The 57671-nt window shown below is 70.4% G+C and carries 43 protein-coding genes (1 of these 43 running past the window's edge); 26 read left to right on the plus strand and 17 right to left on the minus strand.

All coding sequences use genetic code 11. The annotated features are described in order from the left end of the window. On the minus strand, positions 1-1915 hold a 1915-nt coding region (locus ACWDR3_RS05640; RefSeq protein WP_450351036.1), incomplete at its 3' end, for a glycoside hydrolase family 48 protein. A gap of 368 nt (positions 1916-2283) precedes the next feature. Between ACWDR3_RS05640 and ACWDR3_RS05645 the strand changes: the two genes are divergently transcribed. The 3 genes from ACWDR3_RS05645 to ACWDR3_RS05655 all read left to right on the plus strand — a co-directional run bounded on the left by ACWDR3_RS05645 (position 2284) and on the right by ACWDR3_RS05655 (position 6550). Further along, on the plus strand, positions 2284-3714 hold the full coding sequence (locus ACWDR3_RS05645) for a cellulase family glycosylhydrolase (protein WP_450351037.1): 1431 nt from the start codon (positions 2284-2286) through the stop codon (positions 3712-3714). 13 nt (positions 3715-3727) lie between these two features. After that, entirely contained in the window at positions 3728-5443 is a 1716-nt protein-coding gene (locus ACWDR3_RS05650) for a glycoside hydrolase family 6 protein (RefSeq protein ID WP_450351038.1), read from the plus strand. Between the two features lie 201 nt (positions 5444-5644). Beyond that, positions 5645-6550 (plus strand): class I SAM-dependent methyltransferase, encoded by a 906-nt coding sequence (locus ACWDR3_RS05655; protein ID WP_450351040.1) that lies wholly within the window; start codon positions 5645-5647, stop codon positions 6548-6550. A 12-nt stretch (positions 6551-6562) separates the two neighbouring features. Here ACWDR3_RS05655 and ACWDR3_RS05660 read toward each other — a convergent pair whose 3' ends face one another. Continuing rightward, complete coding sequence (locus tag ACWDR3_RS05660; protein ID WP_450351041.1) at positions 6563-8080, minus strand: glycosyltransferase family 39 protein; 1518 nt, start codon at positions 8078-8080, stop codon at positions 6563-6565. A gap of 160 nt (positions 8081-8240) precedes the next feature. On the opposite strand from ACWDR3_RS05660, the gene ACWDR3_RS05665 reads away from it, so the two are divergent. Next, positions 8241-11744 carry an nSTAND1 domain-containing NTPase gene (locus ACWDR3_RS05665; protein ID WP_450351043.1) on the plus strand — a complete coding sequence of 1168 codons (3504 nt, stop codon included), beginning with the start codon at positions 8241-8243 and terminating at the stop codon, positions 11742-11744. A gap of 234 nt (positions 11745-11978) precedes the next feature. Beyond that, complete coding sequence (locus ACWDR3_RS05670) at positions 11979-12677, plus strand: SDR family oxidoreductase (protein WP_450351045.1); 699 nt, start codon at positions 11979-11981, stop codon at positions 12675-12677. A 13-nt stretch (positions 12678-12690) separates the two neighbouring features. Here the strand turns inward: ACWDR3_RS05670 and ACWDR3_RS05675 are convergent, their stop codons facing one another. Together ACWDR3_RS05675 and ACWDR3_RS05680 are read right to left on the minus strand one after the other, a co-directional pair. After that, complete coding sequence (locus tag ACWDR3_RS05675) at positions 12691-13386, minus strand: glycoside hydrolase family 75 protein (RefSeq protein WP_450351047.1); 696 nt, start codon at positions 13384-13386, stop codon at positions 12691-12693. Between the two features lie 231 nt (positions 13387-13617). Continuing rightward, positions 13618-14454, minus strand: a complete 837-nt coding sequence (locus tag ACWDR3_RS05680) for an aldo/keto reductase (protein WP_450351048.1) — start codon at positions 14452-14454, stop codon at positions 13618-13620. A 315-nt stretch (positions 14455-14769) separates the two neighbouring features. Between ACWDR3_RS05680 and ACWDR3_RS05685 the strand changes: the two genes are divergently transcribed. Genes ACWDR3_RS05685 through ACWDR3_RS05700 form a run of 4 tightly spaced genes read left to right on the plus strand, consistent with a single transcriptional unit; the run spans position 14770 to position 23378 of the window. Further along, a complete protein-coding gene (locus tag ACWDR3_RS05685) occupies positions 14770-16029 on the plus strand; it encodes a glycoside hydrolase family 88/105 protein (RefSeq protein WP_450351049.1) in 1260 nt (419 codons plus the stop codon). A gap of 4 nt (positions 16030-16033) precedes the next feature. Then, positions 16034-16822 (plus strand): Tat pathway signal sequence domain protein, encoded by a 789-nt coding sequence (locus ACWDR3_RS05690; protein WP_450351050.1) that lies wholly within the window; start codon positions 16034-16036, stop codon positions 16820-16822. 11 nt (positions 16823-16833) lie between these two features. Continuing rightward, on the plus strand, positions 16834-21339 hold the full coding sequence (locus ACWDR3_RS05695) for a glycosyl hydrolase family 28 protein (protein WP_450351051.1): 4506 nt from the start codon (positions 16834-16836) through the stop codon (positions 21337-21339). After that, entirely contained in the window at positions 21336-23378 is a 2043-nt protein-coding gene (locus ACWDR3_RS05700; RefSeq protein WP_450351053.1) for a PQQ-dependent sugar dehydrogenase, read from the plus strand. The genes ACWDR3_RS05695 and ACWDR3_RS05700 overlap by 4 nt, the downstream gene beginning before the upstream one ends. Before the next feature lie 52 nt (positions 23379-23430). Here ACWDR3_RS05700 and ACWDR3_RS05705 read toward each other — a convergent pair whose 3' ends face one another. Then, positions 23431-25257 (minus strand): AMP-dependent synthetase/ligase, encoded by a 1827-nt coding sequence (locus ACWDR3_RS05705; protein WP_450351054.1) that lies wholly within the window; start codon positions 25255-25257, stop codon positions 23431-23433. Between the two features lie 229 nt (positions 25258-25486). Beyond that, complete coding sequence (locus ACWDR3_RS05710) at positions 25487-26962, minus strand: MFS transporter (protein WP_450351056.1); 1476 nt, start codon at positions 26960-26962, stop codon at positions 25487-25489. Between the two features lie 112 nt (positions 26963-27074). Between ACWDR3_RS05710 and ACWDR3_RS05715 the strand changes: the two genes are divergently transcribed. After that, entirely contained in the window at positions 27075-28055 is a 981-nt protein-coding gene (locus tag ACWDR3_RS05715) for an Lrp/AsnC family transcriptional regulator (RefSeq protein WP_450351057.1), read from the plus strand. 17 nt (positions 28056-28072) lie between these two features. Here the strand turns inward: ACWDR3_RS05715 and ACWDR3_RS05720 are convergent, their stop codons facing one another. Beyond that, a complete protein-coding gene (locus ACWDR3_RS05720; protein ID WP_450351059.1) occupies positions 28073-28936 on the minus strand; it encodes a LysR substrate-binding domain-containing protein in 864 nt (287 codons plus the stop codon). A gap of 202 nt (positions 28937-29138) precedes the next feature. Between ACWDR3_RS05720 and ACWDR3_RS05725 the strand changes: the two genes are divergently transcribed. Next, a complete protein-coding gene (locus tag ACWDR3_RS05725) occupies positions 29139-30152 on the plus strand; it encodes a bile acid:sodium symporter family protein (RefSeq protein WP_450351215.1) in 1014 nt (337 codons plus the stop codon). On the opposite strand, the gene ACWDR3_RS05730 is transcribed toward ACWDR3_RS05725, so the two are convergent. The 3 genes from ACWDR3_RS05730 to ACWDR3_RS05740 form a co-directional block, all read right to left on the minus strand. Next, positions 30088-31302, minus strand: coding sequence for a DUF4185 domain-containing protein (locus tag ACWDR3_RS05730; protein ID WP_450351061.1), 1215 nt, complete (start codon positions 31300-31302; stop codon positions 30088-30090). The two genes, ACWDR3_RS05725 and ACWDR3_RS05730, sit on opposite strands and share 65 nt — an antisense overlap. A gap of 136 nt (positions 31303-31438) precedes the next feature. Then, a complete protein-coding gene (locus ACWDR3_RS05735; RefSeq protein WP_450351062.1) occupies positions 31439-32290 on the minus strand; it encodes a collagen-like protein in 852 nt (283 codons plus the stop codon). Beyond that, positions 32287-32559, minus strand: a complete 273-nt coding sequence (locus tag ACWDR3_RS05740; RefSeq protein ID WP_450351064.1) for a hypothetical protein — start codon at positions 32557-32559, stop codon at positions 32287-32289. The genes ACWDR3_RS05735 and ACWDR3_RS05740 overlap by 4 nt, the downstream gene beginning before the upstream one ends. Before the next feature lie 304 nt (positions 32560-32863). Here ACWDR3_RS05740 and ACWDR3_RS05745 point away from each other — a divergent pair, with 304 nt between their 5' ends. Beyond that, positions 32864-34399: a DUF4331 domain-containing protein gene (locus ACWDR3_RS05745; protein WP_450351065.1), complete on the plus strand. Its 1536-nt coding sequence runs from the start codon at positions 32864-32866 to the stop codon at positions 34397-34399. Positions 34400-34484: 85 nt separating this feature from the next. Here the strand turns inward: ACWDR3_RS05745 and ACWDR3_RS05750 are convergent, their stop codons facing one another. Continuing rightward, positions 34485-35402 carry a quinone oxidoreductase family protein gene (locus ACWDR3_RS05750; protein WP_450351067.1) on the minus strand — a complete coding sequence of 306 codons (918 nt, stop codon included), beginning with the start codon at positions 35400-35402 and terminating at the stop codon, positions 34485-34487. Between the two features lie 130 nt (positions 35403-35532). Between ACWDR3_RS05750 and ACWDR3_RS05755 the strand changes: the two genes are divergently transcribed. Then, positions 35533-35970 carry a MarR family winged helix-turn-helix transcriptional regulator gene (locus ACWDR3_RS05755; RefSeq protein ID WP_124001805.1) on the plus strand — a complete coding sequence of 146 codons (438 nt, stop codon included), beginning with the start codon at positions 35533-35535 and terminating at the stop codon, positions 35968-35970. Positions 35971-35989: 19 nt separating this feature from the next. Then, a complete protein-coding gene (locus ACWDR3_RS05760; RefSeq protein WP_450351069.1) occupies positions 35990-36514 on the plus strand; it encodes an isochorismatase family protein in 525 nt (174 codons plus the stop codon). A gap of 39 nt (positions 36515-36553) precedes the next feature. Here the strand turns inward: ACWDR3_RS05760 and ACWDR3_RS05765 are convergent, their stop codons facing one another. After that, entirely contained in the window at positions 36554-37273 is a 720-nt protein-coding gene (locus ACWDR3_RS05765) for an SDR family oxidoreductase (protein ID WP_450351071.1), read from the minus strand. 123 nt (positions 37274-37396) lie between these two features. On the opposite strand from ACWDR3_RS05765, the gene ACWDR3_RS05770 reads away from it, so the two are divergent. Continuing rightward, positions 37397-38206: a LysR family transcriptional regulator gene (locus ACWDR3_RS05770; RefSeq protein ID WP_450351073.1), complete on the plus strand. Its 810-nt coding sequence runs from the start codon at positions 37397-37399 to the stop codon at positions 38204-38206. Between the two features lie 71 nt (positions 38207-38277). Here the strand turns inward: ACWDR3_RS05770 and fdhD are convergent, their stop codons facing one another. From fdhD to ACWDR3_RS05795, 5 genes are read right to left on the minus strand one after another with little or no spacing between them, the layout of a single operon-like run. Beyond that, on the minus strand, positions 38278-39126 hold the full coding sequence (gene fdhD / locus ACWDR3_RS05775; protein WP_450351074.1) for a formate dehydrogenase accessory sulfurtransferase FdhD: 849 nt from the start codon (positions 39124-39126) through the stop codon (positions 38278-38280). 8 nt (positions 39127-39134) lie between these two features. Then, entirely contained in the window at positions 39135-39995 is an 861-nt protein-coding gene (locus tag ACWDR3_RS05780) for a 2Fe-2S iron-sulfur cluster-binding protein (protein ID WP_450351075.1), read from the minus strand. Beyond that, positions 39992-41824 carry an NADH-ubiquinone oxidoreductase-F iron-sulfur binding region domain-containing protein gene (locus ACWDR3_RS05785; RefSeq protein WP_450351076.1) on the minus strand — a complete coding sequence of 611 codons (1833 nt, stop codon included), beginning with the start codon at positions 41822-41824 and terminating at the stop codon, positions 39992-39994. Before ACWDR3_RS05785 ends, ACWDR3_RS05780 begins: the two co-directional genes overlap by 4 nt. A 5-nt stretch (positions 41825-41829) precedes the next feature. Next, entirely contained in the window at positions 41830-43749 is a 1920-nt protein-coding gene (locus ACWDR3_RS05790; RefSeq protein ID WP_450351077.1) for a molybdopterin oxidoreductase family protein, read from the minus strand. A gap of 31 nt (positions 43750-43780) precedes the next feature. After that, positions 43781-44752, minus strand: coding sequence for a 2-dehydropantoate 2-reductase (locus ACWDR3_RS05795; protein WP_450351079.1), 972 nt, complete (start codon positions 44750-44752; stop codon positions 43781-43783). Positions 44753-45012: 260 nt separating this feature from the next. Between ACWDR3_RS05795 and ACWDR3_RS05800 the strand changes: the two genes are divergently transcribed. The 11 genes from ACWDR3_RS05800 to ACWDR3_RS05850 form a co-directional block, all read left to right on the plus strand. Further along, positions 45013-46347 carry an OFA family MFS transporter gene (locus ACWDR3_RS05800; protein WP_450351081.1) on the plus strand — a complete coding sequence of 445 codons (1335 nt, stop codon included), beginning with the start codon at positions 45013-45015 and terminating at the stop codon, positions 46345-46347. Continuing rightward, positions 46316-46450, plus strand: a complete 135-nt coding sequence (locus ACWDR3_RS05805; RefSeq protein WP_450351082.1) for an MFS transporter small subunit — start codon at positions 46316-46318, stop codon at positions 46448-46450. Before ACWDR3_RS05800 ends, ACWDR3_RS05805 begins: the two co-directional genes overlap by 32 nt. A gap of 205 nt (positions 46451-46655) precedes the next feature. Further along, positions 46656-47603, plus strand: a complete 948-nt coding sequence (locus ACWDR3_RS05810) for a beta-ketoacyl-ACP synthase III (protein WP_450351083.1) — start codon at positions 46656-46658, stop codon at positions 47601-47603. Positions 47604-47742: 139 nt separating this feature from the next. Further along, positions 47743-48417: a GntR family transcriptional regulator gene (locus ACWDR3_RS05815; protein ID WP_450351084.1), complete on the plus strand. Its 675-nt coding sequence runs from the start codon at positions 47743-47745 to the stop codon at positions 48415-48417. Positions 48418-48622: 205 nt separating this feature from the next. Then, positions 48623-49804, plus strand: coding sequence for an ROK family protein (locus ACWDR3_RS05820; RefSeq protein WP_450351085.1), 1182 nt, complete (start codon positions 48623-48625; stop codon positions 49802-49804). 161 nt (positions 49805-49965) lie between these two features. Beyond that, a complete protein-coding gene (locus ACWDR3_RS05825; RefSeq protein WP_450351086.1) occupies positions 49966-51483 on the plus strand; it encodes a sugar ABC transporter ATP-binding protein in 1518 nt (505 codons plus the stop codon). Continuing rightward, positions 51480-52499 carry an ABC transporter permease gene (locus ACWDR3_RS05830; RefSeq protein ID WP_450351088.1) on the plus strand — a complete coding sequence of 340 codons (1020 nt, stop codon included), beginning with the start codon at positions 51480-51482 and terminating at the stop codon, positions 52497-52499. Before ACWDR3_RS05825 ends, ACWDR3_RS05830 begins: the two co-directional genes overlap by 4 nt. 17 nt (positions 52500-52516) lie before the next feature. Further along, the gene (locus ACWDR3_RS05835) at positions 52517-53566 is read left to right on the plus strand and encodes a substrate-binding domain-containing protein (RefSeq protein WP_124001823.1); all 1050 of its coding nucleotides are present in this window, start codon (positions 52517-52519) and stop codon (positions 53564-53566) included. 59 nt (positions 53567-53625) lie between these two features. Continuing rightward, positions 53626-54834 carry a Gfo/Idh/MocA family protein gene (locus ACWDR3_RS05840; protein ID WP_450351090.1) on the plus strand — a complete coding sequence of 403 codons (1209 nt, stop codon included), beginning with the start codon at positions 53626-53628 and terminating at the stop codon, positions 54832-54834. A 57-nt stretch (positions 54835-54891) separates the two neighbouring features. After that, on the plus strand, positions 54892-55890 hold the full coding sequence (locus ACWDR3_RS05845; RefSeq protein WP_450351092.1) for a sugar phosphate isomerase/epimerase family protein: 999 nt from the start codon (positions 54892-54894) through the stop codon (positions 55888-55890). A 93-nt stretch (positions 55891-55983) separates the two neighbouring features. Continuing rightward, positions 55984-57671 carry the 5' portion of a carbohydrate-binding protein gene (locus ACWDR3_RS05850; protein ID WP_450351093.1) on the plus strand. Its footprint extends 841 nt past the window's final position, so only the first 1688 of its 2529 coding nucleotides appear in the window; the start codon lies at positions 55984-55986; the stop codon falls past the right edge of the window.

Below are 57671 nucleotides of genomic sequence, written 5' to 3' on the forward strand. Positions count from 1 at the left end.
CACGGCATCCAAGTAGGCCGCACGCAACCGGGTCACCGTGCCCAGCGAGGTCGGCAACAGCAGCCACGCGGCCGGCCCGAGCAGCCTGAGCACCATGCAGATAGTCGCCCATCTTCGCCGCCTTGCCCACGGTCGCGGAGACGTCCCCGCCCTTGCCCTGCGCCTTGGCCCACACGTCCGCCCAGTACGCGGCCTGCACGGCCCGCGCGTCGGCGTCCGGGGCGTCGGTGTACTTCCACTGCTTGGCGTACGACGAGTCACCGGTGAAGAGGTCCAAGTACCCGTTCGTTCCGCCGTACTTGAAGGCGTCGCAGGTCGGCTGCGGCACCGTCTCCCACACCGACTCCTGCGCACCGCGCTGGAAGGTGTTGATGTACGACGGTCCATCGGCGGCTGGTCCGGCCTCGCAACCGCCGCCGGGTGTGTCGCCGTACCCGTAGACGTTGTCGACGTCCTGCAGCCAGTGCATGCCGTACACGTCGTCCGTGCCGTACGCGCTCTTCAACTCGCCCGCGATCGGGTCCGAGCCGACCGGGACCGACGGGTCGAGCTTCGCCGGGTACTCGTTCGGAGTGTCCAGTTCGGGCGCGTAGGTCGCCGGTTTCGACGCGTTGTAGAAGGAGTTGGTGGGCTGGTCGGCGTGGGTGGGGATCATGTACTTCTCCATGAGCGCCCACGCGCCGTTGAACTTGGACCAGTCACCGGTGACCTTGCCGTACATGGCCTGCAGCCACAACAGGTAGCTGTACGCCTCCGATGTGGTCTCATGGCCCTGGTCCGGCGCCTCGACGATCAGCGTCTCGACCGAGTGGTACGGGACGCCCTCGGGCGAGAAGTAGCCGTTCGCCGGGTTGGTGATCTTCCCGTAGAGATCCAGGAAACGGGCGTCGTATGCCTTCGAGGCCGCCAGCTCCGTCACCGTGACCGCCACCTTGGCGTGGCCGGTCGCCGACGACTCGAAGGACGCCGAACCCGTGCCGGAGGCGTCTGCGGTGATCGTCACCGTCTGCGCCGTGCTCCAGTTGGCGGGCGTGAAGGTGAGCGTCGCGCCGCCGGTGACGGACAGACCGGTGTTGCCGCTCGCGCGGGCCGTCGTGACGGTGACATTGGCGCTCGGCTGCGTCGACAGCTTCACCGCGTACGTGCCCGACTTGCCCTGCTGGACGCCGAGTTGGGTGGGGGAGGCGACCACGGCAGGACCCGAGGCGACCGTGATGCCGACCGGTGTCGACGACGCGGACGCGCCCAGACTGTCGTACGCCTTCGCCACCAGGGAGTGGCTGCCCACGGCGAGCCCGGTGGCCGAGAACGTGAACGGCGCGCTGGTGTCCGTGCCGAGCAGGGTCGTGTCGTCGTAGAACTCGACCTTGCTGATCGTCGCACTGTCCGCCGCGGCGGCCGTCGCCGCGAGCGGGACCGCGGTGCCCTGCGTGTAGACCGCGCCGGCCGTGGGGCTGGTCAGCACGGTGACCGGCGGCTGATGCGCGCCGACACAACTGGTGCCGTTGATCGCGAAGTTGCTCGGCGCGGTGTTGGTTCCGGAGTACGAGAACTGCGCACCGGTGGAGACGGCCGCGCCCGCCGCGATCGTTCCGTTGTAGGAGGCGTTCTGCACGGTGATCGACTGGCCGGACTGCGACCAGGTGCCGTTCCAGCCGTTGGAGAGCTTCTGGTTGCCGGAGTAGGCGTAGGTCAGCGTCCAGCCGCTGATGGCGTCGGTGCCCCGGTTGGTGAGCGTGAGGTCCGCGGTGAAGCCGGAGCCCCAGTCGTTCGCCTTGTAGTCCACGCTGCACTGAAGTGCCGCTGCCTGTGCGGGAGTTGTTCCGGTACCGAGCATCGTGAGGGGAAGCGCGAGGGCGGCCACGACGGCGGTCCACAGGCGCCGCGCACGGCGGCGTCTCCTGCTGGGGTGCATGTGCTGGTCCTCCTTGCGGCTCTGAGGGGGGAGCTCTGAGAGGCGGCTCTGAAGGGGGTGGGGGTCGAGCAGCAACAAGCCTTGAACCAGTGGGAGCGCTCCCATAGTGGGGATGGGGGTGAGAGCGGTCAAGGTGCTTGAAGAGTCGAAAAGATTCGACGACCGGTGGTTGGGGGAAAGTCGGCAAACTCTGTGACTCCCCTGTCCTTTGCCGTCACTTGGCGCTAGCTTCGTTGATACCAGTGGGAGCGACTCCATCAGTCGACGCGTCCGTCACGACGCGCCCGAGCTGCAAGGACTCGCTCATGCGACACCCTCCGCGTTCAGTACTTTTAGCCGCCGCCGGAGCGGTCGCCCTTGTCGGGGCCATGACCATTCCGGTCGTCACGGCGCAAGGAGCAACACCCGCCTGCACGGTGGAGTACTCCGTCACCAGCCAGTGGGACACGGGCTTCCAGGGCTCGGTGACGATCACCAACAACTCGGCGGCCGTGAGCAGTTGGAGCCTCGCCTTCGACTTCGCGAACGGCCAGAAGGTCACCCAGGGCTGGAACGCCAAGTGGTCCCAGTCCGGCACGACGGTGACGGCCGCCAACGAGAGCTGGAACGGCGCGCTCGGCACGGGCGCGAGCATCGGCGTCGGGTTCCTCGGCTCCCGGTCGGGGACCAACGCCGTACCGACGTCGTTCAAGCTCAACGGGACTGTGTGCAACGTCGATTCACAGCCGCCGACCGATCCGACGGACCCTACCGATCCAACTGATCCACCGGATCCGGGTGACGGCACCGCGCCCGCCCTGCACGTCTCCGGGAACAAGCTCGTGGACGCCGGCGGGACCACCCGACGCCTCCTCGGCGTCAACCGGTCCGGCGGCGAGTTCATGTGCGTCCAGGGCTACGGGATCTGGGACGGGCCCGTGGACGACGCGGCGGTCAAGGCGATCGCCGACTGGAAGGCCAACACCGTCCGCATTCCGCTCAACGAGGAGTGCTGGCTGGGTCTTTCCAACATCAAGCCCGAGTACGGCGGCGCCAACTACACCGCCGCCGTCAAGGACCTGGTGGCCCGCGTCGAGGCGCACGGCATGACACCGGTCGTCGAACTGCACTGGACCTACGGGCAGTACACCGGCAACTCGGCCGGCTGCTCCGACGTGCACGCCACCTGCCAGAAGCCGATGCCGGACATGCAGTACACGCCGTCCTTCTGGTCCTCGGTGGCGAACACCTTCAAGGACGACCAGGCCGTCGCCTTCGACCTGTTCAACGAGCCCTACCCGGACCGCGCCACGTCCACGACCACCCAGGCGTGGCAGTGCTGGCGCGACGGCGGCAGCTGCCCCGGCATCTCCTACGAGGTCGCCGGCATGCAGGACCTGGTCGACGCCATCCGCGGCACCGGCGCGGCGAACGTCATCCTGGCCGGCGGGCTGGCCTACTCGAACGACCTCAGCCAGTGGCTGACGTACAAGCCCACCGACCCCAAGGGCAATCTGGTCGCCGCCTACCACGTCTACAACTTCAACACCTGCGCGAGCGAGAGCTGCTGGAACTCCACGCTCGCCCCGGTCGCGGCCCAAGTGCCGCTGGTGGCCGGGGAGATCGGCGAGAACACCTGCTCCCACGCCTTCGTCGACCAGGTCATGAAGTGGTTCGACGACCGGAACCTCTCCTATCTGGGCTGGACCTGGAACACCTGGGACTGCTCCTCGGGTCCGTCCCTGATCTCCAACTACGACGGCACACCCACGTCGTACGGCATCGGACTGCGCGATCACCTGCGCGCCCTCAACGGATAGGAAACCCGCACTCATGAGCCGTACCAGAACAGCGATACTCGCCGCCCTGGCGCTGGTCGCCGGGGCCACCGGGACGGCGGCCGCCGTCGTGCCCGGCGACGTCGGGATCGCCGCGATCCCGTGCAGCGTCGACTACAAGGTGCAGAGCCAGTGGGACGCCGGCTTCACCGCCGCCGTGACGGTCACCAACAACGGGGCCGCCAAGAGCAGTTGGGCGGTGAAGTGGTCGTACGCCGGAAACCAGAAGGTCACCCAGGGCTGGAACGCGAAGATCAGCCAGAGTGGGGCTGCTGTCACCGCCGCCAACGAGACGTACAACGGGAGCCTGCCGAGCGGTGGTTCGGTCAGTTTCGGATTCAACGCCTCCTACAGCGGCACGAATGCGCTGCCGACCACGTTCACCCTCGACGGAGTGACCTGCAACGTGGACGACGGGGGCGGTGGACCCACGGACCCAGGCGATCCCGGCGAGCCGTCCACCAAGGTCGACAACCCGTACACCGGCGCCAAGGTGTACGTGAACCCCGAGTGGTCGGCGAAGGCGGCGGCCGAGACCGGTGGCAGCCGGATCTCCAACCAGCCCACCGGCGTCTGGCTGGATCGCATCGCCGCGATCAACGGGGTCAACGGCGGCATGGGGCTGCGCGCCCATCTCGACGCGGCGCTCGCGCAGAAGGGCAGCGGCGAGGAAGTCGTGCAGTTGGTTGTTTATGACCTCCCCGGACGGGACTGCGCTGCCCTCGCCTCCAACGGTGAGCTCGGACCGACGGAGATCGACAAGTACAAGACGCAGTTCATCGACCCGATCGCGGCGATCCTCGCCGACAGCAAGTACGCGGGTCTGCGGATCGTCACGACCATCGAGATCGACTCGCTGCCCAACCTGGTGACCAACACGGGCAGTCGGGCCACCGCCACTCCCGCCTGCGACACCATGCTGGCCAACGGCAACTACGTGAAGGGCGTCGGCTACGCGCTGGCCAAGCTCGGCGCGATCCCCAACGTCTACAACTACATCGACGCCGGCCACCACGGCTGGCTCGGCTGGGACGACAACTTCGCGCCCTCCGCGACCCTGTTCAAGCAGGCGGCGACCAGTGAGGGCGCGACCGTCGACGACGTCCACGGCTTCATCACCAACACGGCCAACTACAGCGCCCTGAAGGAGAACAACTTCACCATCAACGACACCGTGAACGGCACGTCCGTGCGGCAGTCCAAGTGGGTGGACTGGAACCGGTACGTGGACGAGTTGTCGTACGCCCAGGCCTTCCGTACGCAGTTGGTGTCGGTGGGCTTCAACTCCGGTATCGGCATGCTGATCGACACCTCCAGGAACGGCTGGGGCGGCACCGCGCGGCCCGCCGGGCCGGGTGCGACGACGAGCGTGGACACGTATGTCGACGGCGGGCGCTACGACCGGCGGATCCATGTCGGGAACTGGTGCAACCAGGCCGGGGCCGGTCTTGGTGAGCGGCCGAAGGCGGCTCCTGCTGCTGGGATCGACGCGTATGTGTGGATGAAGCCGCCGGGGGAGTCGGACGGGTCCAGCACCGCCATTCCCAACGACGAGGGGAAGGGGTTCGACCGGATGTGCGACCCGACGTACACGGGTAATGCGCGGAACGGGAACAGCATGTCGGGGGCGTTGGCCAATGCGCCGTTGTCTGGGCACTGGTTCTCGGCGCAGTTCCAGCAGCTGATGCAGAACGCGTATCCGTCGCTCTAGGCTTTGGCGGGTTTGGTTGAGTTTTGGCTGCGGGCCGGTTGTGGCTGGTCGCGCAGTTCCCCGCGCCCCTTAGGGGGCGTGGGGGTCAGCCTTTTTCGCATGGATCCCGGCGTTTTTGTTGCCGACACGGCAACTGTTGTTGCCGTTCTGTCGTGTGCCGGAGCAGTCTGGGAGCCGTATCCGGACGAGAGGCTTCCTTCCATGGCGCACGACCACGATCACGGGCACGAGCACGGACACACCCATGGGCACGATCATCACCACACCGATCTCGACTGGGCCGCGATGGCGCCGCGGCTTGAGGCGCAGGCCGAGCTGTTCACGTCGTTGTACGAACGGGCCATGGCCTGGCTGGCCGACAAGCAGACCGAGCCCGGGCTGATCGTGGACGCGGGCAGTGGACCGGGTGTCGTCGCCTGTCTGCTGGCCGAGGCCTTTCCGGGGGCACGGGTCGTCGCCGTCGATGGCGCCGAGCCGCTGCTCGACCGGGCCCGCGACCGCGCCGACCGGCTCGGTGTCCGCGACCGCTTCGGCACGCTCTCCGGTGAACTGCCCGGTGTGCTGGAGGAGTTGGACTACCCGGCCGATCTGCTGTGGGCCAGCCGCAGTCTGCATCACCTCGGTGACCAGCGGGCCGCGCTCGCCGCCTTCGCCGCGCGGCTCGCGCCCGGCGGCACGCTGGCCCTGATGGAGGGCGGACTGCCCGCGCGCTTCCTGCCGCGTGACCTCGGTTTCGGACGCCCCGGCTTGCAGGCGCGGCTCGACGCGCTGGAGGAGGAGTGGTTCGCCGAGATGAGGGCGAACCTGCCGGGCGCCGTCGCCGAGGCGGAGGACTGGCCGGCGCTCCTGGCCTCGGCGGGCCTGCGCCCGACCGGCACCCGCACCTTTCTCCTCGACCTGCCCGCCCCGGCCAAGGACCGGGCCCGCGCCTACATCGCCGACACCCTCACCCGCCTCCGCGACGGCTTCGGCGACCACCTCGACCCGGACGACCGCACGACCCTCGACCGCCTCCTGGACCCCGACGACAAGGCGAGCGTCCACCACCGCCCGGACGTCTTCGTGCTGGCCGCGCACACCGTGCACACGGCCGTGCGGGCCGCCTGAGGCGTACGGCGCTCAGCAGCCGCCCGGCCGTGCGTACACCGTGAGCCGCGCGCCCGGTAGCCGTCGGGTGGCGCACTCCACGAAGTCCTCGGCCAGCACCTCCCGCTTGGCGGCCTCCTGCGGTGTTCGGTCGACAGGCTGGCCCGCCGGGTCGCGCAGGGCGATGATCCGGGTCGCGGCGCGCAGGTGGGCGCGGATCTCCGATGCCGACAGCTCCGTGCCGTAGAGGGTGTGCGAGGCGGCCGGGGGGCCGGACAGGGCCAGGTCGGGCAGGGCGCGGAAAGGGGCTGGGTCGGGGAGGGACCACACCCGGCGGCGGGACGGCAGGTAGACGATGCCGTCGGCGCCCTGGCCGGCGCTGCGGACCGCCTCGGCGATCGCGGTGACATCGTCGGTACGGCTGTGCGCGGTGCGCAGGTCCAGGGTCACCGGCAGCAGGGCGAGGAGAGCAGCGCCGGCCGCGAGCACGGCGCCGGTGCGGATGCGGCCGCGTGCGCGGACCAACCGGTCGAGGGCGGCGCCGACCAGCAGGGCCGTCCCGGCGTGCGCGTAGAGGACGTAGCGGTCCACGTACAGCGGTTTGACCAGGGAGAACAGGAGAAGCAGCAGGGGCGGGAGCACGAGGAGGGACAGCGCCGGCATGATCGGGTCCCGGCGGCCCGCTCGGCGTAGCACCCAGGCGCAGGCCAGCCCAAGCGCCGCCACCCCGGCGAAGCCCAGGATCGCGCCCGCTCCGATCCCGCCGATCCATGCCACCTGTTCGGTCTGGCGCGTGCTCAGTACGGCCAGGGGGGCGAGGCAGACACAGATGCCCGTCATGGTGCGCAGTCCGGCGGCGCGGGAACCTCGCGGCAGCGCCAACAGGTGGGCGGGCAGGGCGAGTACGGCGAACTCGTGCATCGCGCACGCGGCGAGCGCGACGGCGCCGTAGGCCGACCAGGCGCGGACGGTGCCCGTTCGCACGGCTCGCAGCAGCAGGTACGTGGCCCAGACGACCAGCGCGCAGACCAGTGCGTACGAACGGCCCTCCTGCGCGTAGCGCTGCACGGGCGGTAGCAGTACGAAGACGACTCCGGACAGCAGGCCCGCGCGTGGCCCGGCCAGGCGGTGTCCGAGCAGCGCCACCGTCCCGGCCGCCGCTGTGATCGCCAGCAGCGAGGGCAGCCGGAGCACGAGCAGCGGATCCGCCCCGCCGGTGACGGCGAACAGGCCGTGCATCAAGAGGTAGTAGACGCCGTGCACCGCGTCCGCGTGGCCCAGCGTCGCCCACAGGTCTGGCAGTGAGCGCCGCGCCATGTCGTACGTCACCGCCTCGTCCCGCCACATGCTGCCGCCGCGACGCAGGCCCCACAGCCCGAGGGCGAGGGAGAGGACGACGGGGGCCAGGACCACGGCCGTGGGGGTGCGTGCGGGTCCGGCAGCGCGGGGGCGGTGGGTGTCCTGAGGCCTGACGGCGGTGGCTAGTTGCTCGGGTGCGTGTGTCGTGGCGATGGTCGGCTCCGGTGCGTGGCAGTGGTCGCGAACAGGCATGCGGGATCGCTTGGAGGCATGCGGGGGTTCGCGAAGCGGCGCGTGTCACCGACGAGTTCAGAGGTCAGGGGATTGTTGGGCAGCCCCCAACCGGCGCGCCGAACAATTCGACGAGCTGGTTGTTAGCGTGTGAAGCGACCGTGGCGAAGGGGGAACGCGCATGGGACGCAAGGAGAAACCGCTCGATCCGGGGGACGGCGTCGTCCAGCGGTTCGCCTACGAACTGCGCAAGCTGCGCGACGAGGCGAACAGCCCGACGTACCGCGAGATGGCGCGCCGCGCGGGCTACTCGGCGCCGACCCTGTCCGCGGCGGCGGGCGGCGAACGGCTGCCCAGCCTGCCGGTGTTGCTCGCCTACGTCAGCGCGTGCGGCGGCGATCCGGCGGAGTGGGAGCTGCGGCTGCGCGAGGCCGTCGCCGAGGCCGCCGACGTCCGCGCGAGCGAGGACACGGAGGCGGAGGACAGCCCCTATCCCGGACTCGCCCGCTTCGAGACCGGCGACGGCGAGCACTTCCACGGCCGCGACGACCTGACCGCCGAACTGCTCCGACTCACCGCGCGTGCGAGGTTCGCGGCGGTCGTCGGCGCGTCGGGGAGCGGCAAGTCGTCTTTGTTGCGGGCGGGGTTGATACCGCGGCTGCGGGAGTACGGGGGAGTCGGCTTCCGGGAGCCGGAGGGAGCCCACTTCCGGGCGTCGCGGGGAGTCGGCTTCCGCGAGTCGGAGGGAGGCGACCTCCGGGAATCAGAGGGAGTCGACTTCCGACCCGCCGCCATCCGGCTCCTCACCCCGGGTCCCCATCCGGCCCGCACCCACGAAGCCCTCTTCACGCCCCACGACTCGCCCGGCGACACGCTGTTGGTCGTCGACCAGTTCGAGGAGGTCTTCACCCTCTGCGCCGACCCGGCCGAACGTGCGCGATTCCTCGGGCAGTTGCTACGCGCGGCCGACCCGACGTCACGGCTGCGCGTCCTGCTCGCCGTTCGCGCCGACTTCTACGGACGTTGCGCCGAACACGGGCCGCTCGCCGAGGCGTTGCGGGACGCCACGCTGCTCGCCGGGCCGATGACGGCGAGCGGGCTGCGGGAGGCGGTGGTGCGGCCCGCCGCGGCCTGTCGGCTCGTCGTCGAGCGTGCGCTCACCGCCCGGATCGTCGCGGACGTCGCCGACGAACCGGGCGGACTGCCCCTCATGGCCCACGCCCTGCGCGAGGTCTGGCGCCGGCGCACCGGCAAGACGCTCACCCTCGCCGCGTACGAGGCGGTCGGCGGTATCCATGGCGCCGTCGCGCACACCGCCGAAGAGACCTACGCGCGCTGCACGCCCGCCGAAGCCGACGCCGTCCGGGCGCTGCTGCTGCGGCTGGTGAACCCCGGCGAGGGCACCGAGGACACCCGGCGGCCGGCGAAGCGGGCGGAGCTCGACGCCGAATCGACCACCGCCCACGTCCTCGAACACCTCGTCCGCGCCCGGCTGTTGACGGTCGATGGTGACACGGTCGACCTCGCCCACGAGGCACTGATCGGCGCCTGGCCGCGACTGCGCGCGTGGATCGACGAGGACCGCGAGCGGCTGCGTCTGCACCGCAGGCTCACCGAAGCGGCGGGCGCCTGGGCCGAGTTGGGCCGGGACGCGGGGGCGCTGTACCGGGGGATACGGCTGTCGGAGGCGCGGGAGGCGTTCGGGGACGGGCGTGCGGAACAAAGCGGCGCCCGGACACGGGAGTTGAACCCCCTCGAACGCGACTTCCTCGCCGCCAGTGTCGCCGCGTACGAGCAGGGCGTACGGTCCGCCACCCGTGCCGCCCGCCGCCTGCGCACGCTCACCGGCGCGCTCGCCGTGCTGCTCTGTCTGGCCGTCGTCGCGGGTGTGGCCGCCTGGCGACAGGGCGGGGTCAGCGCACGGCAGCGCGACGAGGCCGAGGCCCGGCGGGTCGCAGCGCAGGCGGACACGCTGCGCGCCACCGAGCCGCGCACCGCGATGCGCCTCGCCCTGGCCGCCTGGCACACCGCCGACCTGCCCGAGACCCGGCAGGCGCTCAGGACGGCCGCCGCGCAGAGCGAACAGGACGAGTTCACCCAACCTGAGGACGGCGGCCGGGCCCTCAACGCCCCCGTCTGGCTCAGCCGGGACGGTCGGATCCTCTCAACTGTCGTGCACGACAAGGTCATTCAGTGGGACGTGCCGACCCACCGGCAACTGCGCTCGGTGCCGCGCCACGGCCTGTCGGCCAACGTGCTCGACGTCAGCCCGGACGGCCGCCTGGTCGCGTACCGGGACCCGGGCGGCCACGGCGTGCTGATCGGCGGACTCACGGACGGCAGCACGCGTCGGCTCGGCACCGCCGCGTGGGACAGCTCCGACGGTGGGTTCGGGCCCAGCGGGCACACCTTCTTCCGGCGAAGTCCCGGGCGTGGCACGGCTGAAGGGCGCGCGACGCTGGAGATGTGGGACGTGCGCACCGGGCGGGTGCTGCTGCGGTACGAACGGGGCGACGACGACGGCGGGTTGCCGGCGCTGAGCCCCGACGAGCGCTACATCGCCTGGTGCACGGACTACGACGGCGAGCTACGGGTCCTGGACACCGTGCGGCGCCGCCCGGTGACGACCCCGGTGCCCGCGGCCGCCGAACGGGCCCTGTGCCGTGGTGACGAGCTGGTGTTCTCCGCGGACAGCCGGGCCGTGGCGACCGCCGCCTCCGACGGGATCGTCACCTGGGACCTGCGCACCGGCCGGGAACGGCCCCGACTGCCGCTGGCCGGCGGCGGGAACGCCGTGGAGTTCGCCGGTCCCTATGCCCTGACCTGGAGTTCGGGCTCGCTCGCCCTGTGGCGCACGGATCTGCCGGAGCCGACGGACGACAGCCTGCGCGAACCGCTGCTCACCCTGCCCGTCGCCTCCTCGTCCGTCGGCAGCCTTCGGCTCGACCCCGAGGCAGGGATGGTGCGCTACGCGGAAGGCGGCCGGACCAGCGTCGTCCGGACCTTCTCGGTACAGGGGCTGATCGGCAGGGCCTGGCGGCAGAAGGCGGCCACCGTCGCCGCGTTCGACCGGCGGGGGCAGCCCGTACGGCAGGTGGCCGATCAGGACTCCGGACCCGTCGTCGTCGACCCGACCGGACGCACCGCGCTGACCGAGGAGGGCACGCTCGTCGATGTCGCAACCGGCAAGCGGCGCAAGGGAGATGGGGGAGTCAAGGGCGAGGATCTGCTGACCGCCGGTGCCTTCAGTCCCGACGGGCGATTCGTCGCGGTCGCCGATTTCCAGGACCGCGTCACGCTGTGGGACGCGCACGACTGGCGCCGGATCGCCGTACTGAAGGCGGTCGGCACCGCGCGGCACCAGGCCGCGCTGGCGTTCTCGGCCGACGGTTCGCTCGTCGTGGCCGGGGCGCCGGACGGTTCGCTCAAGGTGTGGGAGACGGCGACGCCCACCCTGCCCGCCGCGACGCTGCCGGCGGGGGACGGGCCGATCCTCGCGGTGGGCCTCACACCGGGCGGCTCCCAGGTGCGCATCGCCACGGCCCATCTGGCCGACCGCGCCCGCCCATTGGCGCCGGAGCGCGCCGCGGCCACGGTGTGCGAGCGGGCGGAGGGCGGGCTGAGCAGGGACGAGTGGGACCGGTACTTCCCGTCGGCCGAGTATCACGACACGTGCGAGGCGTGATGCGGGACGGGACGCCTGTGACGCCCGGTGCCGGACCGACGGGTGCGCGGCCCGCTGCCGGACCGGTGCGCGCGTGGCTCGATGCCGGACCGGTGCGTGGCTCGATGCCGGACCTCTGTGTGGCCCGCTGCCGGACCCGTGCGCGGCCCGCTGCCGGGACGGCTGCCGTCCTTGACATCGAGCGCGCTCCAACTGATCTACTCCCACCGTCACTGAGACACAGGGGGTACGCACATGACCGACTCTCCGGTCGCACTCATCACCGGCGGCGGCAGCGGTATCGGCGCCGCCGTCGCGCGGCAACTGCTCGACGCGGGCCACCGGGTGGCCGTCACCGGCCGCGGGGAGGCCCGGCTGCGCGGCTTCGCCGCCGAACTCGGCGACCCGGACGGCCTGTTGACGCTCGTCGGCAACGCGTCCGACTACGACGACGTCCAGGCGGCCGTCGCCACCACACTCAAGGAGTTCGGGCGACTGGACACGGTCGTCGCCAACGCCGGTTTCGCCTCCCACGACACGGTGGCGGAGGGCGACCCGGCCGGCTGGACCGACATGGTGCTGACCAACGTGCTCGGCCCCGCGCTCCTCGTCCGCGCGTCGATCGACGCGCTCAAGGAGACCCGGGGCCGGATCGTGCTGGTGGGCAGTGTCGCCGGCTTCGTGAACACCCCGGGCAACATCTACGGGGCGACGAAGTGGGCGGTGACCGGTCTCGCCGAGAACACCCGGCGCCAGGTCACCGACTGGGGCGTGGGCGTGACCCTGATCGCCCCGGGCCGCGTGGAGACGCCGTTCTGGGACGGGACCGGACTCCCGCCCGGGCACCTGCTCACCGCCGACCAGATCGCGGAGACGGTCGTGTGGGCCGTCCGGCAGCCCGACGGCGTCGACATCAACACCGTCGTCGTACGGCCGCTCGGACAGCCCAACTGACCGTGCTCCGCGCCTAGTTGTTGTTGAGGAACTGCTTGGCCAGGCTGTCCCCCAGCGTGACCGCGTTGTTGTGGTTCTCGATGGGGGACACCTGGGAGTTCTTGAAGAGGATGTAGGTGACGCCGGAGTCGGTGCCGCCGGTCTCGGGGTTGGGGTCGATGCCGAGCGCCGAGGCGGTGGCGTAGGAGGCCTCGCCGATGATGTTCGTGGGGCCGGTGTCGCCCACGACGGCGTACTCGACCTTGTTGTTGTAGATCACGGCGACCACGCCGCCGCCCTTGATGCCGGCGCTGGAGTAGTTCCAGATGCTGCTGGAGCTGGGCACGACGACGTACGGCAGTGAATCGGCCCGCAGGGGCTGGCCGTTGGACTGGTGGAACGCCGTGTCGTCCTGGTACCAGGGGTCGGTGGACTCGCTGCACTTCGCGGTGCGCTGGCCGTCGCAGTCGATGTCCATGTCGGCCTTCCAGAACACGGCGCCGTTCTTGCCGCACACCGGAATGGCGGCCGAAGTCTCGTCGTCGGTGCGGTACTTGCCGCTGGAGATCTGCTGACACGACGTCACCTTGGCCAGCAGGGAGGCCGCGCTGACCGAGCCCTCCTGGGTGGACGCCGGCCCTGCCGAGCCGTTCGCCTGGGCCGGGAGCACACCGGCCGCGAGAAGTGCGGCACCGGAGGCCGCGGCTAGGGTCAGTGTTCGTATGCGCACTGGTGGGGGACCCTTCTGTTAGGAAAGTTTCCTTACCGGTGCCGTACAAGGTGGCCCCATCGGCGTGTCCGCGTCAACCCCTGTGGCGTTCTTTTGGTACGGACCTGGTCTGCCGGACGGGTGAGGGTGCGACTGCGGTGCGGGCGAGGGTGCGACTGCCGGACGGGCGGGGGGTACGCGAAAGGGCCGCCCGTCCTGGGTGGACGGGCGGCCCTTCAGGCGTCGGTGCGGTCAGCCGGCGTTGAACGTCGTCGGGTCCGGGCCGAGGCGACGGTCCTCGTTCAGCGCGCTGATCGCCGCCAGGTCCTCGGTGTCCAGGCTGAAGTCGAAGACCTCGATGTTCTCCTTGATCCGGGACGGCGTCACGGACTTGGGGATCACGACGTTGCCGAGCTGGAGGTGCCAGCGCAGCACGACCTGGGCCGGGGTGCGGTTGTGCTTCTGGGCGATGGCGATGATCGCCGGGACCTCCAGGAGGCCGCGGCCCGAACCGAGCGGCGACCAGGCCTCGGTCGCGATGCCCTGCTCCGCGTGGTACTCACGCGCCGCGCGCTGCTGGAGCTGCGGGTGCAGTTCGATCTGGTCGACCGCCGGGATGACCGACGTCTCCTCGATGAGCCGCTTGAGGTGCTCCGGCTCGAAGTTGGAGACGCCGATCGCGCGGACCCGGCCGTCGGCGAGCAACTTCTCGAACGCCTTGTACGAGTCGACGTAGTTGTCCCTGGCCGGAGCCGGCCAGTGGATCAGGTACAGGTCGAGGTAGTCCAGGCCGAGCTTCTCCAGCGACGCGTCGAAGGCGCGCAGCGTGGCGTCGTACCCGTGGTCGGCGTTCCAGAGCTTGGTGGTGACGAACACGTCCTCGCGCGGGACGTCCGAGGCGGCGATGGCCTTGCCGGTGCCCTCTTCGTTGCCGTAGATCGCCGCTGTGTCGATGCTGCGGTACCCGGCCTCGAGCGCGGTGGCGACCGCCCGCTCCGCCTCGTCGTCCGGCACCTGCCAGACGCCGAAGCCCAGCTGGGGCATCTCGACGCCGTTGTTGAGGATGATCGGGGGGACCTTGCTGCTCACGAGCTCTCGATCCTTACGGTTGTGGTCGGGTGGCACTCCCATCGTCAACGATTACGGGCCGTGATGCATTCCTGACCGCAGAATCCGCGCAGAATCATCTCGAACTGACCGGCGGTTCAGTTCCGGAGGCCGAGATTGGCCGGAAAGCATCCGACCTCCTGGGCCCGAACCATTGACCGTGCCTCGTCATGCCGCGACTCTGGATCGCGCTGTCGGACGTATCGATGAACCCGGTGCACGCATGTGAACGGCGCCTGTGCTTGGGTTTTGCACGCTCCCAGACCCCCCACTCCCCTGGAGAGCAGGTATGCGCACATGAAGGACTACGTGTTCGCGGCCTCCCGAACGGAGCCGTCGACCCGGAGAACATCGGATGAAAGCGCCCGCCGACGCAGGCGCCTGCGGGCGGGACTCACGGCACTCGCGCTCGCCACCGCCACCCTGACCGCCCTGCCGGCGGCCGTACCGGCGCCGGCCGCGGCCGCTTCCGCGCCCTCAGTGATGCCCGCCGCCGCCCCCGATTGGTCCACGGCCGTCGTCGACTCGACGATGGCCCGCTACACGCCGAGCACCATCGGCGGCTGGTCCTATCCGGTCGGCCTCTACCTCTACGGCCAGTACCTCACCTACCAGCGCACCCACGAGCCGCGCTATCTGACCTACATCAAGAGCTACGTCGACCGCTTCGTGAAGAGCGACGGCTCCATCGACCAGTCGTTCAACAGTCTGGACAGCATGCAGGCCGGACGGCTGCTGGTGATCCTGCACCACGAGACCGGCCAGGACCGCTACCGCAAGGCGGCCAAGAAGATCCGCGACCGGCTGAACACCTATCCGCGCACGAGCGACGGCGGTTTCTGGCACGCCGACACCAGCAGCCGGGCGCACCAACTGTGGGCGGACGGCGTCTACATGGTGAACCCCTTCCTCGTCGAATATGGCAGGGAGTTCGGCGACCGCGCGTACACCGACGACGAGGCCGCCAAGCAACTCGCCGTCTACGGCGGCCATCTCCAGGTCGCGAACGGCCTGCTCAAGCACGCCTACGACGAGTCGAGGACCGTGAGCTGGGCGGATCCGCAGACCGGTCTCGCCCCGGAGCACTGGTGCCGGGCGGTCGGCTGGTACTCCATGGCGATCGTCAACGTCCTCGACGCGATCCCCGCCAACCAGCCGCGCAGGCCCCAACTCCTGGGAATCCTCCAACGATTGGCGGCCGGTCTGGAGAAGTACCAGGACCCGGCGACCGGACGCTGGTTCCAGGTGATGGACAAGGGCGACCGGGCCGACGACTGGACCGAGACGTCCTGCTCCAGCATGTTCACCTACGCCCTCTCGCGCGGCGCCCAACAGGGCTATCTGGACCCGCACTTCGCCACCGTGGCCCGGCGCGGCTACGAGGGTGTGCTGGCGAAGCTGTCGGTGGGCGCGGACGGCCGCACGAACCTGGCCGACATCACCGTCGGCACGAACGTCGGCGACTACGCCTACTACATCGCCCGCACCAGGGCCACCAACGACTTCCACGGCCTCGGTGCCTTCCTGATCATGAACGAACAGCTGCGGGGTGATTAGTGTCATGAGCACGTCCAGAAGGGCTCTTCTCGGGGCCGCCCTCGGCGGTGCGGCCGGCGCCGCCGTCGGACTGCCCGCACCGCCGGCCTCGGCCGCCTCCTGGCAGCAGAAATGGGCCCCCTCGGCGAGCGCCGACGGCCTCGGCGCCTTCGAGACGATCGAGGACGACCGCGCCGACTCGCACCCGGCCGGACAGCCCCACATCCACGCGACGGGCGCCAACTGGCGCTTCGACATGCACACCGTCGACCGCGACACGTCGACCGACCGGCAGCGTCAGGAGGTCACCGGGCTGCGCAACGGCAGCGGCTCGAACTACCTCAAGTGGACCGCCGGCCAGACCTGGCGGCTCACGTACTCGATGTACATCCCGAGCTCGCTGAAGGCGACCACCACCTTCACCCACATCATGCAGATGAAGCAGCCCGGCAGCGGCACCTCGCCGATCGTCGTGCAGTCGCTGCGCCGGGTGAACGGCGTGCAGACCATCGAACTGAAGCTCGCCATCGACGACATCCTCGTCGGCCGCACCGACCTGGCCCCGCTGCACGACAGGTGGACCGACGTCGACTTCCAGATCAAGGTCGGCAACGGCACGGCGGGCTCGGTCCGTTGGATTCTCACGTCCGGCTCCACGACGGTGATCGACGCGTCGAGGACCGGCGTCGACACCTTCCTCGCCGACCGGGTCCGCCCCAAGTGGGGCATCTACCGCTCCCTCGGCGACACCTCCGGCTCGTTGCAGAACACCTACCTGCTGCTCACCAACCTCCGCGGCTACCAACTCGTCTGAGGAGCCGTCACATGCGACCCCCCACCCCCCGCACCCACGGCGCGGCGACGATCGTCCTCCTGGTCCTCGCCGTCGTCCTCGGTCTCACCCACCCCACGACCGCTCTCGCGGCCCCCCGACAGCCCGCCGCCACCTACGACGTACGCGACTACGGCGCCAAGGGCGACGGCTCGGCCAACGACACCCCGGCCATCAACAAGGCCATCGACGCGGCCAGTTCGGCGACCGGCGGCGGCACGGTCCGCTTCCCGGCCGGCGCCTACAAGTCCAAGAACACCATCCACATGAAAAGCCATGTGACGCTCCAGGTCGACCGGGGCGCCACGATCCAGGGCTCCAGCGCCGACATCTACGACAAGGCCGAGGCCAACCCGTACGACGACTACCAGGACTACGGGCACAGCCACTTCCACAACGCGATGATCTACGGGGACCGGCTGACCGACATCGGCTTCGTCGGCGAAGGCGTCATCGACGGCATGGGCAACCTGATCACCGGCAACCCCAAGTCCGGCGAGGCCGACAAGATCATCTCGCTGACCCGGTGCGACGGGCTGAGGATCGGCGACGGACTCACCCTGCGCCGGGGCGGCCACTTCGCCGCCCTCATCAACGGCTGCAAGGACGTCACCTCGGACCGGCTGACCATCGACACCGCGAGCGACCGCGACGGCTGGAACATCATCTCCACGACGAACGTCACGGTGACGAACGCGAACATCAAGGCCAACGACGACGCCCTGGTCTTCAAGAGCGACCACGCCCTCGGCGCCAAGCTCCCCAACGGCCATGTCCGGGTGAGCGATTCATACCTCTCGGCCAGGTGCTGCAACGCCCTGATGTTCGGCTCCGAGACCTGCGGCGACTTCTCGGACTACCAGTTCGAGAAGATCCGTATCGAGGGCGCCGACAAGTCCGGCCTCGGCATGGTCTCGATGGACGGCGCGAAGATCTCCGACGTCCACTACCGCGACATCACCATGACCGGCGTCCACTCGCCGATCATGCAGAAGATCGGCACCCGCAAGCGCTGCGGGAACAGCCCCGGCATCGGCTCCATCAGCGACATCACCTACGACAACATCACCGCGACCGGCAACTCCCCGTCGTTCAGCCCGACTCTGTGGGGCGAGACCGGCCACCGGATCCACGGCGTCACGTTCAACCACGTCGACATCACTGTCCCCGGCGGCAACGGCACCATGTCGACCGGCGTGCCGAGCAACGATCCCAACGACTACAACCCCAAGGCCATCGGCACCCGGCCCGCCTACGGCTGGTACCTGCACAACGCCGACGACATCCAATTCACCGACAGTTCCGTGAAGTTCGCGGCGAACGACGGCCGTCCCGCCGTCATCGCCAACGCGGCGAGCGACCTCCGCTTCACCGGCTTCACCGCACAGCGCGGCAGCAACTCGCCCTACGACCTGGGCTTCCAGGACGTGAACGGCTACTGCGTGAGCGGCGCCGGCTCGCCGCGCGTGTCCAGCACCGGCTCCACCGAGAACTGCGCGCCCGCGAACGCCCGCCCGCTCGACCTGGAGAACCCCCGCCAGGACTTCCTCCGCGCCTCCGTCGGCGGCCTCTTCCTGCACTGGGGCCTGCGCACCGCCCCTGCCCACACCAGCTGCGCCGGATGGGAAAGCGATGTCACCAACGGCGGCTGGACGCCCGACTACTGGGTCAACGAGGCGCGGAAGCTGCACACCCAGTACCTCGTCCTCGCCACCTTCCACAGCCGCCTAGGCTACGCCCGCCCCTGGCCCTCGAAGATCCCTGGTTCCTGCGCCACCAAGCGGGACTTCCTCGGCGAACTGATCACCGCCGCCAAGGCCAAGGGGATGAAGGTCGTCCTCTACATGACCGACGACCCCCAGTGGCACGACGAGGGCGGCCACGAGTGGCTCGACTCGGCCGCCTACTCCGCCTACAAGGGCAAGGACGTCGACCTGACCACCCGTGACGGCTTCGGGCAGTTCAGCTACGACAACTTCTTCGAGGTCATGGATCGCTACCCCGACCTCGGCGGCTTCTGGATCGACAACGACAACGCGTACTGGGAGAGCCACGACCTCTACCGGCAGATCTACGACAAGCGCCCGAACTACACGATCAGCAACAACAACGAAGACACGCCGATCATGGACATGATCAGCAACGAACAGAAGACGGGAATGACCCCGGCCTACGACTACCCGCAGGCCGTCTACACCGCCCAACCCCGCCTGACCGAGGCCGACTTCAAGCTGCCCTCGTCCGGCGCCTGGTGGTACGACGGCTCCGATCCGGCCGTCGACAAGAAGCTCACCCTCGGCCGTCTGATCACCAACGCGGGCTCCTCGGTGAAGGCGCTGATGGCCGAGACAGCTCAGGTGAACGGTAGATTCCCGGCCAACCAGGCCGCCTTCAACACCTTCGCCGACTCCTACCTCGACCCCATCTGGGAGTCGTTGCACGGCACCGAGGGCGGCGGCTACATGTACGGCGGCCTCAAGCCCGGCTTCTGGAACGACGGCGCGCACGGCGTGACGACGATCAGCAAGACCGACCCGGACCTCCAGTACGTCCACGTCCTGACCCCACCGTCCACCAGCACTCTGCGCATCCGCGACAACGGCTACCGCATCGCCTCCGTCACCAACCTCCGTACGGGAGCGCCGGTTTCGTGGTCGCAGTCCGGCGGCGTCCTGAGCCTCACCGGCCTCGGCTCCTGGGACCCGTACGACACCGTCTTCAAGGTCACGACCGCCGGCCGGCAGGGCATCCTCGGCGGGGTCAAGGTGAGCGCGAGCGCCTCGGCGAGCGGACATGCGGCGACGGCCGCCGGGGACGGCAGCTACCTCACCTACTGGGATAACAACAAGACCTTGCCCGTCAACCTCACCTTCGACCTCGGCGCGGCCAAGAAGGTGCAGTACATCGGGCTCAACCAGCGCGAGGACTCCGTCGCCTACGCCCGCTCCGCCACCGAACAGTCCGCCCGCATCAAGGACTACAAGGTGTTCCTGAGCGACGACGGGACCACCTGGGGGAGCGCGGTCAAGACCGGCCAACTCCCCAGCCGCCGGGGCATCCAGGGCATCGACCTCACCGCCGCGAACGCCCGGTACGTACGCCTGGAGGTCGACACCACCTGGGCCGAGTCCACCGACACCACCCGCTACAAGCGGCTGCGGATCGACGAGGCCTGGATCGGCACGGCGTACGCCACCCCGGCGGCCTTCGGACCCATGTCGGACAACGGCCAGTCCCTGCGCCCCGCGATGGGCTGGAGCAGCTGGAGCTTCGTGCGCCGCACGCCCACCGAGGCGAAGATCAAGGCACAGGCGGACGCGATCGTGGCGAGCGGCCTCAAGGACCACGGCTTCGTGTACGTCAACCTCGATGACTTCTGGCAGAAGTGCGACTCCAACGGATTCACCGTCGACTCCTACGGCCGCTGGACCGTGGACAGCGCCAAATTCCCGTCCGGCATCAAGGCGTTGGCCGACTACATCCACGGCAAGGGGCTGAAGTTCGGCTTCTACGTCACCCCGGGCATCGCCAAGAACGCGGTCACCGCCAACACACCGATCGAGGGGACCTCGTACCACGCGAAGGACATCGCGGACACGTCGAGGACGGAGAAGAACTACAACTGCAAGAACATGTACTACATCGACTACGGGAAGCCGGGCGCGCAGGAGTTCGTGAACTCGTGGGCGAAGCAGTTCGCCTCCTGGGGAGTCGACTACCTGAAGATCGACGGCGTGGGCAGCGCCGACATCCCGGACGTCCAGGCCTGGGACAAGGCGCTGCGGGCGAGCGGACGGCCCATCAACTTCGCGCTGTCCAACAACCTTCCGATCGCCGACGCGGCCACCTGGCGGCAGCTGGCGAACAGTTGGCGCACCCAGGGCGACGTCGAGTGCTACTGCGGGCCGGGTTCCAACGGCAGCGGCTATCCGCTGACCGACTGGTCCCACGTGTCCGGACGCTTCAACTCGGCCGCCTCCTGGCAGCCGTACGCCGGTCCGGGCGGCTGGAACGACCTCGACTCGCTGGAGCTCGGGAACGGCGACCAGGTGGGTCTCACCGCCGACCAGCGCCGCTCGCACTTCACGCTCTGGGCGATGGCGGCCTCGCCGCTGCTGCTCGGCACCGACCTCACGAAGCTGGACGCAGTCGACAAGGCGATGCTGACCAACGACCGGCTGATCGGGGTCGACCAGGACGGGGTGGCCGCGAAACGGGTTGTGAACAGTGGTGTCAAGCAGGTCTTCAGCAAACGGGAGAACAGCGGTGCCTACGTGGTCGCGCTGTTCAACACCGGGACGTCCGGCAACTCGACGGTCTCCGTGAACTGGTCGCAGGTGGGATTCACCGGCTCCGGTGACGTCACCGACCTCTGGTCCGGCTCCCACAAGGGCGTGATCGCCGATTCATACAGCGCGACGCTGCGGCCGGGCGAAACACGGCTGATCCGTGTGAACCCGGTCAACAGCGAGCTGAGGGTACTGAGGGGACAATCATGAAACGCGACAGAGTTCTCGCCCGGGCCGTCCCGCTGGCCCTCTCCTTCGCCCTCGCCGTGCCCCTCGTCGGCCTGAGCCAGGGCACCGCGAACGCGGCCACCGACTACCAGGCCGAGGACGCGGCCATCTCCCAGGGCACGGTCGCCACCAACCACACCGGCTACACGGGCACCGGCTTCGTCGACTACACCAACATCAAAGGCTCCTATGTGGAGTTCACGGTGAGCGCGACCGCCGCCGGCAGCTCCGCGCTCACCCTCCGCTTCGCCAACGGCACCGCCGTCGACCGGCCGATGGACATCTCCGTCAACGGCACGGTCGTCCAGTCCGCCGTCTCCTTCCCGGCCACCGCCGACTGGAACACCTGGACCACCAAGACCCTCAACGTCCCGCTGACCGCGGGCGCCAACAAGATCCGCGCCACCGCCACCACGGACAACGGCGGCCCCAACCTCGACCGCGTCAGCCTCGCCGCCGCGGCCGACACCCAGGCCCCGACCCGTCCCGGGCAGCCCAGTTGCCCGGACGTCGGCGAGGACGGGCTCACCCTGGCGTGGGGCGCGGCCACCGACAACGTGGCCGTCACGGCGTACGACCTCTACGAGCACGGCAACAAGATCGGGGAGGCGCCCGGGAGTTCGACGTCCAAGGCGCTGACCGGACTCACTCCGAACACCACCTACAACCTGACGGTCATCGCCCGCGACGCGGCCGGGAACACGTCTGCGGCGAGTCCGGTCGTCGACTGCACCACCGCGCCCAGCTCCGACACCACCCCGCCGACGAAGCCGGGCACGCTGTCCGCGACCGACATCACGGCGAACAGCGTCGCGCTCGGCTGGGGCGCCTCGACGGACGACCGCGCGGTCGTCGCGTACGACGTCCGCAGTGACACCACGGTCTACAAGACCGTCACCGGCGGTACGACGACCACGCTGACCGGGCTCGCCTGCAACAGCCCGTACAGCCTGAACGTCGTCGCCCGGGACGCGGCCGGCAACGTCTCCGCGGCGAGCAACACCGTCACCTTCACCACGAAGGCCTGCGCGACGGACGGCGGGGTGCCCTCCTCGGTCGCGTCCCTCTCCACCGGCTGGACCATCCCGTGGGGCACCTACTGGATGCCGGACGGGACGACCGCGCTGGTCACCGAGCGGGACGACTTCCGGGTCTGGAAGGTCACCAAGGACGGTGCCCGGACGCAGGTGGGGACCGTGCCCGAGGCGGTGACCACGAACGGCGAGGGCGGACTGCTCGGCGTCGCCGTCGACCCCAAGTGGGAGACCAACCACTACGTCTACTTCATGCACACCGCGTCCGAGGGCAACCGGGTCGTCCGCATGACCTACGACGGCACGAACCTGACCGGCTACAAGATCCTGCTCCAGGGCATCAAGAAGAACCGCTACCACAACGGCGGCCGCCTCGCCTTCGGCCCCGACGGCTACCTCTACGTCTCCACAGGCGAGGCCCAGACGCCCGATCTCGCGCAGGACAAGAACTCCCTCAACGGCAAGATCCTGCGCATGACGACGGACGGCAAGGCGGCCCCGGGCAACCCGTTCGGCAACTACGTCTACAGCCTGGGCCACCGCAACCCGCAGGGCCTCGCCTTCGACCGCAACGGCCGCCTGTGGGAAGCGGAGTTCGGCAACAGCTCCAAGGACGAGCTGAACCTCATCAAGCCCGGCGCCAACTACGGCTGGCCCACCTGCGAGGGCACCTGCAGCGTCTCTGGCATGACCAACCCCAAGGCCACCTGGAACGTCAACGAGGCCTCCCCGAGCGGCATCGCCATCGTCCGCAACGTCGTCTACATGGCGTCCCTGCGCGGCGAGCGGCTGTGGCGCATCCCGATCAACGGGGACAACGAGAGCGTCGGCACACCGACCGCGTACTACGTGGGGACCTACGGGCGGCTGCGCACGGTCACCAAGGTGCCGGGCGCCGACCAGTTGTGGCTGTCGACCACCAACTGCGACAACAACGGAGGTGCGGCGGACGGGGCGGACAAGATCTTCCGCGTGAACATCAGCTGAGCGGGCGCCGGCTGACGGGCCGTTAATTGACGGGGCGTCAGCCGGCCGAGCGTCAGGCCCGGTAGAGCGCGTCGACCTCGTTGGCGTAGGCGTTCTCGATGGCCTTGCGCTTCAGCTTCAACGACGGTGTCAGCAGGCCGTGTTCCTCGGTGAACGGCTGCGCCAGTATGCGGAAGGTACGGATCGACTCGGCCTGGGAGACGAGGGTGTTGGCGGCCACCACCGCGCGCCGCACCTCCGTCTCCAGGTCGTTGTCGCGCACCAGCTCGGCCGGGGACATCTGCGGTTTGCCGCGCATCGTCAGCCAGTGCTCGACGGCCTCCTGGTCGAGGGTGACCAGGGCCGCCACGTACGGGCGGTCGTTGCCGACGACGATGCACTGGTTGACGAGGGGGTGGTCGCGGACGCGTTCCTCCAGCAGCCCCGGCGAGACGCTCTTGCCGCCGGAGGTCACCAGGATCTCCTTCTTGCGGCCGGTGATGGTCAGGTAGCCGTCCTCGTCGAGCGCGCCCAGGTCGCCGGTGGCGAGCCAGCCGTCGTGCAGGGTCTCGTCGGTGGCCTTCTGGTTGTTGAGGTAGGCCTGGAAGGTGTTGGGTCCGTGCAGCCAGATCTCGCCGTCGTCCGCGATGTGCACGGTGACACCCGGGATGGGCTGGCCGACCGTGCCGTAGCGGGTGCGGTCGGGCGGGTTGGCGGTCGCGGCCGCCGTCGTCTCGGTGAGCCCGTACCCCTCGTAGATCTGCACCCCGGCGCCCGCGAAGAAGAGTCCGAGCCGTCGGTCCATGGCCGACCCGCCGGACATGGCATTGCGGATACGGCCGCCCATGGCGGCCCGCACCTTGGCGTAGACGAGTTTGTCGAACAGCTGGTGCTGCATGCGCAGTCCGGCCGACGGGCCGGGGCCGATGCCCCAGGCCTTCGCCTCCACCGCGTCCGCGTACTTCACCGCGACCTCGACGGCCTTCTCGAAGGGACCGGCCTTGCCCTCCTTCTCCGCTTTGCGGCGGGAGGCGTTGAAGACCTTCTCGAAGATGTAGGGCACGGCGAGGATGAAGGTGGGCTTGAACGCCTGCAGATCCGGCAGCAGCGCGGCGGCGTTCAGCTGCGGCTGGTGGCCGAAGCGGACCCCGCCACGGATCGCGGCGACCTCCACCATCCGCCCGAAGACATGCGCGAGCGGCAGGAACAGAAGGGTCGCCGCCTCGTCGCCCTTCTTCGAGTGGAACACCGGCTCCCAGCCCTCGATGACGGTGTCGGCCTCCCACATGAAGCTGCCGTGCGTGATCACACAGCCCTTGGGGCGGCCGGTCGTGCCCGAGGTGTAGATGATCGTCGCGGTCGAGTCCGGGGTGACCGCCTGCCGGTGCCGGTGCACCACCTCGTCGTCGATGGACGCACCGGCGTCGTACAGCTCCTGCACAGCGCCCGAGTCCAGCTGCCACAGCTGGTGCAGCTGCGGCAGCCGGCCGATGACGGTGGCGATGGTCATCGCGTGGTCCTCGTGCTCCACGATCGCGGCCGTGCACTCCGCGTCGTAGAGCATCCAGAAACACTGCTCGGCCGAGGAGGTCGGATAGACGGGCACCACTTGGGCACCGATCGTCCACAGTGCGTAGTCGAACAGGGTCCACTCGTAGCGGGTGCGGGACATGATCGCGACGCGGTCGCCGAACCGGATGCCCTGGGCGAGCAGCCCCTTGGCGAGGGCCAGCACCTCGTCCCGGAACTCCGCGGAGGTCACGTCACGCCACTGACCTGCCTCGTCCTTGCGACCGAGGGCGATGTGCAGCGGGTCTTCCTGGGCACGTTCGAAGACGACATCGGCCAGACCGCCCACCGGCGGTGCCGACGCCAACGGAGGGTTGGTGAACTCGCGCAAACCCCGCTCCCCGCCTCTGGTGACGCTCCGCAGCGCCGTGAAAGCTACCCCACCCGGCGACAGGGCGGGAGGGGGTCGGAAGCCGAGCAGTGCTCAGGTACCGGCAGGTCACCGCCGGAAAATGCGCCCACATGCGGAAGGGTCGGACACAAAGCTGACGGTTGAGTAAGTTTCGGCACCGTAATCTCCACCGAATCTGTACGACCCGGCTACGGCCCTCCAAGGCGGGTCACAGGGGCTGTTCGACGGGGGTCCCGACGACCTCGCGGACGGCCTTGCGCGGGGCCTTCACCAAGGTCAGGACCAGTATGCCCGCGACCGTCGCCGTCACTCCCGCGAGTACCGCCGCCGTGTTCAGCCCCGAGGCGAACGCCGTGCGCAGCGCGTGCTCGGAGAAGGCACCGCGCAGGGCGCCGGCCGCGCCGCCCGCCAGTGCGTGGGCCGCGTCGGGCGGCAGCGTGTCCCGCATGCGGGAGGTGAGCACCGTGCCGTACACCGCGATGCCGAGCGCGTACCCGAGCTGCCGGAAGGTGTTGACCGCGCCGCCCGCCATGCCTGCCCGCTCCGGAGGTACGGCGGCCAGCGCCGCGCCCGCGATCCCGGGCGCCACCAGACCCGTACCGACCCCCGCGAGGACCAGACCCGGCACCAGCGCGGACGCCGTCGAGCCCGCGCCCAGGAACGCCATGCAGAACTGCCCCGCGCCGATCAGCAGCAGCCCGCCCCCGACGGTGAACCGCGCCGGCACCCCGTGCAGCAGCCGACCGCCGGCCGCCGCCACCACGAAGGACGCCAGCGACAGCCACAGGAAGACGAGCCCGCCGCGGACGGGACTCATCCCGAGCAGCGTCTGCAGCCAGATCGAGTCGTACGCGAGAAGGCTGAACGCCGCCGCGTTGAAGGCGAGCGCGCCCACCATGACGCCCGAGAACGCCGGCTTCAGGAACAGCCGCGGATCCAACAGCGGGTCGGCGCCGCGCAGTTCGACGGCGAGGAAGCCTGCCAGCGCCACCGCGCCGGCTCCGAAGGTGAGCAGGGTGCCCGGCTCGCTCCAGCCCTGCTGTCCGGCGCGTACCGCCCCGTACGTCAGCGCGGCGGCGAAGGCCGCGAACGTCACCGTGCCCGCCCAGTCGACCTTCCGCTCGCGCGAGCCGTGCGACTCCGGCACCACCCGCAGGGTCAGCCACACCGCGAGCACGCTCACCGGCAGATTGACGTAGAAGATCCACCGCCAGCCGGGCCCCGCGGTCAGCAGTCCGCCGAGTACCGGCCCCACCGCGGCCGCGGCCCCGCTGACCGCGCCCCACACGCCGAGCGCAACCGACCGCTGCCGCCCCTGGTAGATCGAGCCGAGCAGCGGCAGCGTGGTCGCGAACATCGCCGCCGCCCCCAACCCCTGCACACCGCGCGCGGCGACCAGCATCCCCGGCCCGCTCGCGAGCCCGCACAGCAGCGAGGCGATCGCGAACACCACCACACCCACCACGTGCACCCGCCGCCGGCCCAGGATGTCGGCCGCGGCCCCCACTCCGAGCAGCAGCGCGGCCAGCGCCAGCGCGTACCCGTCCATCACCCACTGCAGATCGCTCAGCGACGCGTGCAGCGACCGCGCCATGTCCGGCAGCGCGACCACCGCGATCGTGACGTCCAGCAACAACATGAACGTGCCCAGGCACACAGCCGTGAGCGGCCCCCATGTACGCATGTCCTCAACTCCCGGTTCGACAGTTGCGTCTCGGTTCGTACGATGAGCGGTGCGCGGCCGATCGGAGCGGTGACCGGTGGCCGGGCGACGGAATCCGACGGAAGCGGCCAGCATGCAGATGGAATCCCCCACCTTCGACACGCTCGACCTACGGCTGCTCAGCGCCCTGGAGGCCAACGCCCGGGCGTCCTTCAGCCGGATCGGCGCGGTGCTCGGCGTCTCCGACCAGACCGTCGCCCGCCGGTACCGACGGCTGTGCGCCGAGGCCGGACTGCGGATCGTCGCCGTCCGGGACGGGGTCGCGCTGGGCCAGGACGACTGGACCCTGCGCCTGCGCTGCGTCCCCGACAGTGCGCTGACCATCGCGGACGCGCTCGCCAAGCGGCCCGACACCAGCTGGATCGGCATCGCCTCCGGCGGCACCGAGATCATCTGCGGCACCCGGCCGCGCAGCGTCGGCGACCGGGACGACCTGCTCCTGGGCAAACTGCCGCGCACCCCGCGCCTGATGGAGATCCGCGCCCACCAGCTCATGCACCGCTTCTGGGGCGGCCCGACGGGCTGGCTGCGCAAGTTCGGGGCACTCACCGAGGAGCAGTTCGCGGCCCTGCGTCCGGACCCGCTGCCCGACCCCGGGCCGGCCCGCATCGAAGCGGAGGACGAGCCCCTGCTCGCCGTCCTGGAGCGGGACGGCCGCGCCACCTACCCCGAACTCCAGCGCGCCACCGGCCGCTCCGAGTCCGCCGTCAAACGCCGCCTGGCCACCCTGCTCGCCTCCGGCGCCGTGTACATCGACGTCGAGATCCGCCCCGAGACCCTCGGCTTCCCGGTCTCCGCGGTCCTCTGGCTCACCACCACCCCCGCCGCGCTCCACTCCGTCGGCGAGGCCCTCGCCGGCCACGACCCCATCGCCCACGCGGCGGCCACGGCAGGCCCCAGCAACCTGATGGCCTCGGTGGTCGTGCGCACCACGGCGGACCTCTACGCCTACATCAGCGGCCCGCTCGGCCGCCTGCCGGGACTCCAGCACGTGGAGGCGACGCCGTATCTGCGCCGGATCAAACAGCTGACGTATGCCAAGTCACTTCGCTGAGGGCGGGCGGCCAGGAGTCAACGCCGGTGCAGGCGGTCCCCGCCGTCCAGGATCGACTGGGCCAGGGCCTCCGCCGTGCCCGACGCGGAGGTGCGGCGGTGGCCGTGGACCAGGACGAAGTCGACGCGGCCGAGTTCGGGGAGGGCGAAGCGGTCGGGGACGCGGACCAGGCCCGGGGGGACCAGGCCGCGGGAGTGGGCCATCACGCCGAGGCCGGCGCGGGCCGCGGCGATCAGGCCGTTGAGGCTGCCGCTGGTGCAGGCGATGCGCCAGGAACGGCCCTGGCGTTCCAGGGCCTCCAGGGCGAGGGCGCGGGTGATGCCGGGCGGCGGGTAGACGATCAGCGGCACCGGGCGGTCCGGGTCCAGGCGCAGCCGCTCCGCGCCGATCCACACCAGCTCGTCGTGCCAGACCGGTTCGCCCCTCGGATCCTCCGGGCGCCGCTTGGCCAGCACCAAGTCCAGCTTCCCGGCGGCCAGTTGCTCGTGCAGCGTGCCCGACAACTCGACCGTCAGCTCCAGGTCGACCTCGGGGTGCTCGTGCCGGAAGCCCTCCAGGATCTCCGGCAGCCGGGTCAGCACGAAGTCCTCGGACGCGCCGAAGCGCAATCGGCCGCGCAGCCGGGTACCCGTGAAGAACGACGTCGCCTGCTCGTGCACCTCCAGGATCCGCCGCGCGAACCCGAGCATCGCCTCGCCGTCCTCCGTCAGCTCCACGGAGTGCGTGTCCCGGGTGAACAACTGCCGCCCGGTCACCTCCTCCAGGCGCCGCACGTGCTGGCTCACGGTGGACTGGCGCAGCCCGAGCCGCCGGGCGGCCTGCGTGAAGCTCAGGGTCTGCGCGACCGCCAGGAAGGTGCGCAGGTGAGAGGGGTCGTACACGAGGAACAGGGTAACTCGTTATCGCGAAACGTGATGACAGTCAGAGCGGTATGACGGATTCCCGATCAAGTTCCGGAGGAGGACGATGGGCGGGGGACTCCCCGTCCCCGGAACGCCCCTGGAACATCCCCGTCCCGCCGACGGCAATGCGCACGCAACGAGCAAGTGGAGCACCGTGAAACGCCTGCAATGGCCGAGTTGGATGCCGATCGACCCGTACATCCTGCTGTTGCTCGGGACGGTGGGCCTCGCCGCCCTGCTGCCGGCGCGCGGGACCGGGGCGGACGTGGCCTCCGGCGCCTCCACCGCGGCGATCGCCTTCCTCTTCTTCCTGTACGGCGCCCGCCTGTCCACCCGTGAGGCGATGGACGGACTGCGCCACTGGCGGCTCCATGTCACGGTCCTGGCCTGTACGTTCCTCGTCTTCCCGCTGCTCGGCCTGGCCGCCCGCGGTCTCGTCCCGGTCCTGCTGACCCACCCCCTCTACCAGGGCCTGCTCTTCCTCACCCTGGTCCCCTCGACCATCCAGTCCTCCATCGCCTTCACCTCGATGGCCCGCGGCAATGTGCCCGCGGCGATCTGCGCCGGCTCCTTCTCCTCCCTGATCGGCATCGTCGTCACCCCGCTGCTGGCCGCCGCCCTGCTCGGCAGCAGCGCCGGCGGGTTCTCGCCCGACTCGCTCGTCGAGATCGTGCTGCAACTGCTGGTGCCGTTCCTCGCCGGACAGGTGCTGCGCCGCTGGATCGGCAGCTTCGTCGCCCGGCACAAGAAGGTCCTCGGCCTGGTCGACCGCGGCTCGATCCTGCTCGTCGTCTACACCGCGTTCAGCGAGGGCATGGTCCAGGGCATCTGGCACCAGGTGAGCGCGATCCGGCTCGGCGGCCTCCTCGTCGTCGAGGCCGTCCTGCTCGCCGTGATGCTCACCCTGACCTGGTACGGCGGCAAGGCGCTGCGCTTCAACCGCGAGGACCGGATCGCCATCCAGTTCGCCGGCTCCAAGAAGTCCCTGGCCTCCGGACTGCCCATGGCCAGCGTCCTGTTCGGCGCGCACGCCTCCCTCGCGGTGCTGCCGCTGATGCTCTTCCACCAGATGCAGTTGATGGTCTGCGCGGTGATCGCCAAGCGCCGCTCGCACGACCCGGTGGAGGAGATCACCCCGGCTCCGTCAGCCGCAGCGTCACGAACCGCGGTCGGTACAGGCTCACATTCGCGTTGATGCTCGCCGAAGCCCCCACCGTCTCCAGCCAGTTGACGTCGTAACTCAGCACCAGCGGTCCATCACCGCTCAGTTCGGGATGCGCCTGCGGGTTGTACGCGGCCACCCCGCCGTGCGGCAGCGCGGGACTGAAGTCCTTCGTCGGGCCGTGCCAGGGCCCGGAGGGGGAGCAGGCCCAGTACGACGTCACGGTCGTCAGCCCCGCCGCGCCCGCGGCCATCGTGAACAGGACGTACGTCCCCTCCGTGCGCACCACCGAGAACGCGCTGCCTACCTTCGCCCCGCGCACCGGGCGCGGTGCGCCGCCCCACCCCGAGCCGTTCCAGTACTTCCAGGCGCCCGGCTCCCCGAGCCGTCCCTCCGGCACCCGCGCCACGTACGCCGAGGAGGCCGGCCGGGACGCGGCCTGTCCGTCGTCGCCGCCGAACACGTACGTCCAGCCGTCCTCCTCGACCAACGTCGTGCCGAACAGCACCCGTTGGGAGGGATCGGGCACCAGCGACTGGTCCAGCACCTTCACCACCGACTCGACCCGCAGGTCGGGCAGCGAGAGCGTGGCGACCTCGGTGGCGGTGGGCACCCCGTAGATCCACGGCGACTGCCCGGCCGTCCGCACCCACAGCAGCACCCGGACGACCGACTCCGCGGAACCCGGCGAGCGCGGCTCGACCCGGGCCGCCACCGGCCAACGCCATTGATTTGGCGCGGGATCGGCGAAGAGCGGAGTGGGCAGCGTGCGCTCCAGCCGGCCCTCGCCGTCCATCACGACGGCCGAGTTGCGCACCAGCGGGGCGCTCGTGTCCCGCCACGCGTACGACTCGCCGACCGGGTTGGGCGGCCCGTGCACCTGCCCCAGATACGTGTCCGAGAACAGCCACAGCAGCCGCCCGTCCGGCAGCCGCACCGAGTGCGTGCCGTCGCCCCCGGTCCAGTCGTCACTGCGGCTCGCGTCATCGCCGTACCGGGCGAACTCCTCCGTCAGCCCCGAGTCGGCGGACCAGGACCGGATCGCCCGCGCCGAGCACCCGGCCCCGTCCTCCCGCCCGTCACCGTCCGGCAGGGCGGTGAGCAGCACGGCTCCGAGAACCAGCGCCAGCAGCACACCGAGCCCGGTCCCCACTCGCTGTCGTGCTCGTACGTCGTCGGGCACCCACGGGACGGTAGTGGCTGTCGCTCGCGTGGTCCATGGGGCGATGTCCGTTTGCGGGGTCCGTGGAGCAACGTCCGTCCGCGTCAGGGTGGTTGCCCACGTCGGCCGCTGGGGTCACCGTGCCGAGCCCGTCAAGTCACCGGTGCCGAGCCGGTGTTCGCGAGGACCGGCGTCTCCGAGGGCGCCCCGACGCGCGGCCGGTCCGTCCACCGTGGCCGCCCTCTCGGCGACCGCGTCTCGTGCGCCGCAGCCGCCGACGCAGCACCGGCAGGACCGGAAGCAGCGCCGCCGGCCCGGGGCTCGGTGCCGGCGCGACCGTGCCGGCCCGGCGGCAGACCAGGGCGTCGGGATCGGTCGCGGGGACCTGGAGGGAGTAGCCGTCGGGACAGTCCGGACCCGGCCGGCCGCGCGGCCCGGGCTCGCCCTGCTCTCCCTTGGGTCCCTGGGCGCCCGGGGCTCCTTGACCGCCCCCGCCGCCCGCGGGACCGGCCGGACCGGTGGCGCCGTCGGTGCCCGCGGGGCCCGGGTCGCCGGTCGGACCGGTCGGACCAGGCGAGCCCTCCGGACCCTCCGGCCCCGTCGGCCCCGAGGGTCCGGGTTCGCCGCGCGGGCCCTGGTCACCGGCGGTGCCGGGCGTCCCGCCCGCACCCCGGTCCCCCTTCTCGCCCTTCGCACCCCGCTCGCCGGGCAGCGCGGCGGGCACCCGGATCCGGTCGAAGAGGTCGTCGACCGCGTCGGAGGGATCGGGGGCCGCCGGGGTACCGCCGTGGGCCCGGACCTGGGCACGCAGCGCGCGCACGTCCCGCGCGAGCGTGGACACGGCCCGGCCCCGGCGGTCGGCCTCGGTCTGCATCTGGTCGGCGCGACGGTCCCCGGCGTCGATGCGCGCCCACAGGATCACCGCGACGCCGGAGAGGGCGATCAGCACACAGACCAGGAACACGCTGCGCCAGCGCGACGCGAGCAGCCGCTCGAAACGGGACCTCACCGCGCACCTCCGAGCCGGTCGATGTCGAGCCTGAGCCGCGCGATCTCGGACTGGTCGGCGGCGTGCAGGGTGGCCAACTCGGTGATCCGCGTGTCCCGTTCGGCCACCTGCCGCTCCAGGCGGTCCCGCTCGGACTGCAGCTTCTCGGTCAGGCTGGAGTAGCCGCTGAGGGCGTTCTCGCCGCGCTTGCCCAGATACGCCACCACGGCCGCCCCCAGCACGCCCGTGGCCGCCAGCAGCGAGCCGACCAGGGTGGTGCCGGCATCCAAGTGACTGCCTCCTACTCGTACGACGGGTCGCACACGACGCGGCCCGTTGAACTCATCAGGCGTAACGAGCCATGTGCCGGACGGGTGTGCCGGGGGTACGGACTACGCCGGATGGGTGGTGATGGGGTGTCAGGGGTGACGCATAGATGCAGATTTCCGCCGCGGTGGCGTGAGGGGTCATGGTTCCGCTCAACCCGGTTGATCAACTGAAAGATCCGTCAGATCGGTCAATAATCACCAATCCGCACGGGCGGCCGTTCCGAATCCCCCAGCGTCAGGGAAGTTGGCATGGAGGACGGACGGAATGACACCTAACTCAAGGAGCGGTGCGGGGCGCAGGGGCCTCGCCACCCTCATAGCGGGTGCGCTGGCCGCCGGGGGACTCGCAGCCGCCGGTGTGGCCACGCTGGAACCGGGGGCGGCCTCCGCCTCCAGTCACCGGGAGGCCCCGCTGATCGCGGGAAACCCCCGGTACGACAACACGGACGTGTACGCGTTCGTGAGCCCGGACAGCCCGAAGACGACGACGATCATCGCGAACTGGATCCCCTTCGAGGACCCCTCGGGCGGCCCGAACTTCTACACGTTCGCGGACGACGCCCAGTACGACATCCACATCGACAACAACGGTGACGCGCAAGGCGAACTGCTGCTGCGCTACACCTTCAAGACCCACACGAAGAACAAGAAGACGTTCCTCTACAACACGGGCCCCGTCACCAGCCTGGGCGACCCCGACCTGAACGTCACGCAGACCTACGACATTGAGCTGCTCAAGCTGCACAACCAGCAGGTCGTGTCGAAGAAGAAGCTCGCCGACGACATCCCGGTGGCCCCGTCGAACGTCGGCAAGGCGTCGATGCCGGACTACGGCAAGCTGCGCGGCCAGGCCGTCCGTCAACTCGCCGGTGGGGGCCGGACGTTCGCCGGCCAGGCGGACGATCCGTTCTTCCTGGACCTGCGCGTCTTCGACCTGCTGTACGGCGGGAACCTCTCCGAGGTCGGCAACAACACCCTCAAGGGCTACAACGTCAACTCGGTCGCCCTGCAGCTGCCCACCGACATGATCACCCAGTCGAAGCAGCAGCCGGTCGTGGGTATCTGGTCGACGACTCAGCGAAGGAACGCCCAGGGCTCCTACGAGCAGGTCTCACGCCTGGGCAACCCGCTGGTCAACGAGGTCGTCAACCCGCTCAAGGACAAGGACAGGTTCAACGCGGACTCGCCGTGGAACGACGGCCAGTTCCTGAAGAACGTGACCAACCCGGAGCTGCCGAAGCTCATGGAGGCCATCTACAAGATCAAGGCGCCCGCTGAACCGCGCAACGACCTCGTCGACGTCTTCCTCAAGGGCGTCAAGGGCCTCAACCAGCCGCCGAACGTGCGGCCGGCGGAGATGCTGCGCCTGAACACCTCGATCAAGCCGACCGCCGACCCGAAACGGCTCGGTGTGCTCGACGGCGACAACGCGGGCTTCCCGAACGGGCGCCGGCTCACCGACGACGTCGTGGACATCTCGCTCCAGGTCGTCGAGGGCGAACTGGTCGGCGCCAAGAACGACTTGGGGGACGCGGTCGACACCGACGACCAGAAGTTCGGCGACTCCTTCCCCTACCTGGCCCAGCCCGTAGCGGGTTCGCGAGGACCGCTCGCGAAGGGCACGACCGGTGGCAACGACGTACGCAACCAACTGGGCGACTCCCTGGAGCCGGCCGGTTCCACGGGCGGCACGACCGACACCGGCCTGATCGCCGCGTCGGCGGGCGCGGGCGCGGCGGGCATCCTGCTGATCGGCCTGGGCCTGGCGTGGTGGCGCCGGCGCAGCCAGAGTCTGAACTGACCAGCAGGGACAGCAAGACAGGGGAGGGCGGGAGTCGGTGAGACCGGCTCCCGCCCATTTCCGCGCCAAGTCGCCGTCTTCCGCGCTAAGTACGCAGCACGACCTTCCCCAGATTCCCCCGCGACTCGATCACCGCATGCGCCTTCGCCGCGTCCTCCAACGCGAACTCCCCGTGCACGGCGGGGCGTAGCGCCCCCTCCGCGAACAGCGCCCACAGCTCCCGCCGCCACCGTTCGTACAACTCCGGCCGCCCGCGCGCGATGTGCGCCATCTGGAAGCCGATCACGGACTTGGCGCCCACGAGGAGGTCGTACGCCTGGATCGTGCCGCCGCCCGAGCTGTAGGCAACCAGTCGCCCGCCCGGGGCCAGGGCGCCGATCGCCGGGGTGAGGAGGTCGCCGCCCACCGCGTCGAGGGCGTAGTCGACGGGCTCGCCCCAGCTCTCGTCGGCGTAGGAGATCACCTCGTCCGCGCCGAGGGAACGTACGAAGGGGGCTTTCGCGGGGTCGGACACGGCGGCCACCACCCGGGTCGCGCCCCGGGCCCGCGCGAGTTGCACGGCGAGATGGCCGACCCCGCTCGCCGCGGCCGTGACCAGGGCCGACTCGCCCGGCTCGGGGTGTGCGGCGGTGAGGGCGCCGAGAGCGACCAGGCCGCTGCGGACGAGGGCGACCGCGTCGACCGCGGTGGCGGTCTCCGGGATCGGGGAGGCCATCGCCTCGTGCAGGGTTGCGAAGTCGGCGTAGCCGTGTCCGAAGCACAGGCCCGTGACCCGGTCGCCGACGCCGAAGCGGGTCACTCCGCCGCCCACCGCCACGACCTCTCCCGCGATCTCGCCGCCCAGCGGGATCGGTTCGGCGGCCTCGGTGACCTTGCGGACGACCGGGAGCGTGACGCCGATCGCCTCGCAGCGGACGAGGAGTTCGCCGGGGCCCGGTTCGGGGACGGGGGCGTCCTCCAGGAACAGGGGGCCGCCGGTGGACTCGTAGCGGACGCGGCGCATCGCACCTCCGGGTGTCGCGGGTGTCGACAGTGGCGCGGGGATCGTTGGGACTCCCCACGGTTTCGTTGGGAGTCCCAACGGTAGACATGATTCATTGGGAAGTCCAACGACTTCCCGCTACGCTGTCCCCATGCCCGAAGCGCCCCTCGTCGCCATCCGCTCCCTGCCCAGCTGGCTGCTCGGCCGCGCGGCCGCCCGTGGGCGGACCCTGGTGGCGCAGGCCCTGACCGCCGAGGGGCTGAAGATGTGGCACCACGTCGTGCTCTCCGCCGTCCGCGACCTGGCCCCCGTGGCGCAGGCCGACCTCGGCCGCGGGGTGGGTCTCGACCCCAAGGACCTGGTCGGCGTCCTCAACGACCTCCAGGCCGCGGGCCACATCGTGCGCGAACCCGATCCCAAGGACCGGCGCAAGAACGCGGTGTCCCTCACCGTGCAGGGCGCCTGGCTCCTTGAGCGCTGCGAGCGGGCCGCCCGCGCGGCCAACGACGAGCTGCTCGCCCCCCTCTCCGCCGCCGAACGCGACCAGTTCATGGACCTGTTGATCCGGATTTCCGGTACGGACGGCTGACGACGGATAACGTTCCGTCATGACCGCACCCCTCGCGCTCGACCCCGCGCGCAGCGCCCTCGTGCTCGTCGATCTGATGGACCGGATCGTCGCGCTGCCCCTGGAGCCCCGCAAAGGCACCGAAGTCCTGCATGCCGCCGAGGAGTTGACGACCGCCTTCCGGGCGGCCGGCGCGCCCGTCGTGCTGATCCGGGTCGAGCGGCCCGGCGTCGCCGAACAGCCGGCCGGCAGTGAACTGGTGGAGGGGCTCGCCCGGGACGGTGACATCGAGGTCGTGAAGCGGACCATCGGTGGCTTCCAGGGCACCGACCTGCACGACCGACTCCATGAACGCGGCGTCAGCACGCTGGTGTTCGGCGGTATCGCCACCAACCTCGGCGTCGAGTCCACGGCACGCGCCGCCGGTGACCTCGGCTACGACCTCGTGTTCGTCGAGGACGCCATGGCCGCGCTGACCGGGCCCGAGCACGACGCGTCCGTGCGGCTGGACTTCCCGCGGCTGGGGACCGTGGTCTCGGCGGCGGAGGTGCGGTTCGTGGTCTGAGGCCCCCCTCGGAGGGCGGACGGCAACTCAGACGGCGACTCAGACCAGCGTTCCGCCGCCGTCCACCGTGACGACCGAGCCGGTGCTGTAGCCGCCGCGCATCAGGTACAGGTACGCCTCGGCGATGTCCGCGGGCTCGCCCACCCGGCCGACGGGGAGCGACGCCGCGGTGGACGCGTACAGGCCCTCGCGGTCCGTCTCGGCCAGGTCCCGCCACAGCTCGGTGCGGACCACGCCGGGGGAGACCACGTTGACGCGGACCGGGGCGAGCTCCAGGGCCAGGGCCCGGGTGAGCGACTCCATCGCCCCGCACAGGCTCGCCGCGACGGTCGTGCCCGGCATCGGCCGCTGCCCGGCCGTACCCGTCGTCAGGACGACGGAGCCGCCGGGGCGGATCGACGGGGCGCCGTGCTTGACGGCCGTGTACGCGCCCCACAGCCGGGTGTCCAGGAAGCGCCGGGACCGCCCGAGGTCCGACTCGGCGAGACTGCCCATGAGGATGGACTCGCCGGCCGTGTAGACGAGGTGGTCGAAGGCGCCGACCCGAGCGAAGAAGCCGCGTACGGAGTCCTCGTCGGTCGCGTCCAGGACGATTCCCTCGGCGCCGTTCGGCAGCCGCTTCAGGGCCGCGTCCACGCTCTCCTGCCGACGCGAGGCGACGACCACGGCCGCGCCCTCCTGGACGGCGGCCTCCGCGACCGCCAGTCCGATACCCCCGGTGCCGCCGATGACGACGATCCGCTGTCCTTGCAGGCTCATGACGTGTTCCTTCCGTGGCTTCGCTACGGAATCAACCCTGCGGCCGCCCGCCTCCCGCCGTCCAAGACCTCTTTCAGCTGTGGCGATACCCTGGAGGCATCGCCAACGGAAAGGGCGGGCGGCATGGATCTCGACCTGCGCAAGGTCCGCTACTTCGTGGCGGTGGCCGAGCTGCTGCACTTCGGGCGGGCCGCCGAGGAACTGCACATCGCGCAGCCCGTGCTGAGCCGTCAGATCCGGGCGCTGGAGAAGGAATTGGACGCCACGCTCTTCGAACGTGACAGCCACGGCGTCACGTTGACCGGAGCCGGACGCCAACTCCTCGACGACGCGCGCCCGTTGCTCGCCGCCGCCGAGGCCGCCCGACGCCGGACGCACCGGGCCGCCCGCGGACCGCGCCGGTTCGTCGTCGGATTCCGTGCCGGTGTCGTCGTATCGCACGCCGTGCGTGCCTTCGGTGCCGCGCATCCCGATGTCGCCGTCGAGGCCCGCCGGGTCGAGTGGGACGACCAGGAGGAGCTGATCCTCGACGGGACCGTCGACCTCGCCTATCTGCGCCGGCCGATCCGGGAGCGGGGGCTGAAGCTGCTGCCGCTGTTCACCGAGGCGCGGGTGGCGATGTTGCCCGCCGATCACCGGTTGGCCGGCAAGCAGGAGCTGCTCATGGCCGACCTCGCGGACGAGCCGCGGCTGCGTTACGTCGACGCCGGTCCCGACCAGGTGCCGATCCGCACGATCGAGGAGAAGTTCGAGCGCGTGGTGGCGGGCCAGGGCATCACCCTGGTCCCCGTGTCGGTCGCCGAGCAGTACTCACGGCCCGACATCACCTACGTGTCCGTCGTGGACGCGGAGCCCGACGAGGTGATCCTCGCCTGGGACGCGTCCCGCCGGTCACCGCTGATCTCGGCGTTCGCGCAGATCGCGAACGTCTGAGACGGGGCCCCTGCGGCGCAGGGGGCGCTCCCCGCCGGTCGGGGCCCCGCCGCCGTGTCGCGGAGAGCCGGTCACGCCTGGGCGGCCGCGGTCCGCAGGGCGATGCGGTGCTCGCCCGCGTACACGTTCATGGAACTGCCCCGCAGGAAGCCCACCAGGGTCAGACCGGTCTCCGCCGCCAGGTCCACCGCCAGCGAGGACGGCGCCGAGACCGCCGCCAGGACCGGTATCCCGGCCATCACCGCCTTCTGCGCCAGCTCGAAGGAGGCTCGCCCCGACACCAGCAGGAGCGTCCGGGACAGCGGCAGGTTCCCCTGCTGGAGGGCGCGGCCGACCAGCTTGTCGACCGCGTTGTGCCGGCCCACGTCCTCCCGGATGTCGACCAGCTCGCCGTCCTCGGTGAACAGGGCCGCCGCGTGCAGACCCCCGGTCCGGTCGAAGACCCGCTGGGCCGCGCGGAGCCGGTCGGGGAGGCTCGCGAGCAGGTCGGGCTCCACCCGGACCGGGGGAGTGTCGGCGATCGGCCACCGGGCCGTCGTCCGCACCGCGTCGAGGCTCGCCTTGCCGCACAGGCCGCACGACGAGGTCGTATAGACGTTCCGTTCCAGCGTGATGTCCGGGATCCGCACACCGGGGGACGTCCGTACGTCCACCACGTTGTACGAGTTCGAGCCGTCGACGGTCGCGCCCGCGCAGTACACGATGTTCTGCAGGTCGTCCTGCTCGGCGAGCACGCCCTCGCTGACCAGGAAGCCCGCGGCCAGCGCGAAGTCGTCGCCCGGGGTGCGCATGGTGATCGCGAGCGGCTTGCCGTTCAGCCGGATCTCCAGCGGCTCCTCGGCGACCAGCGTGTCCGGTCGGGTGGAGACCGCCCCGTCCCGGATGCGGATCACCTTGCGTCGTTCCGTGACTCGTCCCATGTCGTGCCTCAGTCCCGGTTCTGTACGTGCTGGTAGCCGAAACGGCCCTTGATGCAGAGGTTGCCGTGGGTCACCGGATTGTCGTGCGGCGAGGTGACCTTCACGATCTCATTGTCCTGCACATGGAGCGTGAGGTTGCAGCCCACTCCGCAGTACGCGCACACGGTGGTCGTCTCGGTCTGCTCGGACTCGTTCCACGTACCCGCCGCCCGCATGTCGAACTCCGACTTGAACGACAGCGCGCCCGTCGGGCACACCTCGATGCAGTTGCCGCAGTACACACAGGCGGAGTCGGTCAGCGGGGCGTCGTGCTCGACCGCGATCCGGGCGTCGAAACCGCGCCCGGCGACGGAGATCGCGAAGGTGTTCTGCCACTGGTCCCCGCACGCGTCCACGCACTTGTAGCAGAGGATGCACTTGTCGTAGTCGCGCACGTACAGATCGTTGTCGACCCTCGGCTCCTCGTCGACACGGGCCGCGTCCGGGCCGAAGCGGTCCGGCTTCGCCTCGTACTCCTTGAGCCAGCCGGCGACCTGCGGGGTGGTCGACAGGTCGACCGAGGAGGCGAGCAGTTCCAGGACGATCTTGCGGCTGTGCCGGGCGCGTTCGGTGTCCGTGCGCACCTCCATGCCGGGCTCGGCCCTGCGGGAGCAGGCCGGGACCAGGGTCCGGGAGCCCTCGACCTCGACGACACAGACCCGGCAGGCGTTCTTCGGGGTGAGCGTGTCGCCCTGGCAGAGGGTCGGCACATCCTTGCCCGCGGCCCGGCAGGCGTCGAGGATCGTCGCGCCCTCGGGCGCGCGGACACTCTCCCCGTCGATCGTGAACTCCAGCAGCCGGCGCGGAATCCCCAGCGATGTCACGGTCACTTGTACGCCCCCAGACGGTCGATGGCGGATTCCACGGCGTTCCACGCGGTCTGCCCCAGACCGCAGATCGAGGCGTCCCGCATCGCACGGCCGACCTCGCGCAGCAGGGCGATGTCATCGGCGGCGGCAGCGCCGGTGCGCTCCGCGATCCGGTGCAGCGCCTCCTCCTGCCGCACGGTCCCGACCCGGCACGGCACACACTGCCCGCACGACTCGTCGCGGAAGAACTCGGCGATGCGCAGCAGCAGTTGAGGGAGCGGGACAGTGTCGTCGAAGGCCATGACGACCCCCGAGCCGAGCGTCGTCCCCGCCTCGCGAGTGCCTTCGAAGGTGAGCGGGATGTCGAGTTCGTCCGCCCGTACGAAGCCGCCGGCCGCGCCGCCGAGCAGCACCGCCCGCAGCCGCTCGCGCACACCGGCCTTCGTCAGCAGCTCACCGAGCGTGGCGCCGAAGGGGAGTTCGTAGACGCCCGGCCGCGCCACACTCCCGGAGACGCAGAACAGCTTGGGCCCGGTGGACCGTTCGGTGCCGATCGCCGCGTACGCCGGTGCGCCCATGGTCAGGATCGGCAGTACGTTGACCAGGGTCTCGACGTTGTTCTCGACCGTGGGTTTGCCGAACAGGCCCTTCTCCACCGGGAAGGGCGGCTTGGCGCGCGGCTCGCCCCGGTAGCCCTCGATGGAGTTGAACAGGGCGGTCTCCTCGCCGCAGATGTAGGCGCCCGCGCCGCGCCGGATCTCGATGTCGAAGGCGTAGCCCTGACCGAGGACGTCGTCGCCGAGGAAGCCACGTGCGCGTGCCTGCGTGATCGCGTGCTCCAGGCGGCGCAGGGCGCGCGGGTACTCGCCGCGCAGGTAGAGGAAGCCCCGGTGCGCGCCGGTCGCGTACGCGGCGATCGTCATCGACTCGACCAGCGCGTAGGGGTCGCCCTCCATGAGGACGCGGTCCTTGAAGGTGCCGGGCTCCGATTCGTCCGCGTTGCACACCAGGTAGTGGGGGTGGTCGGGCTGCGACGCCGTGGCCTGCCATTTGCGGCCGGTGGGGAAGGCGGCGCCGCCCCGCCCGACCAGGCCGGAGTCGGTGACCTCGCGGATGACCCCGGCGGGGCCCAGCTCGAAGGCCCGGCGCAGGGCGGTGTAGCCGCCGTGGGCGCGGTAGTCGTCGAGGCTCGACGGGTCCACCACGCCGACGCGGCCGAGCAGGACCAGTTCCTCATCGCCCGCCTGCGGTACTGCCAGTTCGGCCGACGGCTCCTCGCGCGCCGAGTCCGGCGCGCTCGCGGCGAGCACGGCCTCGTGGACGGTCGCCGGTGCCGCGACCGCCGTACGCACCGGGTCGCCCGCCTTGATCGCGAGCGCGGCCGGGGCCCGCTCGCACAGACCGAGGCAGGGGCTGCGCTCTACGTGGACGCCACTGCCGAGGCCGAGGCGGGACTCGATCCCCGCGCACAGGTCCGCCGCCCCGGCCGCCGCGCAGGCGAGGTCCGTGCAGACGTGCAGGACGGTGGCCGGGCGGGGCTTGACGGAGAACATGGCGTAGAAGGTGGCGACCCCGTACGCCTCCGCCGGCGGCACGGTGAGCCGGCGGCAGAGGTAGTCGAGGGCGCCGTCGCTGATCCAGCCGATCCGGTCGTTGAGCGCGTGCAGCCCCGGCAGCAGCAGGTCGCGGCGGTCCCGGGCGGCACGTCCGCCACGGGCCCAGCGCAGGTCCGCGACTCGCATCTCATCGCGGGCCGCGCCCTCCCAGGAGGACTCGGGAGGGCCCAACAGGGCGTCCACGGCCGCCCGTTCGTCGTCCGTCGGTTTGCTGTCGCCGAAGTGCAGATCCACTTACGTCACCTCACGATCGTCGCCACGGGAAGCTTCTCGATCCGGATCGCCGAGGCCTTGAACTCCGCCGTCCCCGCGATCGGGCAATTGGCCTCGATCGTCAGCTGGTTGGTGTCCACCTCGTCGGGAAAGTGCATGGTCATGAAGGCGAGCCCGGGCCGCAGCGCGGTGTCGACCCACACAGGCGCCCGGACCGAACCCCGCCGCGAGGACACCTGGACCTCCTCGCCGACCACGACCCCGTAGCGCTCGGCGTCCTCCGGGCACAGCTCGATGTACTCGCCGCGCCGCAGCGGGGAGGCGAAACTGCCGCTCTGCACACCGGTGTTGTAGGAGTCCAGGCGCCGCCCGGTGGTCAGCCGGATCGGGTACTCCTCGTCCGTGAGGTCGACCGGCGGGTCGTGCAGCACGATCCCGAAGGGCGCGAGCCGTCCCCGTGCGGCCGGGTCCGCATCCCACAGCCGGCCGTGCAGATAGGTGGGTTCGAGCTCCTCGGTGCTCGGGCACGGCCATTGGATGCCCTGGTGCTCGGCCAGTCGCTCGTACGTCATCCCGTAGTGGTCCGGGGAGACCGAGCGCAGTTCGTTCCAGACGGCCTCGGCGTCGGCGTACTTCCAGTCGTGGCCGAGGCGTGCCGCCAGCTCGCAGATGATGTCGATGTCCTCACGGGCCTCGCCGGGCGGGGTGACCGCACGCCGGACCCGCTGAACTCGCCGTTCGCTGTTGGTGGTTGTGCCGTCGGTCTCCGCCCAGCCGGCGGTGGCGGGCAGGATCACGTCCGCCAGCTCGGCCGTCTTCGTGAGGAAGATGTCCTGCACGACGAGGAAGTCCAGCTCCCGCATCCGCCGTACCGCCTGCTCGCTGTCGGCCTCCGACTGCGCCGGGTTCTCGCCGATGCAGTAGACGGCCTTGAGGGTGCCCTCCTCCATCGCCTCGAACATCTCGGTGAGGTTCAGCCCGTAGTGCGGCTGGATGACGGTGTCCCAGGCCGACTCGAACTTGAGGCGCGAGTCGGGGTCGAGGATGTCCTGGAAGCCGGGCAGGCGGTTGGGGATCGCACCCATGTCGCCGCCGCCCTGCACGTTGTTCTGCCCGCGCAGCGGCTGCAACCCGCTGCCGTACCTGCCCACATGGCCGGTCAGCAGGGAGAGGTTGATGAGCGCGCGGACGTTGTCGGTGCCGTTGTGGTGCTCGGTGATGCCGAGCGTCCAGCACAGCTGGGCGCGCTCGGCGCGGGCGTAGGCGTGCGCCAATTCCCTTATGGCGGCGGCCGGTACGCCGGTCACCTTCTCGGCGAGGGACAGCGTCCACGGCTCGACAAGGGCCTTGTACTCCTCGAAGCCGCTGGTCGCCCGCTCGATGAACGCCTCGTTGGCCAGGCCCGCCTGGATGATCTCGCGGCCGATCGCGTGCGCCATCGGGATGTCGGTGCCGACGTTGAGGCCGAGCCAGCTCTCCGCCCACTCCGCGGTGGAGGTGCGGCGCGGGTCGACGGCGTACATCCGGGCGCCGTTCCTGATCCCCTTCAGGACGTGCTGGAAGAAGATCGGGTGCGCGAAGCGGGCGTTGGAGCCCCACATCACGATGACGTCGGTGTGCTCGATCTCCTCGTACGAGGAGGTCCCGCCGCCGGAGCCGAACGCGGCCGTCAGGCCCGCCACGCTCGGGGCGTGACACGTGCGGTTGCAGGAGTCGACGTTGTTGGTGCCCATGACCACGCGGGCGAACTTCTGGGCCACGTAGTTCATCTCGTTGGTCGCGCGGGCGCAGGAGAACATGCCGAAGGCGTCACGGTTGCGGGCGAGTCCCTGGGCGGCCCGGTCGAGAGCCTCCTCCCAACTCGCCTGCCGGAAGGGCTCGTCGCGGGAGTCCCGCACGAGCGGGTGCGTGAGGCGGGTGTAGGTCTTCGGCTGCCGCTTCCTCATACGACGCTCCTCATGGGGCGCTCCTGGCTCCTCATGCCGCGCTCCTCAGCGCGAGCAGGTCCGAGATGGCGTGCACGGTGCGCAGGGTGGGCACCTCCACGCCGGTGATCTCCGCCAGCTCGACGACGGCCGCGAGCAGCACGTCGAGTTCGAGCGGCTTGCCGCGCTCCAGGTCCTGGAGCGTGGAGGTGCGGTGGTCGCCGACCTTCTCGGCGCCCGCGAGTCGGCGCTCGATGGAGACGCCGACCTCGCAGCCGAGGGCCTCGGCGACGGCGAGCGTCTCGGCCATCATGGTCTCGATGACCTTGCGGGTGCCGCCGTGCAGGCACATCTGCCGCATGGTGGCGCGGGACAGCGCGCTGATCGGGTTGAAGGAGATGTTGCCGAGCAGCTTGAGCCAGATGTCGTTGCGCAGGTCCGGCTCCACCGGGCACTTCAGGCCGCCGGCCACCATGGCCTCGCCGAACGCCGTGCAGCGCGTGGAGACGCTGCGGTCGGGCTCGCCGACGGAGAACCGGGTGCCTTCCAAGTGCCGTACGACTCCCGGCCCTTCGAGTTCGGTGGCCGCGTACACCACGCAGCCGATGGCCCGCTCGGGCGCGAGCACCGCACTGACCGCGCCGGCCGGGTCCACGCTCTCGACGCGGTGGCCGTCGTAGGGGCCGCCGTGTCGGTGGAAGTACCACCAGGGGATGCCGTTCTGGGCGGCGACGACCGCCGTGGTGTCGTGCAGCAGTGGCTCGATCAGCGGCCCGCACGCCGCGTACGAGTTGGCCTTCAGGCCCAGGAAGACATAGTCGACCGGGCCGATCTCGGCCGGGTCGTCGGTGGCGTCCGCGTGCGCGGTGAAGTCGCCGCGCGGGCTGAGCACCCGTACTCCGTGCTGCCTCATGGCCGCCAAGTGCGGTCCACGGGCGACGAGATGCACGTCGGCACCGGCGCGGTGGAGCGCGGCACCGACGTAGGCGCCGATCGCACCGGCGCCGAGAACTGCGACTTTCATGGCTGGGAAGCTCCGTTCGGTCGAGGGATACCGCGGAGATGGCCGAACAGTCGAACTCTGTCGACGAAATATTGTCTACAGTATGGGACTTGGGGCAGCAAGGGTTCGCGCACGACCTGACCAAGCCTTGGGCGCGAGCCGGTCGATGGGCCGGACGCCGGTCGCCGGCACGACCGTTCGTCGCGTGTCGCATACCGCTCACCGCATACGGTCGACGCGCGGCTTTTCAACCACCGCCGCACTCCCTACCGTCCGGGATCATGAGTCCCCCCGTCGCACCCGCCGGCTGGAGCCGGTGGCTCGTTCCCCCCGCCGCTCTCTCCGTCCATCTCTCCATCGGCCAGGCCTACGCCTGGAGCGTGTTCAAGCCGCCGCTCGAGTCCTCGCTCGACCTCAGCGGCACGCAGAGCGCGCTGCCCTTCCAGCTCGCCATCGTCATGCTGGGTCTGTCGGCCGCGTTCGGCGGCACGCTGGTGGAGCGCAACGGGCCGCGCTGGGCGATGACCGTCGCCCTGGTCTGCTTCTCGTCCGGCTTCCTGATCTCCGCCCTAGGCGCGGCCACCGAGCAGTACTGGCTGATCGTCCTCGGCTACGGCTTCGTCGGCGGCATCGGCCTCGGCATCGGCTACATCTCGCCCGTCTCCACCCTGATCAAGTGGTTCCCGGACCGGCCCGGCATGGCCACCGGCATCGCCATCATGGGCTTCGGCGGCGGCGCGCTCATCGCCTCGCCGTGGTCCACGCAGATGCTGGAGTCCTTCGGCAGCGACAGCTCCGGGATCGCGCAGGCGTTCCTGGTGCACGGCCTGGTGTACGCCGTGTTCATGTCCCTCGGGGTGTTCCTGGTGCGGGTCCCGCGCACCGACAAGCCCGTCGAGGGTGCGCCCAGCGCCCTCCAGGGGCCGCAGGTCTCCGCCCGCAACGCCGTACGCACCCCGCAGTTCTGGTGCCTGTGGGTGGTGCTCTGCATGAACGTGACCGCGGGCATCGGCATCCTGGAGAAGGCCGCCCCGATGATCACGGACTTCTTCGCGGACACCTCCACCCCGGTCTCCGTGTCGGCCGCCGCGGGCTTCGTCGCGCTGCTGTCCGCCGCCAACATGGCGGGCCGCATCGGCTGGTCGTCGACCTCCGACCTGATCGGCCGCAAGAACATCTACCGCGTCTACCTGGGCGTCGGCGCCGTGATGTACGCGCTGATCGCGCTGTTCGGCGACTCCTCGAAGCCGCTGTTCATCCTGTGCGCCCTGGTGATCCTGTCCTTCTACGGCGGCGGGTTCGCGACCATCCCCGCCTACCTCAAGGACCTCTTCGGCTCCTACCAGGTCGGCGCGATCCACGGGCGGCTGCTCACCGCCTGGTCCCTGGCCGGCGTCCTCGGTCCGCTGATCGTGAACTGGATCGCCGACCGGCAGGAGGACGCCGGCAAGCACGGCTCCGCCCTGTACGGGCTGTCCTTCGTCATCATGATCGGCCTGCTGATCGTCGGCTTCGTCGCCAACGAACTCGTCCGGCCGGTCGACGCCCGCCACCACATCCCCGCCCCGAGGGAGGAGACCGCCGATGTCGAACGACAGCAGTCAGAGTCCGCCTGACCGGCGCCCGCTGATCGCCTTCGCCTGGCTGTGGGTGCTGGCACCGCTGGGGTACGGACTGTACGAACTCGTACAGAAAGCGACGCAATTGTTCACCAAGTGAGTGCCCATGTTCACCGAGTGAGTGCCCCGCTCGCCGGGTGATTGTTCGGGAGGGGTTCGGGCGTCCGCCTGTAGGCCATGCGGCTGACAGAAGCCGACAACGCGGGCGCCCGAATCCTGTCGCCTTGGCTGCCGTCGTACCGGTGAGTCACTCCCCAGACTGGAGGATCCCGCAACTCAAGGCGACAACGAGGGGGACCACCCAGATGAACGGCACGCGCATCGCCGCCGTCGGTCACTACCAGCCCGCGCAGGTTCTCACCAACAAGGACCTGGCGGAGATGGTGGACACCAGCGACGAGTGGATCACGTCCCGGGTGGGCATCCGCACACGCCACATCGCCGGTCCGGACGAGCCCGTCGACGAGCTGGCCGCGCATGCCGCCGCCAAGGCGCTCGCGAGTGCCGGGCTCTCGCCCGCCGACATCGACCTCGTCCTGGTCGCCACGTCCACCGCCGTGGACCGCTCGCCCAACATGGCCGCGCGTGTCTCCGCCCGGCTCGGCATCCCGTCGCCGGCCGCGATGGACGTCAACGTCGTGTGCGCGGGATTCACCCACGCCCTCGCCACCGCCGACCACGCCGTCCGCGCGGGTGCCGCTACGCGGGCCCTGGTCATCGGCGCCGACAAGATGTCCGAGGTCACCGACTGGACCGACCGCACCACCTGCGTGCTCGTCGGCGACGGCGCGGGTGCCGCCGTGGTCGAGGCCTGCGGGCCGGGCGAGGAGGCCGCCATCGGGCCGGTGCTGTGGGGCTCGGTGCCCGAGATGGGGCACGCCGTACGGATCGAGGGCCAGCCCGCGCGGTTCGCGCAGGAGGGGCAGAGCGTCTACCGCTGGGCCACCACCCAGCTGCCGGCGATCGCCCGCAAGGCCTGCGAGAAGGCGGGGCTCGCGCCCGAGGAACTGGCCGGAGTCGTCCTGCACCAGGCCAACCTGCGGATCATCGAACCGCTCGCCGAGAAGATCGGCGCGGTGAACGCCGTGGTCGCCAGGGACGTAACGGAGTCCGGGAACACCTCGGCGGCCAGCATTCCGCTCGCCTTCTCGAAACTGGTCGAACAAGGTGCGCTCACCACCGGCGACCCGGTTCTGCTGTTCGGCTTCGGCGGAAACCTGTCCTACGCGGGTCAGGTCGTCCGCTGTCCCTGACCTGCGGGTTCCCGCGGATGTGACGCAGTCGACGCCCGAACTCCCTGGCCGCTGAGCGCCGTAGACTGTAGACGAAAGACAATTCATACTGGCTTTCCGGCTGCAGTTGCCCCGCGCTGCCCAGGAGGGGGACGGACCGATGTTGTCGACAGGACTGCCGCAAGGCGCGGTGCCCAAGCTCGAACGGCCCGGCCCCTTGCGCGACCGCGTCTACGAGGCGCTCCTCGAACTGATCACCACGCGTGCCCTTCAGCCCGGTCAGCACCTGGTCGAGAGCGAGCTCGCCGGGCACCTCGGCGTCTCGCGGCAGCCGGTGCGGGAGGCGCTGCAGCGGCTGAACACCGAGGGGTGGGTCGATCTGCGGCCCGCGCAGGGCGCGTTCGTGCACGAGCCGACGGAGGAGGAGGCCGACCAACTCCTCACCGTCCGCACCTTGTTGGAGGCCGAGGCCGCCCGTCTCGCCGCCGCCAACGCGGGCAGCTCCGGCATCAAGGTCCTCGAAGAGCTGTGCGCGGAGGGCGAGAAGGCCGTCGCCGCGGACGACGTGGACGGCGCCGTCGCGATGAACGCCCGCTTCCACGCGAAGGTGATGGAACTGGCGGGCAACGCGGTCCTCGCCGAACTCGCCGCCCAGGTCGACCGCCGGGTCCGCTGGTACTACACCCCGATCGCCCGCCAGCGCGGCCATGAGTCCTGGATCGAACACCGGGCGCTGATCGCGGCGATCTCGGCGCGGGACGAACAGCGGGCGACGGCGCTGATGCGGGAGCATACGGAGCACACTCGGCGGTCGTATCACGCGCGGTCCAAGTAGGCAGTTCGTGACGGGACTTGTCCCGTTTCTCCCCTGAGCTGGTCCCCCTCCTCCCCTGACTCGGGCTTTTCTTTGTCCTCTCAGTGGAGAAAGTCGACGGCAATTCGTGCACAGCTTCTTCCCAGGTTCGGCGCCCGCTGCTACGTTCCCCTCGAAAGCCAGTACAGAGGCGGCCGATTGAGGCGGGGAGGGGCCAGTGAGACGCATGACGGCACGACCCGCCAACGCCCATCAGGCCAGGCTCCTCAAGCTGCTGCGCGACGGAGGTCCCAACTCCCGTGCGCAGTTGGGTGATCAGATCGATCTGTCACGGTCGAAGCTGGCCGTGGAGGTGGACCGGCTGCTGGAGACGGGCCTGATCGTGGCCGACGGACTCGCCGCCTCGCGCGGTGGCCGGCGGTCCCACAACATCCGGTTGGCCCCGAACCTGCGGTTCCTCGGCGTGGACATCGGCGCGACCTCGGTCGACGTCGCCGTCACCAACGCCGAACTGGAAGTGCTGGGCCATCTCAACCAGCCCATGGACGTACGCGAGGGCCCGGTCGCGGTCTTCGAGCAAGTCCTGTCCATGGCAGCGAAGTTGCGGGCCTCGGGGCTCGCGGAAGGGTTCGACGGCGCCGGTATCGGCGTCCCAGGACCGGTCCGCTTTCCTGAGGGCGTCCCCGTGGCGCCGCCGATCATGCCGGGCTGGGACGGCTTCCCCGTGCGGGAGGCGCTCAGTCAGGAACTCGGCTGTCCGGTCATGGTCGACAACGACGTGAACCTGATGGCCATGGGGGAGCAGCACGCGGGCGTCGCCCGTTCCGTGGGCGACTTCCTCTGCGTCAAGATCGGTACCGGCATCGGCTGCGGCATCGTCGCCGGCGGTGAGGTCCACCGCGGGGTGACGGGCAGCGCGGGCGACATCGGGCACATCCAGGCCGTGCCCGACGGCCGCCCGTGCGCCTGCGGCAACCGGGGCTGTCTGGAAGCCCACTTCAGCGGCGCGGCCCTGGCCAGGGACGCGCTGGAGGCGGCCCAGCAGGGGCGGTCGGCGGAGCTCTCGACCCGGCTGGAGGCGACCGGCACCCTGACCGCCGTGGACGTCGCCGCCGCGGCCGCCGCCGGCGACGCCACCTCCCTCGACCTGATCCGCGAGGGCGGCAACCGCACCGGCGAGGTCATCGCCAGCCTCGTCTCCTTCTTCAACCCCGGCCTGGTGGTGATCGGCGGCGGGGTGACCGGCCTCGGCCACACCCTGCTCGCCGCGATCCGCACCCAGGTCTACCGCCAGTCACTCCCGCTGGCGACCGGCAACCTGCCCATCGTCCTGGGTGAGTTGGGCCCCACCGCCGGAGTCATCGGCGCGGCCCGACTGATCAGCGACCACCTGTTCTCACCCGCGTAGCCGACATCCGCACCGCGTGGACGCGCGGTCCGGAAGAGCCCACCCGTACAGCGCCCTGCTTCGCCCTGCCCAGAAGCTTCGCCCCGCGCGGACTCTCCGCCACGCGTCGAATCTTCGCCCTGCCCTGAAACCGGCCCGCACGCCAGCCAAGGGGAACACCGATGGCACCAGAACCACCGCTGCTCAGCATGTCCGGCATCACCAAGTCGTTCCCCGGAGTCCGGGCCCTCGACGGCGTCGACCTCGACGTCCAGGCCGGCGAGGTGCACTGTCTGCTCGGCCAGAACGGAGCCGGCAAGTCCACCCTCATCAAGGTCCTGTCCGGCGCCCACCAGCCCGACACGGGCACGATCCACTGGCGCGGCGAGCCGGTCACCCTGCGCTCGCCGATCGCCGCCATGCGCCTCGGCATCGCCACCATCTACCAGGAACTCGACCTGGTGGAGCACCTGTCGGTGGCCGAGAACGTCCACCTGGGCCATGAACCCACGGCGGCCGGTTTCGTCGTACGGGGGAAGGCGGCCAAGGCCTCAACTGCCGCGCTGCTCAAGCGACTTGGGCATCCGGAGATCGACCCGGCGCGGCTCGTCGGGGCGTTGTCCGCGGCCCAGCAGCAGATCGTCTCCATGGCACGGGCGCTCTCCCACGACGTACGCCTCATCGTGATGGACGAGCCCTCCGCCGCCCTCGACCCGGACGAGGTCGACAACCTCTTCCGGATCGTCGGCGACCTGACCGCCGACGGGGTCGCCGTCGTCTATATCTCCCATCGCCTTGAGGAGATTCGGCGCATCGGCGACCGCGTGACCGTGCTGAAGGACGGGCGCGCGGTGGCGGTCGGACTGCCCGCCGAGTCGACGCCGACGCGTGAGGTGGTCGCGCTGATGACCGGCCGCAACGTCGAGTACGTCTTCCCCGAGCGGCCCACGGCACAGCCGCAGGGCACACCTGTCCTGGAGGTCCAAGGGCTGGCGAGGGACGGGGAGTTCGAGTCGCTCGACCTCAGCATCCAGCCGGGCGAGATCGTCGGACTGGCCGGACTCGTCGGCTCGGGGCGGTCGGAGATTCTTGAGACGATCTACGGCGCCCGCAAGCCCTCGGCCGGTCAAGTCCGCGTCGACGGGCGGGCGTTGCGGCCCGGCAGTGTGCGCGCGGCGGTCCGGGCCGGGCTCGGGCTCGCTCCCGAGGAGCGCAAGGCGCAGGCGCTGCTGATGCTGGAGTCCGTCACCCGCAATGTCTCGGTCTCCTCCATGTCCCGCTTCTCACGGGCCGGTTGGATCGACCGGGGAGCCGAGACGGGCGCGGCCCGCGCCGCCACGCGCGAGCTGTCGCTGCGGCCCGACAACCCGTCCGTCCCGATCCGCACCCTCTCCGGCGGCAACCAGCAGAAGGCCGTCCTGGCCCGCTGGCTGCTGCGCGGCTGCCGGGTGCTGCTGCTCGACGAACCGACCCGGGGCGTCGACGTCGGCGCCCGCGCCGAGCTGTACGCGGTGATCCGCAGGCTCGCCGACGAGGGCCTCGCCGTGCTCCTGGTCTCCAGCGAGGTGCCCGAGGTGCTCGGCCTCGCCGACCGCGTACTGGTGCTCCGCGAGGGCCGCGTCGTCCACACGGCGCCCGCCCGGGAGCTGGACGAACACCGCGTACTCGACCTGGTCATGGAAGGAAGCCCGGCGTCATGACGCAGCATGCCTCCCCGCCGCGGGACAACACCGACAAGGTGCCGACGGTCGGCCAACCTCCCGCGTGGCGCGGCCTGTTCGCCCACGCCGACGTCCGCACCCTGTCCCTCCTGGGCGTGCTGGCCGTCCTGGTCCTGATCGGCGGGATCACCAAGCCCGACGAGTTCCTGGACACCCGCAACCTCCAACTCGTCCTCACCCAAGCCTCGGTGATCGGCGTCGTCACCGTCGGGATGACCTTCGTCATCACCTCCGGCGGCATCGACCTGTCGGTCGGCGCGATCGTCGCCCTGTCCTCGGTGTGGGCGACCACGGTGGCCACGCAGGACTACGGCTTCGCCGGCGTCCTGTTCACCGCAGTGCTCGTGGGCGTCGGCTGCGGCCTGGTCAACGGACTGCTCATCGCGTACGGCGGGATGGTCCCGTTCATCGCCACCCTCGCCATGCTGGCCTCGGCGCGCGGACTCGCGCTGCAGATCACCGACGGCAAGACGCAGATCGTCACCATCAACAGCATCCTCGACCTCGGCGAACGCGACGCCTACGTACTCGGCATCCCGCCGCTGGTCATGGTCTTCGCCGTCGTCACGATCATCGGCTGGCTGATCCTCAACCGCACCACCTTCGGCCGCCGCACGGTCGCCGTCGGCGGCAACTCGGAGGCCGCCCGCCTCGCCGGCATCGACGTCCGCCGCCAACGCCTCTACCTGTACCTGCTGTCCGGACTGTGCTGCGGCATCGCCGCCTTCCTGCTGATCATCTTGTCCGGCTCCGGCCAGAACACCAACGGCAACCTCTACGAACTCGACGCCATCGCCGCCGCGATCATCGGCGGCACGCTGCTCAGCGGCGGCCGGGGCACCATCACCGGCTCCGTGCTCGGCGTCCTGATCTTCACCACGATCACCAACATCTTCGCCCTGAACAACCTGCAGAGCGACGTCCAGCAGATCGCCAAGGGCGCGATCATCGTCGCCGCCGTGCTGGTCCAGCGCCGTACCGCGAGCACGACCTGAGGAAAGGGTTCACCGCCATGCCAGAGCCGACGCCTTTCACGAGCCGCAGAGGACTCCTCTTCGGGGCCGCCGCCGTATCCACCGGTGCCCTCCTCGTGGGCTGCACGAGCAACGATCCCAAGGACGAGGCCGCCGCCTCCGACAACCAGCCGGCCGCCTCCGACACCCCCGGCAAGCACGTCACCATCGGCTTCGCCGGACCGCAGGCCGACCACGGCTGGCTCAACGCGATCAACGACAACGCCAAGAGCCGCGCGAAGAAGTACTCGGACGTCTCCCTTGAGATCACCGAGGGGTCCAACGACACCGCCCAGCAGATCGGGCAGATCGAGACCCTCATCAACAAGAAGGTCGACGTCCTGGTGGTGCTGCCCGCCGACGGCAAGGCGCTCACCCAGGTCGGACTGAAGGCGATGCGCGCGGGCATCCCGGTCGTCAACCTCGACCGCATCTTCAACTCGCCGCAGGCGTACCGCTGTTGGATCGGCGGTGACAACTACGGCATGGGCCTCAACGCCGGCACCTACATCGGCGAGCAGCTCAAGGACACCAAGAACGCCCGGGTCATCGAACTCGCCGGTCTCGACAACCTGGAGCTGACCAAGCAGCGCACCCAGGGCTTCGACGACGCCCTCAAGAACTACCCCAACGTCAAGAAGGTGGCCCGCCAGGCCGCCGAGTTCACGGTCGAGTCGGGGCAGGCCAAGATGGCCCAACTCCTGCAGGCGCAGCCCAAGTTCGACGCCCTGTGGAACCACGACGACGACCAGGGCGTGGGCGCGCTGCGCGCCATCGAGCAGGCCGGACGCGACGACTTCCTGATGGTCGGCGGCGCGGGCGCGCTCTCCGCGTTCCAGGCGATCAAGCAGGACAACGGCGTTCTCAAGGCGACGGTCCTGTACCCGCCGACGATGGCCTCCTCCGCGATCGACCTGGCCCGCGCACTCGGTCAGGGCAAGGGCATCGGCGGCCTCTCCGAGTTCGAGATCCCGGCCTCGCTCACGCTCTACTCCGCCGTCGTCGACAAGGACAACGTCGACCAGTACATGTCCACCGGCTTCCGCTGACCGTGCCGGCCCCGCACCCCCCACGGCGCATTCACCACGAGGACGAGGAGGACATCCGTATGGGACAGCCGCAGCAGTCGGACGGGTCACCGGGAGAACAGCCGCCGCTACGGGTCGGCATGGTCGGCTACGCCTTCATGGGTGCCGCCCACTCCCAGGGCTGGCGCACCGTGGGCCGGGTCTTCGACCTGCCGCGCCGCCCGGTCCTGGCCGCCATCTGCGGGCGCGACGCCGCCGCCGTACGGGCGGCGGCCGACCGGCACGGCTGGGCGGCGGCCGAGACCGACTGGCGGGCCCTGGTGGCGCGGGACGACGTCGACCTCGTCGACATCTGCACGCCGGGCGACAGCCATGCCGAGATCGCCCTCGCGGCCCTCGCGGCCGGCAAGCACGTGCTGTGCGAGAAGCCCCTCGCCAACACCGTCGAGGAGGCCGAGTCGATGACGGTGGCGGCCGAAGCGGCGTACGCACGCGGGCAGTTGGCGATGGTCGGCTTCAACTACCGCCGGGTGCCGGCCACCGCGCTCGCCCGGAACATGGTGGCGGAGGGGCGGCTCGGCGCGCTGCGGCACGTGCGGGTGACGTACCTTCAGGACTGGCTGGTGGACCCGGAGTTCCCGCTCACCTGGCGGCTGCGCAAGGAGACGGCGGGCTCCGGCTCCCTCGGCGATCTCGGCGCGCACATCATCGACCTCGCCCAGTACCTCGCGGGCGAGCCGCTGGCCGGGGTCTCCGCCCTGACCGAGACCTTCGTACGCCAACGACCGCTGCCCGGCGGTCCCACCAGCGGCCTGTCCGCCGTGTCGACCGCGGGCACCGGCACGGTCACCGTCGACGACGCGGCCCTGTTCACCGGCCGCTTCGCCTCCGGCGCCCTCGCCTCCTTCGAGGCCACCCGCTACGCGACCGGCCGCAAGAACGCCCTGCGCATCGAACTCAACGGCGAGCACGGCTCGTTGGCCTTCGACCTGGAGCGCCTCAACGAACTCTCGTACCACGACGGTACGGAGCCAGGGGCGCACGCCGGCTTCCGCCGCATCCTCGTCACCGAACCCGACCACCCCTACCTGGAGGCCTGGTGGCCGCCGGGGCACGGACTCGGCTACGAGCACACGTTCGTGCATCAAGCCCGCGACCTCGTCCACGCGATCGCGGAGGGACGGCAGCCCCGGCCCTCCTTCGCGGACGGGCTCCAGGTGCAGCGGGTGCTGGCGGCGGTCGAGGAGAGCGCCGAGAAGAACTCCGTCTTCACGCCCATCGCCGGCTGACCACCACCCATGGCCGCCTGACATACGCCCGTCGCAGTCCGAGGAGGATTGAGGGAAATGCCGCGTCAGTTCACGCTCTTCACCGGTCAGTGGGCCGACCTTCCGCTTGAGGAGGTCTGCCGCCTCGCCCGCGACTTCGGCTACGACGGGCTCGAACTCGCCTGCTGGGGCGACCACTTCGAGGTCGACAAGGCGCTCGCCGACTCGTCGTACATCGAGTCCAGGAAGCAACTCCTCGACAAGTACGGCCTCAAGTGCTGGGCCATCTCCAACCACCTGACCGGCCAGGCCGTCTGCGACGCCATCATCGACGAACGCCACCAGGGCATCCTGCCCACCGAGGTGTGGGGCGACGGCGACCCGGAGGGCGTACGGCAACGGGCAGCGGAGCGGATCAAGGACACCGCGCGCGCCGCCGCGGCCTTCGGCGTCGACACCGTCATCGGTTTCACCGGCTCCGCGATCTGGCACCTGGTCGCCATGTTCCCACCCGCCCCCGAGGCGATGATCGAGCGCGGCTACGAGGACTTCGCCGAGCGCTGGAACCCGATCCTCGACGTCTTCGACGAGGAGGGTGTCCGCTTCGCGCACGAGGTCCACCCCAGCGAGATCGCCTACGACTACTGGACAACTCACCGCGCCTTGGAGGCGGTTGGCGGGCGACCGGCCTTCGGTCTGAACTTCGACCCCTCGCACTTCGTCTGGCAGGACCTCGACCCCGTCGGCTTCCTGTGGGACTTCCGCGACCGGATCTACCACGTCGACTGCAAGGAGGCCCGCAAGCGCCTCGACGGACGCAACGGCAGGCTCGGCTCCCACCTGCCGTGGGGCGACCCGCGCCGCGGCTGGGACTTCGTCTCCGCGGGCCACGGCGACGTGCCCTGGGAGGACGTCTTCCGGATGCTGCGCTCCATCGACTACAAGGGCCCCATCTCGGTCGAGTGGGAGGACGCCGGCATGGACCGGCTCCAGGGCGCACCCGAGGCCCTGACCCGGCTCAAGGCCTTCGACTTCGAGCCGCCGACGGCGTCCTTCGACGCGGCGTTCGGCAACTGACCCCCACCCCCCACCGCTCAGTTCTCCGGGATGACGGCGCATCCCGGCGTACCCGCACCCGCCCGTACAACCAGCCCCACTCTGGAGGCATTCGTGCACGGGAACGACCGCACCACCAGCACCGACAGAATCGAGACCCACAGACGACGCCCGTCCTTCCGCAAGGCGGTGGCCCTCTTCAGCGGGGCACTCCTGGCGGGCGCCACCCTCACGCTCACCGCACCCCAGGCCGGCGCAGCCGTCGCCGACCCGGGAACAGCCACCACGGCAGCCTCCGCCGGAGCTTCCGCCGCGGCCGAGGACTTCCAGCAGGTCACCCTCGCCAAGGGCGAGCCCGAGGTCGGCGAGCCCATGTCGCTCGCGGTCCTCCCGGACCGTTCGGTCCTGCACACCTCGCGCGACGGCGAGTTGAGGCTGACGGACGCGGCCGGCAACACGCGGCTGATCGGCAAGCTCGACGTCTACTCCCACGACGAGGAAGGCCTCCAAGGCGTCGGCGTCGACCCGGACTTCGCCACCAACCGGGCCATCTACCTCTACTACGCGCCCCCGTTGAACACCCCGGCGGGCGACGCCCCCGAGACCGGCACCGCGGCCGACTTCGCGCCCTTCGACGGCGTCAACCGCCTCTCCCGCTTCGTCCTGAACGCGGACGGCACCCTCGACAACGCCAGCGAGAAGAAGGTCCTCGACGTCCCCGCCTCGCGCGGCCTGTGCTGCCACGTCGGCGGCGACATCGACTTCGACGCGGCGGGCAACCTGTACCTGTCGACGGGCGACGACACCAACCCCTTCCAGTCCGACGGCTACAGCCCGCTCGACGAGCGCGCCGACCGCAACCCCGCCTTCGACGCCCAGCGTTCGGCCGGCAACACCAACGACCTGCGCGGCAAGATCCTGCGCGTCAAGGTCGCCGCCGACGGCTCGTACACGGTCCCCGACGGCAACCTCTTCGCTCCCGGCACGGACAAGACGAAGCCCGAGATCTACGCGATGGGCTTCCGCAACCCGTTCCGCTTCAGCGTCGACAAGAAGACCGGCATCCTCTACGTCGGCGAGTACGGCCCCGACGCGGGCGCCGCCGACCCGGCGCGCGGCCCGGCCGGACAGGTCGAGTTCGCCCGCGTCACAGGGCCCGGCAACTTCGGCTGGCCGTACTGCACCGGTGCCAACGACGCCTACGTGGACTACGACTTCGCGACCAAGACGTCCGGCGCGTCCTTCGACTGCGCGGCCCCGAAGAACAACTCCCCGCACAACACCGGGCTCACCGACCTTCCCCCGGCGCAGCCCGCCTGGATCCCCTACAACGGCCCGTCCGTACCGGAGTTGGGCGACGGATCCGAGTCCCCGATGGGCGGCCCGGTCTACCACTACGACGCCACGCTCGACTCGCCGGTCAAGTTCCCCGAGGCGTACGACGGGAACTTCTTCGCGGGTGAGTTCGGCCGGCGCTGGATCAAGCGGATCGTGAGCGACGGCAGCGGAAGCGTGCAGTCGATCAACGCCTTCCCGTGGACCGGCACCCAGGTGATGGACATGGCCTTCGGCCCTGACGGCGCGCTGTACGTCCTCGACTACGGCACCGCATGGTTCGGCGGCGACGAGAACTCCGGTCTCTACCGCATCGAGAACGCGACCGACGGCCACTCCCCGGTGGCGCAGGCCGCGGCCGACCGCACGTCCGGACAGGCCCCGTTGAAGGTCAAGTTCTCCTCCGAGGGCAGCAGTGACCAGGACGGCGACGCGCTCACGTACAGCTGGGACTTCGGCGACGGCGG

It is taken from the genome of Streptomyces sp. NPDC001002 (genome assembly GCF_053599215.1).

Excerpts from the sequence above, each read along its gene's own strand:
- ACWDR3_RS05645 (WP_450351037.1), top strand. The coding sequence starts at position 2,284 with ATGACCATTCCGGTCGTCACGGCGCAAGGAGCAACACCCGCCTGCACG.
- ACWDR3_RS05650 (WP_450351038.1), top strand. The coding sequence starts at position 3,728 with ATGAGCCGTACCAGAACAGCGATACTCGCCGCCCTGGCGCTGGTCGCC.
- ACWDR3_RS05655 (WP_450351040.1), top strand. The coding sequence starts at position 5,645 with ATGGCGCACGACCACGATCACGGGCACGAGCACGGACACACCCATGGG.
- ACWDR3_RS05660 (WP_450351041.1), bottom strand. The coding sequence starts at position 8,080 with ATGCCTGTTCGCGACCACTGCCACGCACCGGAGCCGACCATCGCCACG.
- ACWDR3_RS05665 (WP_450351043.1), top strand. The coding sequence starts at position 8,241 with ATGGGACGCAAGGAGAAACCGCTCGATCCGGGGGACGGCGTCGTCCAG.
- ACWDR3_RS05670 (WP_450351045.1), top strand. The coding sequence starts at position 11,979 with ATGACCGACTCTCCGGTCGCACTCATCACCGGCGGCGGCAGCGGTATC.
- ACWDR3_RS05685 (WP_450351049.1), top strand. The coding sequence starts at position 14,770 with ATGAAGGACTACGTGTTCGCGGCCTCCCGAACGGAGCCGTCGACCCGG.
- ACWDR3_RS05690 (WP_450351050.1), top strand. The coding sequence starts at position 16,034 with ATGAGCACGTCCAGAAGGGCTCTTCTCGGGGCCGCCCTCGGCGGTGCG.
- ACWDR3_RS05695 (WP_450351051.1), top strand. The coding sequence starts at position 16,834 with ATGCGACCCCCCACCCCCCGCACCCACGGCGCGGCGACGATCGTCCTC.
- ACWDR3_RS05700 (WP_450351053.1), top strand. The coding sequence starts at position 21,336 with ATGAAACGCGACAGAGTTCTCGCCCGGGCCGTCCCGCTGGCCCTCTCC.
- ACWDR3_RS05710 (WP_450351056.1), bottom strand. The coding sequence starts at position 26,962 with ATGCGTACATGGGGGCCGCTCACGGCTGTGTGCCTGGGCACGTTCATG.
- ACWDR3_RS05715 (WP_450351057.1), top strand. The coding sequence starts at position 27,075 with ATGCAGATGGAATCCCCCACCTTCGACACGCTCGACCTACGGCTGCTC.
- ACWDR3_RS05725 (WP_450351215.1), top strand. The coding sequence starts at position 29,139 with ATGCCGATCGACCCGTACATCCTGCTGTTGCTCGGGACGGTGGGCCTC.
- ACWDR3_RS05745 (WP_450351065.1), top strand. The coding sequence starts at position 32,864 with ATGACACCTAACTCAAGGAGCGGTGCGGGGCGCAGGGGCCTCGCCACC.
- ACWDR3_RS05750 (WP_450351067.1), bottom strand. The coding sequence starts at position 35,402 with ATGCGCCGCGTCCGCTACGAGTCCACCGGCGGCCCCCTGTTCCTGGAG.
- ACWDR3_RS05755 (WP_124001805.1), top strand. The coding sequence starts at position 35,533 with ATGCCCGAAGCGCCCCTCGTCGCCATCCGCTCCCTGCCCAGCTGGCTG.
- ACWDR3_RS05760 (WP_450351069.1), top strand. The coding sequence starts at position 35,990 with ATGACCGCACCCCTCGCGCTCGACCCCGCGCGCAGCGCCCTCGTGCTC.
- ACWDR3_RS05765 (WP_450351071.1), bottom strand. The coding sequence starts at position 37,273 with ATGAGCCTGCAAGGACAGCGGATCGTCGTCATCGGCGGCACCGGGGGT.
- ACWDR3_RS05770 (WP_450351073.1), top strand. The coding sequence starts at position 37,397 with ATGGATCTCGACCTGCGCAAGGTCCGCTACTTCGTGGCGGTGGCCGAG.
- fdhD (WP_450351074.1), bottom strand. The coding sequence starts at position 39,126 with ATGGGACGAGTCACGGAACGACGCAAGGTGATCCGCATCCGGGACGGG.
- ACWDR3_RS05790 (WP_450351077.1), bottom strand. The coding sequence starts at position 43,749 with ATGAGGAAGCGGCAGCCGAAGACCTACACCCGCCTCACGCACCCGCTC.
- ACWDR3_RS05795 (WP_450351079.1), bottom strand. The coding sequence starts at position 44,752 with ATGAAAGTCGCAGTTCTCGGCGCCGGTGCGATCGGCGCCTACGTCGGT.
- ACWDR3_RS05800 (WP_450351081.1), top strand. The coding sequence starts at position 45,013 with ATGAGTCCCCCCGTCGCACCCGCCGGCTGGAGCCGGTGGCTCGTTCCC.
- ACWDR3_RS05805 (WP_450351082.1), top strand. The coding sequence starts at position 46,316 with ATGTCGAACGACAGCAGTCAGAGTCCGCCTGACCGGCGCCCGCTGATC.
- ACWDR3_RS05810 (WP_450351083.1), top strand. The coding sequence starts at position 46,656 with ATGAACGGCACGCGCATCGCCGCCGTCGGTCACTACCAGCCCGCGCAG.
- ACWDR3_RS05815 (WP_450351084.1), top strand. The coding sequence starts at position 47,743 with ATGTTGTCGACAGGACTGCCGCAAGGCGCGGTGCCCAAGCTCGAACGG.
- ACWDR3_RS05820 (WP_450351085.1), top strand. The coding sequence starts at position 48,623 with ATGACGGCACGACCCGCCAACGCCCATCAGGCCAGGCTCCTCAAGCTG.
- ACWDR3_RS05825 (WP_450351086.1), top strand. The coding sequence starts at position 49,966 with ATGGCACCAGAACCACCGCTGCTCAGCATGTCCGGCATCACCAAGTCG.
- ACWDR3_RS05830 (WP_450351088.1), top strand. The coding sequence starts at position 51,480 with ATGACGCAGCATGCCTCCCCGCCGCGGGACAACACCGACAAGGTGCCG.
- ACWDR3_RS05835 (WP_124001823.1), top strand. The coding sequence starts at position 52,517 with ATGCCAGAGCCGACGCCTTTCACGAGCCGCAGAGGACTCCTCTTCGGG.
- ACWDR3_RS05840 (WP_450351090.1), top strand. The coding sequence starts at position 53,626 with ATGGGACAGCCGCAGCAGTCGGACGGGTCACCGGGAGAACAGCCGCCG.
- ACWDR3_RS05845 (WP_450351092.1), top strand. The coding sequence starts at position 54,892 with ATGCCGCGTCAGTTCACGCTCTTCACCGGTCAGTGGGCCGACCTTCCG.